This window comes from Pseudomonas sp. KB-10 (assembly GCF_018221585.1).
Classification (GTDB): Bacteria; Pseudomonadota; Gammaproteobacteria; order Pseudomonadales; family Pseudomonadaceae; genus Aquipseudomonas; species Aquipseudomonas yangonensis.
Genome location: NZ_QYYB01000004.1, coordinates 391,237 through 444,995 on the forward strand (window position 1 = coordinate 391,237; position 53,759 = coordinate 444,995).

61 protein-coding genes, 1 other RNA gene and 1 pseudogene (2 of these 63 only partly in view) are annotated in these 53,759 nt (G+C 61.5%); 36 read left to right on the plus strand and 27 right to left on the minus strand.

The window, feature by feature from the left end:
- On the plus strand, positions 1 to 1,266 hold the 3' end of the coding sequence (locus DXK50_RS13605; protein WP_212630677.1) for a LuxR C-terminal-related transcriptional regulator. Its footprint begins 1,341 nt before the window's first position; only the last 1,266 of its 2,607 coding nucleotides appear in the window; its start codon lies beyond the left edge, outside the window; the stop codon is at positions 1,264 to 1,266.
- A gap of 276 nt (positions 1,267 to 1,542) precedes the next feature.
- On the opposite strand, the gene DXK50_RS13610 is transcribed toward DXK50_RS13605, so the two are convergent.
- The 4 genes from DXK50_RS13610 to DXK50_RS13625 all read right to left on the minus strand — a co-directional run bounded on the left by DXK50_RS13610 (position 1,543) and on the right by DXK50_RS13625 (position 5,806).
- Positions 1,543 to 2,886 carry a short-chain fatty acid transporter gene (locus tag DXK50_RS13610; protein ID WP_212630678.1) on the minus strand — a complete coding sequence of 448 codons (1,344 nt, stop codon included), beginning with the start codon at positions 2,884 to 2,886 and terminating at the stop codon, positions 1,543 to 1,545.
- A 227-nt stretch (positions 2,887 to 3,113) separates the two neighbouring features.
- Positions 3,114 to 4,295 carry an acetyl-CoA C-acetyltransferase gene (locus tag DXK50_RS13615; protein WP_212630679.1) on the minus strand — a complete coding sequence of 394 codons (1,182 nt, stop codon included), beginning with the start codon at positions 4,293 to 4,295 and terminating at the stop codon, positions 3,114 to 3,116.
- A gap of 145 nt (positions 4,296 to 4,440) precedes the next feature.
- On the minus strand, positions 4,441 to 5,097 hold the full coding sequence (locus tag DXK50_RS13620; protein ID WP_161864611.1) for a CoA transferase subunit B: 657 nt from the start codon (positions 5,095 to 5,097) through the stop codon (positions 4,441 to 4,443).
- A gap of 10 nt (positions 5,098 to 5,107) precedes the next feature.
- On the minus strand, positions 5,108 to 5,806 hold the full coding sequence (locus tag DXK50_RS13625) for a CoA transferase subunit A (RefSeq protein WP_161864610.1): 699 nt from the start codon (positions 5,804 to 5,806) through the stop codon (positions 5,108 to 5,110).
- Positions 5,807 to 5,908: 102 nt separating this feature from the next.
- Here DXK50_RS13625 and DXK50_RS13630 point away from each other — a divergent pair, with 102 nt between their 5' ends.
- A complete protein-coding gene (locus DXK50_RS13630) occupies positions 5,909 to 6,802 on the plus strand; it encodes a LysR family transcriptional regulator (protein ID WP_212630680.1) in 894 nt (297 codons plus the stop codon).
- A gap of 34 nt (positions 6,803 to 6,836) precedes the next feature.
- Here DXK50_RS13630 and DXK50_RS13635 read toward each other — a convergent pair whose 3' ends face one another.
- From DXK50_RS13635 to DXK50_RS13645, 3 genes are all read right to left on the minus strand, one after another.
- Positions 6,837 to 7,430, minus strand: coding sequence for a nucleotidyltransferase family protein (locus DXK50_RS13635; protein ID WP_212630681.1), 594 nt, complete (start codon positions 7,428 to 7,430; stop codon positions 6,837 to 6,839).
- A 117-nt stretch (positions 7,431 to 7,547) separates the two neighbouring features.
- Positions 7,548 to 8,402 carry a type 1 glutamine amidotransferase domain-containing protein gene (locus DXK50_RS13640; RefSeq protein WP_212630682.1) on the minus strand — a complete coding sequence of 285 codons (855 nt, stop codon included), beginning with the start codon at positions 8,400 to 8,402 and terminating at the stop codon, positions 7,548 to 7,550.
- A complete protein-coding gene (locus tag DXK50_RS13645; protein WP_212630683.1) occupies positions 8,399 to 8,719 on the minus strand; it encodes a putative quinol monooxygenase in 321 nt (106 codons plus the stop codon). The genes DXK50_RS13640 and DXK50_RS13645 overlap by 4 nt, the downstream gene beginning before the upstream one ends.
- Before the next feature lie 94 nt (positions 8,720 to 8,813).
- On the opposite strand from DXK50_RS13645, the pseudogene DXK50_RS13650 reads away from it, so the two are divergent.
- A pseudogene (locus DXK50_RS13650) lies at positions 8,814 to 9,727 on the plus strand (LysR family transcriptional regulator).
- A 32-nt stretch (positions 9,728 to 9,759) separates the two neighbouring features.
- Here DXK50_RS13650 and DXK50_RS13655 read toward each other — a convergent pair.
- From DXK50_RS13655 to DXK50_RS13690, 8 genes are all read right to left on the minus strand, one after another.
- Positions 9,760 to 11,958, minus strand: a complete 2,199-nt coding sequence (locus DXK50_RS13655; RefSeq protein ID WP_212630684.1) for an OsmC domain/YcaO domain-containing protein — start codon at positions 11,956 to 11,958, stop codon at positions 9,760 to 9,762.
- 243 nt (positions 11,959 to 12,201) lie between these two features.
- Positions 12,202 to 14,631: a TonB-dependent siderophore receptor gene (locus DXK50_RS13660; protein WP_212630685.1), complete on the minus strand. Its 2,430-nt coding sequence runs from the start codon at positions 14,629 to 14,631 to the stop codon at positions 12,202 to 12,204.
- A gap of 96 nt (positions 14,632 to 14,727) precedes the next feature.
- Positions 14,728 to 15,693, minus strand: coding sequence for a FecR family protein (locus tag DXK50_RS13665; RefSeq protein WP_212630686.1), 966 nt, complete (start codon positions 15,691 to 15,693; stop codon positions 14,728 to 14,730).
- A gap of 8 nt (positions 15,694 to 15,701) precedes the next feature.
- Positions 15,702 to 16,220 (minus strand): sigma-70 family RNA polymerase sigma factor, encoded by a 519-nt coding sequence (locus tag DXK50_RS13670; protein ID WP_212630687.1) that lies wholly within the window; start codon positions 16,218 to 16,220, stop codon positions 15,702 to 15,704.
- Positions 16,221 to 16,666: 446 nt separating this feature from the next.
- Positions 16,667 to 17,353: a hypothetical protein gene (locus tag DXK50_RS13675; RefSeq protein WP_212630688.1), complete on the minus strand. Its 687-nt coding sequence runs from the start codon at positions 17,351 to 17,353 to the stop codon at positions 16,667 to 16,669.
- Complete coding sequence (locus DXK50_RS13680; protein ID WP_249186832.1) at positions 17,322 to 18,146, minus strand: site-specific integrase; 825 nt, start codon at positions 18,144 to 18,146, stop codon at positions 17,322 to 17,324. The genes DXK50_RS13675 and DXK50_RS13680 overlap by 32 nt, the downstream gene beginning before the upstream one ends.
- Before the next feature lie 77 nt (positions 18,147 to 18,223).
- Positions 18,224 to 18,526 carry a hypothetical protein gene (locus DXK50_RS13685; protein WP_212630690.1) on the minus strand — a complete coding sequence of 101 codons (303 nt, stop codon included), beginning with the start codon at positions 18,524 to 18,526 and terminating at the stop codon, positions 18,224 to 18,226.
- Between the two features lie 263 nt (positions 18,527 to 18,789).
- Entirely contained in the window at positions 18,790 to 19,044 is a 255-nt protein-coding gene (locus tag DXK50_RS13690; RefSeq protein WP_249186833.1) for an SPFH domain-containing protein, read from the minus strand.
- Between the two features lie 290 nt (positions 19,045 to 19,334).
- On the opposite strand from DXK50_RS13690, the gene DXK50_RS13695 reads away from it, so the two are divergent.
- Together DXK50_RS13695 and DXK50_RS13700 are read left to right on the plus strand one after the other, a co-directional pair.
- A complete protein-coding gene (locus DXK50_RS13695; protein WP_212630691.1) occupies positions 19,335 to 19,514 on the plus strand; it encodes a hypothetical protein in 180 nt (59 codons plus the stop codon).
- A 177-nt stretch (positions 19,515 to 19,691) separates the two neighbouring features.
- The gene (locus DXK50_RS13700; protein WP_212630692.1) at positions 19,692 to 20,336 is read left to right on the plus strand and encodes a hypothetical protein; all 645 of its coding nucleotides are present in this window, start codon (positions 19,692 to 19,694) and stop codon (positions 20,334 to 20,336) included.
- A gap of 140 nt (positions 20,337 to 20,476) precedes the next feature.
- Here the strand turns inward: DXK50_RS13700 and DXK50_RS13705 are convergent, their stop codons facing one another.
- Both DXK50_RS13705 and DXK50_RS13710 read right to left on the minus strand, forming a co-directional pair.
- Positions 20,477 to 20,905 (minus strand): type II toxin-antitoxin system HicB family antitoxin, encoded by a 429-nt coding sequence (locus tag DXK50_RS13705; RefSeq protein WP_212630693.1) that lies wholly within the window; start codon positions 20,903 to 20,905, stop codon positions 20,477 to 20,479.
- A 70-nt stretch (positions 20,906 to 20,975) separates the two neighbouring features.
- Positions 20,976 to 21,155, minus strand: coding sequence for a type II toxin-antitoxin system HicA family toxin (locus DXK50_RS13710; protein ID WP_212630694.1), 180 nt, complete (start codon positions 21,153 to 21,155; stop codon positions 20,976 to 20,978).
- Positions 21,156 to 21,275: 120 nt separating this feature from the next.
- Here DXK50_RS13710 and DXK50_RS13715 point away from each other — a divergent pair, with 120 nt between their 5' ends.
- The 11 genes from DXK50_RS13715 to DXK50_RS13765 all read left to right on the plus strand — a co-directional run bounded on the left by DXK50_RS13715 (position 21,276) and on the right by DXK50_RS13765 (position 25,826).
- Complete coding sequence (locus DXK50_RS13715; protein ID WP_212630695.1) at positions 21,276 to 21,677, plus strand: putative holin; 402 nt, start codon at positions 21,276 to 21,278, stop codon at positions 21,675 to 21,677.
- Entirely contained in the window at positions 21,670 to 22,026 is a 357-nt protein-coding gene (locus DXK50_RS13720; RefSeq protein WP_212630696.1) for a phage holin family protein, read from the plus strand. Before DXK50_RS13715 ends, DXK50_RS13720 begins: the two co-directional genes overlap by 8 nt.
- Positions 22,026 to 22,436 carry a hypothetical protein gene (locus DXK50_RS13725; RefSeq protein WP_212630697.1) on the plus strand — a complete coding sequence of 137 codons (411 nt, stop codon included), beginning with the start codon at positions 22,026 to 22,028 and terminating at the stop codon, positions 22,434 to 22,436. The genes DXK50_RS13720 and DXK50_RS13725 overlap by 1 nt, the downstream gene beginning before the upstream one ends.
- A 51-nt stretch (positions 22,437 to 22,487) precedes the next feature.
- Positions 22,488 to 23,012, plus strand: coding sequence for a hypothetical protein (locus DXK50_RS13730; RefSeq protein ID WP_212630698.1), 525 nt, complete (start codon positions 22,488 to 22,490; stop codon positions 23,010 to 23,012).
- Positions 23,000 to 23,440, plus strand: a complete 441-nt coding sequence (locus tag DXK50_RS13735) for a hypothetical protein (RefSeq protein ID WP_212630699.1) — start codon at positions 23,000 to 23,002, stop codon at positions 23,438 to 23,440. Before DXK50_RS13730 ends, DXK50_RS13735 begins: the two co-directional genes overlap by 13 nt.
- Positions 23,437 to 23,697 (plus strand): hypothetical protein, encoded by a 261-nt coding sequence (locus DXK50_RS13740; RefSeq protein ID WP_212630700.1) that lies wholly within the window; start codon positions 23,437 to 23,439, stop codon positions 23,695 to 23,697. The genes DXK50_RS13735 and DXK50_RS13740 overlap by 4 nt, the downstream gene beginning before the upstream one ends.
- A gap of 191 nt (positions 23,698 to 23,888) precedes the next feature.
- Positions 23,889 to 24,227 (plus strand): hypothetical protein, encoded by a 339-nt coding sequence (locus DXK50_RS13745; RefSeq protein WP_212630701.1) that lies wholly within the window; start codon positions 23,889 to 23,891, stop codon positions 24,225 to 24,227.
- Complete coding sequence (locus DXK50_RS13750; protein WP_249186865.1) at positions 24,224 to 24,331, plus strand: DUF1353 domain-containing protein; 108 nt, start codon at positions 24,224 to 24,226, stop codon at positions 24,329 to 24,331. The genes DXK50_RS13745 and DXK50_RS13750 overlap by 4 nt, the downstream gene beginning before the upstream one ends.
- Positions 24,332 to 24,607: 276 nt before the next feature.
- The gene (locus DXK50_RS13755; RefSeq protein WP_212630702.1) at positions 24,608 to 25,162 is read left to right on the plus strand and encodes a glycoside hydrolase family 108 protein; all 555 of its coding nucleotides are present in this window, start codon (positions 24,608 to 24,610) and stop codon (positions 25,160 to 25,162) included.
- Between the two features lie 35 nt (positions 25,163 to 25,197).
- Positions 25,198 to 25,563 (plus strand): hypothetical protein, encoded by a 366-nt coding sequence (locus tag DXK50_RS13760; RefSeq protein ID WP_212630703.1) that lies wholly within the window; start codon positions 25,198 to 25,200, stop codon positions 25,561 to 25,563.
- Positions 25,560 to 25,826, plus strand: a complete 267-nt coding sequence (locus tag DXK50_RS13765; protein ID WP_212630704.1) for a hypothetical protein — start codon at positions 25,560 to 25,562, stop codon at positions 25,824 to 25,826. The genes DXK50_RS13760 and DXK50_RS13765 overlap by 4 nt, the downstream gene beginning before the upstream one ends.
- 328 nt (positions 25,827 to 26,154) lie before the next feature.
- On the opposite strand, the gene DXK50_RS13770 is transcribed toward DXK50_RS13765, so the two are convergent.
- The 4 genes from DXK50_RS13770 to DXK50_RS13785 all read right to left on the minus strand — a co-directional run bounded on the left by DXK50_RS13770 (position 26,155) and on the right by DXK50_RS13785 (position 28,569).
- On the minus strand, positions 26,155 to 27,036 hold the full coding sequence (locus DXK50_RS13770; RefSeq protein ID WP_212630705.1) for a hypothetical protein: 882 nt from the start codon (positions 27,034 to 27,036) through the stop codon (positions 26,155 to 26,157).
- Between the two features lie 68 nt (positions 27,037 to 27,104).
- Positions 27,105 to 27,632: an MltR family transcriptional regulator gene (locus tag DXK50_RS13775; protein WP_212630706.1), complete on the minus strand. Its 528-nt coding sequence runs from the start codon at positions 27,630 to 27,632 to the stop codon at positions 27,105 to 27,107.
- Complete coding sequence (locus DXK50_RS13780; protein WP_212630707.1) at positions 27,625 to 28,257, minus strand: DUF2726 domain-containing protein; 633 nt, start codon at positions 28,255 to 28,257, stop codon at positions 27,625 to 27,627. The genes DXK50_RS13775 and DXK50_RS13780 overlap by 8 nt, the downstream gene beginning before the upstream one ends.
- Positions 28,258 to 28,332: 75 nt before the next feature.
- Positions 28,333 to 28,569 (minus strand): DNA-binding protein, encoded by a 237-nt coding sequence (locus tag DXK50_RS13785; protein WP_082768146.1) that lies wholly within the window; start codon positions 28,567 to 28,569, stop codon positions 28,333 to 28,335.
- Between the two features lie 153 nt (positions 28,570 to 28,722).
- On the opposite strand from DXK50_RS13785, the gene DXK50_RS13790 reads away from it, so the two are divergent.
- The 8 genes from DXK50_RS13790 to DXK50_RS13820 all read left to right on the plus strand — a co-directional run bounded on the left by DXK50_RS13790 (position 28,723) and on the right by DXK50_RS13820 (position 32,845).
- Positions 28,723 to 28,941, plus strand: a complete 219-nt coding sequence (locus tag DXK50_RS13790) for a hypothetical protein (protein ID WP_059390727.1) — start codon at positions 28,723 to 28,725, stop codon at positions 28,939 to 28,941.
- On the plus strand, positions 28,938 to 29,111 hold the full coding sequence (locus tag DXK50_RS13795; protein WP_092374249.1) for an Arc family DNA-binding protein: 174 nt from the start codon (positions 28,938 to 28,940) through the stop codon (positions 29,109 to 29,111). The genes DXK50_RS13790 and DXK50_RS13795 overlap by 4 nt, the downstream gene beginning before the upstream one ends.
- Positions 29,098 to 29,313 (plus strand): hypothetical protein, encoded by a 216-nt coding sequence (locus DXK50_RS13800; RefSeq protein ID WP_212630708.1) that lies wholly within the window; start codon positions 29,098 to 29,100, stop codon positions 29,311 to 29,313. The genes DXK50_RS13795 and DXK50_RS13800 overlap by 14 nt, the downstream gene beginning before the upstream one ends.
- Entirely contained in the window at positions 29,306 to 29,653 is a 348-nt protein-coding gene (locus DXK50_RS13805; RefSeq protein ID WP_212630709.1) for a hypothetical protein, read from the plus strand. Before DXK50_RS13800 ends, DXK50_RS13805 begins: the two co-directional genes overlap by 8 nt.
- 55 nt (positions 29,654 to 29,708) lie before the next feature.
- Positions 29,709 to 30,044 carry a hypothetical protein gene (locus tag DXK50_RS25520; RefSeq protein ID WP_249186868.1) on the plus strand — a complete coding sequence of 112 codons (336 nt, stop codon included), beginning with the start codon at positions 29,709 to 29,711 and terminating at the stop codon, positions 30,042 to 30,044.
- A 9-nt stretch (positions 30,045 to 30,053) separates the two neighbouring features.
- On the plus strand, positions 30,054 to 30,368 hold the full coding sequence (locus DXK50_RS13810; protein ID WP_212630710.1) for a hypothetical protein: 315 nt from the start codon (positions 30,054 to 30,056) through the stop codon (positions 30,366 to 30,368).
- 195 nt (positions 30,369 to 30,563) lie between these two features.
- A complete protein-coding gene (locus DXK50_RS13815) occupies positions 30,564 to 31,844 on the plus strand; it encodes a hypothetical protein (RefSeq protein ID WP_212630711.1) in 1,281 nt (426 codons plus the stop codon).
- Positions 31,841 to 32,845: a phage integrase gene (locus DXK50_RS13820; RefSeq protein WP_212630712.1), complete on the plus strand. Its 1,005-nt coding sequence runs from the start codon at positions 31,841 to 31,843 to the stop codon at positions 32,843 to 32,845. The genes DXK50_RS13815 and DXK50_RS13820 overlap by 4 nt, the downstream gene beginning before the upstream one ends.
- Positions 32,846 to 33,044: 199 nt before the next feature.
- Here the strand turns inward: DXK50_RS13820 and ssrA are convergent.
- Positions 33,045 to 33,401, minus strand: a transfer-messenger RNA (tmRNA) gene (ssrA, locus tag DXK50_RS13825).
- A 129-nt stretch (positions 33,402 to 33,530) separates the two neighbouring features.
- Between ssrA and DXK50_RS13830 the strand changes: the two genes are divergently transcribed.
- A complete protein-coding gene (locus DXK50_RS13830) occupies positions 33,531 to 36,446 on the plus strand; it encodes a hybrid sensor histidine kinase/response regulator (protein WP_212630713.1) in 2,916 nt (971 codons plus the stop codon).
- Between the two features lie 11 nt (positions 36,447 to 36,457).
- Here the strand turns inward: DXK50_RS13830 and DXK50_RS13835 are convergent, their stop codons facing one another.
- Together DXK50_RS13835 and DXK50_RS13840 are read right to left on the minus strand one after the other, a co-directional pair.
- Positions 36,458 to 36,703 carry a hypothetical protein gene (locus DXK50_RS13835; protein ID WP_161864604.1) on the minus strand — a complete coding sequence of 82 codons (246 nt, stop codon included), beginning with the start codon at positions 36,701 to 36,703 and terminating at the stop codon, positions 36,458 to 36,460.
- Positions 36,704 to 36,768: 65 nt separating this feature from the next.
- The gene (locus DXK50_RS13840) at positions 36,769 to 38,601 is read right to left on the minus strand and encodes an Lnb N-terminal periplasmic domain-containing protein (RefSeq protein ID WP_461818875.1); all 1,833 of its coding nucleotides are present in this window, start codon (positions 38,599 to 38,601) and stop codon (positions 36,769 to 36,771) included.
- A 164-nt stretch (positions 38,602 to 38,765) separates the two neighbouring features.
- Here DXK50_RS13840 and DXK50_RS13845 point away from each other — a divergent pair, with 164 nt between their 5' ends.
- The 4 genes from DXK50_RS13845 (at position 38,766) to DXK50_RS13860 (ending at position 43,162) form a co-directional block, all read left to right on the plus strand.
- Positions 38,766 to 39,089, plus strand: a complete 324-nt coding sequence (locus DXK50_RS13845) for a TraR/DksA family transcriptional regulator (protein WP_161864602.1) — start codon at positions 38,766 to 38,768, stop codon at positions 39,087 to 39,089.
- 80 nt (positions 39,090 to 39,169) lie between these two features.
- Positions 39,170 to 39,688 (plus strand): sigma-70 family RNA polymerase sigma factor, encoded by a 519-nt coding sequence (locus tag DXK50_RS13850; protein ID WP_161864601.1) that lies wholly within the window; start codon positions 39,170 to 39,172, stop codon positions 39,686 to 39,688.
- Positions 39,675 to 40,598, plus strand: a complete 924-nt coding sequence (locus tag DXK50_RS13855; protein WP_212630715.1) for a DUF4880 domain-containing protein — start codon at positions 39,675 to 39,677, stop codon at positions 40,596 to 40,598. Before DXK50_RS13850 ends, DXK50_RS13855 begins: the two co-directional genes overlap by 14 nt.
- Before the next feature lie 101 nt (positions 40,599 to 40,699).
- The gene (locus tag DXK50_RS13860; protein ID WP_249186834.1) at positions 40,700 to 43,162 is read left to right on the plus strand and encodes a TonB-dependent siderophore receptor; all 2,463 of its coding nucleotides are present in this window, start codon (positions 40,700 to 40,702) and stop codon (positions 43,160 to 43,162) included.
- Positions 43,163 to 43,168: 6 nt separating this feature from the next.
- On the opposite strand, the gene DXK50_RS13865 is transcribed toward DXK50_RS13860, so the two are convergent.
- Complete coding sequence (locus tag DXK50_RS13865) at positions 43,169 to 44,809, minus strand: cation:proton antiporter (protein ID WP_212630717.1); 1,641 nt, start codon at positions 44,807 to 44,809, stop codon at positions 43,169 to 43,171.
- 175 nt (positions 44,810 to 44,984) lie between these two features.
- On the opposite strand from DXK50_RS13865, the gene DXK50_RS13870 reads away from it, so the two are divergent.
- From DXK50_RS13870 to DXK50_RS13900, 7 genes are all read left to right on the plus strand, one after another.
- A complete protein-coding gene (locus DXK50_RS13870; RefSeq protein ID WP_161864597.1) occupies positions 44,985 to 47,468 on the plus strand; it encodes a Lon protease family protein in 2,484 nt (827 codons plus the stop codon).
- A 164-nt stretch (positions 47,469 to 47,632) separates the two neighbouring features.
- Complete coding sequence (locus tag DXK50_RS13875; RefSeq protein ID WP_212630718.1) at positions 47,633 to 47,986, plus strand: PA4575 family protein; 354 nt, start codon at positions 47,633 to 47,635, stop codon at positions 47,984 to 47,986.
- Positions 47,987 to 48,127: 141 nt separating this feature from the next.
- The gene (locus DXK50_RS13880; RefSeq protein ID WP_161864595.1) at positions 48,128 to 48,619 is read left to right on the plus strand and encodes a TIGR00645 family protein; all 492 of its coding nucleotides are present in this window, start codon (positions 48,128 to 48,130) and stop codon (positions 48,617 to 48,619) included.
- A 132-nt stretch (positions 48,620 to 48,751) separates the two neighbouring features.
- Complete coding sequence (locus tag DXK50_RS13885) at positions 48,752 to 49,054, plus strand: DUF6482 family protein (RefSeq protein WP_161864594.1); 303 nt, start codon at positions 48,752 to 48,754, stop codon at positions 49,052 to 49,054.
- Positions 49,055 to 49,065: 11 nt separating this feature from the next.
- On the plus strand, positions 49,066 to 50,619 hold the full coding sequence (locus tag DXK50_RS13890) for a cryptochrome/photolyase family protein (protein ID WP_212630719.1): 1,554 nt from the start codon (positions 49,066 to 49,068) through the stop codon (positions 50,617 to 50,619).
- The gene (locus DXK50_RS13895; protein ID WP_212630720.1) at positions 50,616 to 50,753 is read left to right on the plus strand and encodes a DUF2256 domain-containing protein; all 138 of its coding nucleotides are present in this window, start codon (positions 50,616 to 50,618) and stop codon (positions 50,751 to 50,753) included. The genes DXK50_RS13890 and DXK50_RS13895 overlap by 4 nt, the downstream gene beginning before the upstream one ends.
- A gap of 151 nt (positions 50,754 to 50,904) precedes the next feature.
- On the plus strand, positions 50,905 to 51,534 hold the full coding sequence (locus tag DXK50_RS13900; RefSeq protein ID WP_212630721.1) for an FKBP-type peptidyl-prolyl cis-trans isomerase: 630 nt from the start codon (positions 50,905 to 50,907) through the stop codon (positions 51,532 to 51,534).
- A gap of 128 nt (positions 51,535 to 51,662) precedes the next feature.
- On the opposite strand, the gene DXK50_RS13905 is transcribed toward DXK50_RS13900, so the two are convergent.
- Both DXK50_RS13905 and DXK50_RS13910 read right to left on the minus strand, forming a co-directional pair.
- Entirely contained in the window at positions 51,663 to 51,893 is a 231-nt protein-coding gene (locus DXK50_RS13905) for a PA4570 family protein (RefSeq protein ID WP_161864590.1), read from the minus strand.
- A gap of 269 nt (positions 51,894 to 52,162) precedes the next feature.
- Positions 52,163 to 53,759, minus strand: the 3' portion of a protein-coding gene (locus DXK50_RS13910) for a methyl-accepting chemotaxis protein (protein WP_212630722.1). It continues 29 nt past the right edge of the window; only the last 1,597 of its 1,626 coding nucleotides appear in the window; the start codon falls outside the window, past its right edge; the stop codon is at positions 52,163 to 52,165.

Below are 53,759 nucleotides of genomic sequence, written 5' to 3' on the forward strand. Positions count from 1 at the left end.
CAGTGTGGGCGCCGCGATGCCCGGCGACATTGCGAAGAAGCGCTGCAAATGCTTGACGATGACAGCTGGTCGCAGCGCGTGCTTTGTTATCAGGCGCTGGCCCAGCAGCATATGGCCGAACATGCCCTGGAACAGGCCAAGCAGGCGCTGGATCATGGCCTGCGTCTGGCGCGGCTGCGTGGCAGCCTGATCTACGAAGCCTTGCTCAATACCGATCACTGCCTGTTGTTGCAAATGCGTGGCGAGGCCGGGCGCGCGGCCGAGCTGGCCGAGCAGTCGCTGGCGCTGTTGCGAGAACGCTTCAACCACAGCCCGGTAGTTGCCCGCCTGTTGCTGGTACGGGCCAGCCTGCTGGCGCGCCAAGGCCTGGACGAGGCGGCGCAGCAGGCGTATCGCCAGGGGCTGCAGGAAGCCGAACATTGCGAGGATGCCTACATCATTTCCGGCTACCTGGGATTGCTGGAGCTGGCCGAGAGCCGTGGTGATCTTGAAGAAGCGCATCAGTGGTTGCAGAAAGCCGAGCGGGCCATGCAGTGGTCGCATGTGCCGGAAGTGCGTTACCGCTCGGTGTTGCGGCTGCAGGCGGGGCGCCTGCTGCTGCGTCAGGGACAGACCGGTCGCGCGCGCGAGTTGTTCGCCCAGACCCTGCAGCATTTGCAGCAGCGCCAGCAGCTGGCGCCGTCCGAGTTCTATGATTTGCTGCCGCGTCTGCGCCATTGTCTGGCGATCAGTGACCTGCTGCTCGGTCATCAGGCGGCTGCCGAGCATGCGCTGCGCCTGTTGCTGGACGAAAGCCAGCTCGCCGGACATCGCAGCCTTGCCTGTGAGTGCCGGGTCAGCCTGGCCGAAGCGCTGCTGGTACAGGGCCAGGTGGAACAGGCCGATGCCCTGTTGCAGCAGGCCATCGGTGAGGCGCGGCAACTGCGCCTGCTGCGACCCTTGCAGGAGCTGCAACAGCGCCAGGGGCAGTGGCTGGATCGTATGTTGCCAGGAGAGGTGGGGCAAAGCCTGCATCAGCGTCTGTTCGAGCCGGCGCCGCGGTTGGATGAACCGGCCAGCGCCGGCACCGCGCTGCTCAGCTCGCGCGAGCTGGCAGTGCTGCAGTTGATCGCCCAGGGCTGTTCCAATCAGGAAATCGCCGATCGCCTGTTCATCTCGCTGCACACGGTCAAGACCCATGCGCGGCGGATCAACGTCAAGCTCGGTGTGCAAAGGCGCACCCAGGCGGTGGCCATGGCCAAGGCCCAGGGGCTGATGGGGGATTAAGTTAGGCACAGCCTGCTGCGCGTCGGCGCTGCTGCGTTAGAAGCAGGCTGGAGCGCCAGCCCGGTCGAATGCTCATGTACAAAAGTACGCTCCGCTTGCTCGCCTCCTTCTGCCTTGCATCGCTCTAGCTCGCGAGGCTTCACAGGGAGTTGATCGCGAGAGGGTAAAAAGGTGAACGCTTAGCCAGTAGGGTGGGCTGGGCGGCGATCCGCTTTAGCCCACCAGATTTGGTCCGCATGGGCCGAAGCAGATCACCGCCCGGTCATCGCTGCATGCTCAGCCGAGCAGATAGAACGAGCCGCAGATCACCACGCCCGAGTACAGCAGCATGATCAGGCAGTAGCCCATGATGTCGCGCGCGCCGAGGCCGACGATGCCCAGCAGCGGCAGCGCCCAGAACGGCTGGATCATGTTGGTCCAGGCGTCGCCCCAGGCAATCGCCATGGCGGTGACGGTGGGCGATACGCCAAGGGCCTGGGCAGCCGGCAGCATGATCGGGCCCTGCACGGCCCACTGGCCGCCACCGGAGGGGACGAACACGTTGACCACACCGGCGCTGAGAAAGGCCAGCAGCGGGAAGGTGTCGGCCGACGACCAGGAAATGAACGCCTCGGTGATCTGCCGGCCGAGGGAGATGCCGTCGGCGTTGGCGCCCATCATCATGCCCATGATCCCGGCGTAGAAGGGAAACAGCAGGACGATGCCGCCGATGCCGCGCACGCTCTCGTCCACCGCACGCATGTAACGCTCCGGGGTGCCGTGCATCAGCAGGCCGCTGAACAGAAAGATGGCGATGACCACGTCCAGACCGAGCACGAAGCCCTTGCTGGCGAAGTGGTTGAACAGGTAGATGCCGGCCATGGCCACCAGCGCCAGACCCAGGATGCGGCTGTCGTCCAGGCGTTGTGCCGGGGTTTCACGGGCCGGCAGCTCGGCCTGCGATTCCACCAGCTTGGCCGGGTCGGCCACCTTGGCGCCCTGACGCGGATGCATGGCGCGGTTGAGCAGCGGCAGGCCGATCGCCAGCAGCGCAACGATGGTCAGGTTCAGCGGGCTGAACAGGGTCTGCATGATGCTCACTGGTTCGGTCAGCACGCCGGCAGTGATGCGCGCCAGATCGGGCCCGCCGGTGGCCATGGACAGCGGCACCGAACCGGCCAGGCCGCCGTGCCAGACCAGAAAGCCCGAGTAGGCCGAGGCCACCAGCAGCGGGTAGTCGACGCCTGCGACCTTGCGCGCCAGGGCGCGGGCGAACACCGCGCCGATCACCAGGCCGAAGCCCCAGTTGACCCAGCAGCCCACCAGCGCCACCAGGGTGACCATGACGATCGCCTGGCCCGGCGTGCGCGCGATCGCGGCCAGGCGGTCGAGCTGGCGGTTGATGATCGGCGCGCTGGCCAGAGCGTGGCCGGTGACGAAGATCAGCGCCATCTGCATGGCGAAGCCGAGCAGCGTCCAGAAGCCGCCGCTCCAGTGCTGGACCATGGCCGGTAGCGACTGGCCGGTGGAGAGAATGCCGGCAAGCAGCACTCCGAGGGTCAGGAGCGCAGAAAACACGAAAGGCGAGGGCAGGTATTTCTGTACCAGGCTCACGCTCATGCGGGTGAGGGAGTTGAACATCGAAGGTGCCTCTTTCTTATGGTTGTGTAAGGGCTTTGACCAGGCATTTGGAGGTTGGCTAAGCCTGGGTGTTGCAGTGGATATGACAAAGCCCGGCCGAGGCCGAGCTGTTTGCGTGGCCCGGATTGCATCCGGGCTACCTCGTTATAAATCGTCGCGGCTAAAGCCCCTCCCACAGGAGCCAGGCGGGCAGTGTGGGAGGCGCTTCAGCGGCGATTGTCCGGCGCTCAGACGCGCTCGATAGCCAGCGCCACGCCCTGACCGCCGCCGATGCACAGGGTGGCCAGACCCTTCTTGGCGTCGCGGCGGATCATCTCGTGCAGCAGGGTCACCAGTACGCGGCAGCCCGAGGCGCCGATGGGATGGCCCAGAGCGATGGCGCCACCGTTGACGTTGACCTTGTCGGCGTCCCAGCCCAGCTCCTGGCCGACCGACAGCGCCTGGGCGGCGAAGGCCTCGTTGGCTTCGATCAGGTCCAGATCGGCCAGGCTCCAGCCGGCCTTGTCCAGGCAGCGACGGGTGGCCGACACCGGGGCGATACCCATGATCGCCGGGTCGACACCGGCGTTGGCGTAGCCGGCAATCTTCGCCAGCACCGGCAGGCCCAGCTCGTGCGCCTTGGCCGCGCTCATCAGCAGTACGGCGGCGGCGCCGTCGTTAAGGCTGGAGGCATTACCGGCGGTGACGCTGCCATCCTTCCTGAACGCCGGCTTGAGCTTGGCCAGGGATTCGGCGGTGGTACCGGCACGTGGCTGCTCGTCACGGGTGAAGGCGACGGGGTCGCCCTTGCGTTGCGGGATCAGCACTGGAGTGATCTCGGCATCGAAACGACCGGCTTCGATAGCGGCCACGGCCTTGCGCTGCGACTCGGCGGCGAAGGCGTCCTGCGCTTCACGGCTGATGCCGTATTTCTCCACCAGATTCTCGGCGGTGATGCCCATGTGGTAGTCGTTGAAGGCATCCCACAGGCCGTCGACGATCATGCTGTCGAGCATCTGGGCGTGGCCCATGCGCAGGCCGGTGCGGGCCTTGGGCAGCACGTAGGGCGCCAGGCTCATGTTCTCCATCCCGCCGGCGATCACCACCTCGGCATCGCCACAGCGAATGGCCTGGGTGGCCAGGTGCAGGGCCTTGAGGCCAGAGCCGCAGACCTTGTTCAGGGTCATGGCCGGCACGGCATGCGGCAGGCCGGCGCGAATGGCGGCCTGGCGTGCGGGGTTCTGCCCGGAGCCTGCGGTGAGCACCTGACCGAGGATGACTTCATCGATCTGAGCGGCGTCGAGGCCGGTTTGTTCGAGCAGGCGCTTGATGACAATGGCGCCGAGTTCTGGGGCGGGAATCTCGGCCAGGCTGCCCTGGAAGCTGCCGATGGCGGTGCGTGTGGCGGCGACGATGACGACGTCTTGCATGGGAAATCCTCTTGGCGGGTGGGCCGCGTATTGTGGGAGGCGCTTTAGCGGCGAGCCTTCCTTGTCGCGGCTAAAGCCCCTCCCACAATGTAGAAAACGCTCTGTAGGCGCCGTGCGTGGTGGCGCCTACAGAACGGTAGACAACTTAGAAGCTCATTTCCGGCACGTGTTCGGGGACGATCAGCTTGCCGGCAGTCTTGGCCACGATTTCCTCGACGCTCACCCCTGGCGCGCGTTCGCGCAGGATGAAGGCGTTGTTCTCGATCTCCAGATAGGCCAAGTCGGTCAGCACCTTGCGGATGCAGCCACAGCCGGTCAGCGGCAGGCTGCAATGCTCCAGCAGCTTGGATTCGCCGTCCTTGGAGGCGTGGGTCATGGTGACGATGATGTTGTCGGCACCGGCCACCAGGTCCATGGCGCCGCCCATGCCCTTGACCAGCTTGCCGGGGATCATCCAGGACGCGATGTTGCCGCGCACGTCCACCTCGAAGGCGCCGAGCACGGTCAGGTCGACATGGCCGCCACGAATCATGGCGAAGGACTGCGACGAGTCGAAGATCGCCGCGCCCTTGATCGCGGTGACGGTCTGCTTGCCGGCGTTGATCATGTCGGCGTCCACTTCGTCTTCCGTCGGGAAGGCGCCCATGCCGAGCAGGCCGTTCTCCGACTGCAGCATCACCTGCATGCCTTCGGGTACGTAGTTGGCGACCAGGGTGGGAATGCCGATGCCGAGGTTGACGTAGAAGCCGTCCTGCAGCTCGCGGGCCACGCGCTGGGCCATTTGTTCACGGGTCAGTGCCATGCTCTTGTCCTCAGCTGCGCAGGGTGCGTTTTTCGATGCGTTTCTCGAAGCTGCCGCAGATCAGCCGGTCGACATAGATGCCGGGGGTGTGAATCTGCGTCGGGTCGAGTTCACCGGGCTCGACGATCTCCTCGACCTCGACCACGGTGATGCGTCCGGCGGTGGCGACCACCGGATTGAAGTTCTGCGCGGTGTGGCGGTAGACCACGTTGCCGAAGTGGTCGGCCTTCCAGCCCTTGACGATGGCGAAGTCGCCGGTGATGGCCGGTTCGAGGATGTAGTGGCGGCCGTTGATTTCGCGCGCCTCCTTGCCTTCGGCGACCGGGGTGCCGTAGCCGGTGGCGGTGAAGAAGGCAGGGATGCCGGCGCCGCCGGCGCGCAGCTTCTCGGCCAGGGTGCCCTGCGGGGTGAGTTCGACTTCCAGCTCGCCGGAGAGCAGCTGCTGCTCGAACAGGGCGTTCTCGCCCACGTAGGAGGCGATCATCTTGCGGATCTGCCGGTCTTCCAATAGCACGCCGAGGCCGAAGCCGTCGACGCCGCAGTTGTTGGACACCACAGTCAGATCGCGCACGCCTCGACGGCGGATCTCATTGATCAGATTTTCGGGGATGCCGCACAGGCCAAAACCGCCGGCCAGTACAGTCATGCCGTCCTGCAGGCCGTCCAGGGCTTCTGCATAGCTGCCGACGCGTTTGTCGAGTCCGCTCATTCGGGGCTGCCTCTTGTTGTTATCTGTTTGGGCCAAGCTTCTGCGCTACAGGCTTATTTGTTAAGTTTGTTTTTCCTCTTGATTGATCAGGTAAATAAATTAATGACCGTCAAGCAGCTACGCGCCTTTCTCGCCGTGGCGCAGAGCCTGAGCTTCGCCCAGGCCTGCGAGCGCCTGCACCTGTCGCAGCCGGCGCTGAGCCTGGCGATCAAGAACCTGGAGCAATCGCTTGGTGGCCAGTTGCTGGTGCGCACCACCCGCAGCGTGGCGCTGACGCCGGAGGGCGAGACGTTGCTGCCCATCGCCGTGCGTCTGCTGGCCGACTGGGACAACGCCGAGGACCTGCTGCGCCAGCACTTCACCCTGCAAATGGGCAAGGTGGCGGTGGCGGCCATGCCGTCGTTCGCCGGCAATCGCCTGCCGGCAGCGCTGCGCGCGTTCCGTGACGCCTACCCGCGGGTCAACGTGGCGGTGCACGACGTGATCAACGAACAGGTGATTGAAATGGTGCGCGACGGCCGCGTCGAGCTGGGCATCGCCTTCGAGCCGGCGACCCTCGACGGCTTGCAGTTCACGCCGCTGTACGAGGATCGCTTCGTCGCGGTGGTGCCGGCCGACAGCGAGCTGGCCGAGCGCGAGGCCTTGAGCTGGGTGGATCTGCTCGACCGGCCCTTCATCACCCTGCAGCGGCCCTCGGCTGTGCGCCTGCTGCTGGAAGACAGCGTGATCGCCCGCCACGGCAGGCTGCCGGTGGCGTTCGAGAGCCATCAGCTGGTCACGGTAGGGCGCATGGTCGCCGAAGGTCTGGGCGTCAGCGCGGTGCCGCAGCTGTGTCGGCAGCAGATGGAGGAGTTGGGCGCGCGCTGTCTGCCGCTGGGTGAGCCGCAGGTCACGCGGCGTGTCGGCCTGCTGCACCTGGCCGGGCGCCAGCTGTCCAGCGCGGCGCAGGCCTTGAGTGAGGTGCTGTTGCATCAGGCCGGGCAGTTGGGCGGGTGAAACCCGCCGTCTGCATTGTGGCGAGCCTGCGGACCTAGAACCGAATCAGGTCGGCCGGGGTGTCGATATCCTGCAGTACGCCTGGGTCGTCCAGCTCGACGATACGCACGGCCTCAGCATGCTGCTGCAATACCTCACGAGCGCCAGTATCGCCAGCAAGCGCCGAGAGCTGCGGCCAGAAATGGCGGCCGAACACTACCGGATGACCGCGTTTGCCCTGATGGCTGGGCAGCACGATGCGGTCCGGGGCGGCGCAGGCCATCAGCGCCTCGAGGCTGTGTCGACGAATCGACGGCATATCGGCAAGAAAGATCGCCACGGCGCCAGCGCGCGATTCGGCCAGCAGGCGCTCGGCCCCTGCGGCCAGGCTATGGCCCATGCCCTGGGCGGTGGCCGGGTTCTGCACGATATGCACGCCCTTTGGCAGCTCAAGCTCTGTCAGCGCTTCGTCCGGACGCAGCACCAGCCAGACGTCTTCGAGCATCGAACAAGGCAGAGCCAGGCTGGCCGCCAGCAGCGAGCGGCCATCGGCGAGCACGAGCCGGCGCTTGTCGGCACCGAAGCGGCGGCTGTAACCCGCGGCGAGCATCAGCGCGGCGATGGAGTGGGACGGCTGGTTCGGTTGCATGCCACGCCTGTGAAGGATGTGAATGCCGCCGATTGTAAGGACTAATTCGGTTTGCGGTGAGGCCATCTGCGAACCGCCAGGCCGATGCACGATGGCGCCGCCCTGGCGGTTCGGGCTTCACTGCGCCTGCTGGCTCCTGGCGTCGAGCATCTGCACCAGTTTCGTCCCCAGCGCATGGTCGGAGAAGGGGTTCTGCCCGGTGATCAGCTCGCGATCCACGACCACGTTCGGCGCCCAGGCCTCGGCGTAGCTCAGCTCGCCGCCCGCGCTTTCCATCGCGGTGGCCGGGTAGAACAGGATGCGTTCACCTTGCAGCGACTGTTCGAAAACCTGCTCTTCCGGGGTGGAGAAGATGGTCATGCGGTAACCCTGATAGATCCAGTCAGCCGCTGCCGGTGTTTCGCCATTGGCCAAGGCCGCATGGTAGGCCGCCGGGTCGCGCTGCGCCGAGAGCAGGGCGATCGGGCCGTGGCAGATGGCGGCAGTGGGCTTGCCGGCCTGGTGGAAGTGACGCAGCAGGGCGCCGACCTCGGGGTTGTTGGCCAGGTCGATCAGCGGCGCATGACCGCCGGGAATCAGCAGGCCAGCGTAGCGCTGCAGATCACCCTCGAGCACTTCCTTGAGCGACAGCGTGTCGTCGATGCCCGGCAGGTTTTCCACCAGGCTGCGGATGCGCTGCATCTCCTGCTCGTCGCCGCCGAAGTACTGCGGGGTTACCGAGTTCTCATCGACACGCGGGGCATTGCCCTTGGGCGTGACCAGCACCAGTTCGTAGCCCGCCTTGAGCAGATGGTCGGCGGGGACGCCGAACTCGTTGAGGTAGAACCCGGTGGTGTACTGCTTGCCATCCTTGAGTGGCAGTTGCGTTTCGCTCGACAACAGCACCAGTACTTCGCCCTTGCCGGCAGCCAGGGCGCTGCCTGCCAGCAGGGAGCCGGCAACGGCGACGGCGAGGGTGGTCTTCTTGCTCATGATCGTTCTCCTGATTGGGAAAAGGGGGCCAGGTCCAGGGCGTGAACCACGCGCACCTGGGTGGGGGCGCTCAGCCAGTCGGCCGTGGCGGCGCGATAGTGCTGGTAGTGGGCGCTCTGGCGATGGGCATCGACGGCGGTCTCGTCGATGTAGAGTTCGAACAGGTCGAAGGCCTGGCCGTCGTCGCGCAGGAACAGGTCGTAACGCAGGTTGCCGGCCTCGGCCCTCGAGTGCTGCACCATCAGGCGCAGCGCCTGCTCCACCGCTTCACGGTGCTGGGGTTGGGGCGTGATGGTGGCGAAGATGCCTATTGTCATGCTGATCTCCATGGGCAACGGGTTTTCAGGCCCCATCCTAGGCAAGGCGATATGATTCTAAAATTCGAAAGCGCTTATTTCAGGAATTCAAAAAATGAATATCGCCAAGAAGGACCTGAATCTGCTGCTGGTCTTCCATGTGCTCTATCAGGAGCGCAACGCCTCGCTGGCGGCCGAACGCATGGCGCTGAGTCAGCCCGCCCTGAGCCACTGCTGAACAAACTGCGGCATCAGTTCGGTGACCCGCTGTTCGTGCGCGCGCCGCGAGGGTTGACACCGACGCCGCGGGCCCATGAGCTGGCGCCGCAGGTTCAGCGCCTGGTGGGGGAACTGGAGGGGTTCTACGAGCGCTGCGATGGGCAGGACTTTCTCGGGCGTGTCGAGCGCTTGCATCTCTACAGCACTGACTACATCGAGCAGACCCTGCTGCCCAGGCTGCTGCCGATTCTGCGCCAGCAGGCACCGAACCTGGTGCTGGTCACCCACAACACCCGTGGCCAGCTACCGCGTGACGAGCTGGAGAAGGGTACCTGCGACTTGGCCATCGCCGGCTTCTACAAGGACCTGCCGGGCACTTTCCATCAGCAGCGTCTGCTCAGCGAGGACTTCGTCGTGCTCGCCGCGCATGACAACCCACGCCTTGCGAGCGGCCTGGATCTGCAGAGTTTCGTCGCCTGCGAGCATCTGATCACCACGCTGACTGGGGATCTCGAGGGGCTGGTGGACAGGGCGTTGCAGCAACGGGGGCTGCAGCGGCGGATCGCTGCCGGGCTGTCCAGCTTCGTTGCCCCGCCGCGCCTGCTGCGCGGCAGCGACCTGCTGCTCACCTGCCTGCGCTCGCTGGCGCAGGAGGCGGTCGCTAGGGACCCCGAGCTGCGCATGCATCCGCTACCGCTGGAGTTGCCGCGTGTCGAGGTGATGCAGATCTGGCACGAACGCACCCACGCCGACCCGTTGCGCAGCTGGTTCCGCCGCCAGGTGCAGGCAGTCGCGCAGGCGGCGGACTAGAACGAAGGCCGCGATTCGGTACGGGCGATTGCTCAGCCGGCCAGGCCCGCCGCCCTGGCGCGGGCGGCGTGCAGTTTCTTGTAGCTGTCGATCAGGCGCAGGTGCTTGTCCAGGCCTTCGAGCTTCATGCTGGTCGGTGTCAGACCATGGAAGCGCACGCTGCCCTCCACCGAGCCGATCACCGCGTCCATGCGCTCGTTGCCGAACATGCGCCGCAGGTTGTGCTCGTAGTCGGCCAGCTCCAGCTCGTCGTCCAGCTGGATCTCCAGCACCGCGTTGACCGCCTGGTAGAACAGGCCGCGCTCGACGGTGTTGTCGTTGTACTGCAGGAAGGCCTCGACCAGCTCCTTGGCGTCGTCGTATTTCTTCAGCGCCAGGTTGATCAAGAGCTTCAGCTCGAGGATGGTCAGCTGGCCCCACACCGTGTTGTCGTCGAACTCGATACCGATCAGCGTGGTGATGTCGGTGTAGTCGTCGACCTCGGTGTTGTTGAGGTTGCGCAGCAGTGACTTGAGTTCGCGGTCGCTCAGAGCGTGCAGATTGAGAATGTCCTTGCGAAACAGCAGCGCCTTGTTGGTGTTGTCCCAGATCAGGTCCTCGACCGGGTAGATCTCCGAATAACCCGGCACCAGGATGCGGCAGGCGCTGGCGCCGAGGTCGTCATAGGTGGCCACGTAGACTTCCTTGTCCATGTCCTCGAGGATGCCGAACAGGGTCGCGGCTTCCTGCTCGTTGGAGTCGGCGCCTTCGCCGGAAAAATCCCACTCGACGAATTCGAAATCCGGGGTGGCGCCGAAGAAGCGCCAGGACACCACACCGCTGGAGTCGATGAAGTGCTCGACGAAGTTGTTCGGCTCGGTCAGCGCCAGGCTGTCGAAGGTCGGTTGCGGCAGGTCGTTGAGGCCCTCGAAGCTGCGGCCCTGCAGCAGTTCGGTAAGGCTGCGCTCCAGCGCCACCTCGAAGCTCGGGTGCGCGCCGAAGGAGGCGAACACGCCGCCGGTGCGCGGGTTCATCAGGGTCACGCACATCACCGGGAATTCACCGCCCAGCGAGGCGTCTTTCACCAGCACCGGAAAGCCTTGTTCCTCCAGGCCCTGGATACCGGCAACGATGCCCGGATACTTGGCCAGCACCTCCTGCGGCACATCCGGCAGACACAGCTCGCCTTCGAGGATTTCGCGCTTCACCGCCCGCTCGAAGATCTCCGACAGGCACTGCACCTGCGCCTCGGCCAGTGTGTTGCCGGCGCTCATGCCGTTGGACAGGTACAGGTTCTCGATCAGGTTGCTGGGAAAGTACACCGTCTGGCCATCGCTCTGGCGCACGAACGGCAGCGAGCAGACGCCGCGCGCGGTGTTGCCCGAGTTGGTGTCGAACAGGTGCGAGGCGCGCAGCTCGCCGTCCGGATCGAAGATGGCCCGGCAGTGCTCGTCGAGGATCTCCTCGGGCAGCGCATCCTTCGTCCCCGGCTTGAACCAGCGCTCGTTGGGGTAATGGACGAACTCGGCGCCCGCGATGTCCTCACCCCAGAACTGGTCGTTGTAGAAGAAGTTGCAGTTCAGCCGCTCGATGAACTCGCCCAGCGCCGAGGCCAGGGCGCTCTCCTTGGTCGAACCCTTGCCGTTGGTGAAGCACAGGTTCGACTGCGCGTCGCGGATATGCAGCGACCAGACGTTGGGCACGATGTTGCGCCAGGAGGCGATCTCGATCTTCATCCCCAGCTCGGCGAGGATGCCCGACATGTTGGCGATGGTCTGCTCCAGCGGCAGGTCCTTGCCCGGGATGTAGGTGGTGGTGTCACTCACCGGCATCAGCAGCGCCTGGGCATCGGCGTCGAGGTTGTCGACTTCCTCGATGATGAATTCGGGACCCTGCTGCACCACCTTCTTCACCGTGCAGCGATCGATGGAGCGCAGGATGCCTTGGCGGTCTTTCTCGGAAATGTCCGCCGGCAGTTCGACCTGGATCTTGAAGATCTGCGCGTAGCGGTTTTCCGGGTCGACGATGTTGTTCTGCGACAGGCGGATGTTCTCGGTGGGAATGTCGCGCGTCTGGCAGTACAGCTTGACGAAGTACGCCGCGCACAGCGCCGAGGAGGCCAGGAAATAGTCGAACGGCCCCGGCGCCGAACCGTCGCCCTTGTAGCGGATCGGCTGATCGGCGATCACCGTGAAGTCATCGAACTTGGCTTCGAGGCGAAGGTTGTCGAGAAAGTTGACCTTGATTTCCATGAGGCAATACCAGCGAGCGAAACGAGATGGCCGCCATTATCCGGGTTTTCGTGCTGGCGTGCTGGATCGGATAAGGCAGGCGTCGTGTCATCAAGTTATCGCCGATTGGCATCGATCGCCTCGTAATCGAGGCGGCGTGACCAGCGAAAAGCCCCTGAAGTGTCGATCTTTAGGGGCTTGTTCACGCTTGTGGCCTGAGCGGCTCGAACTGGCAGCCTTGCCCGATTTTGCCGGCTGTGCTCGTTACCAGCGATAGCTCACCGTGCTCACCACCTGTCGCTCGTCACCGTAGTGACAGGTGGAGGTCCCGCACTGCGCGTAGCGCTTGTCGGTCAGGTTGCTGGCGTTGACGGTCACGGCCCAGTGATCGTCGATCTGGTAGCGCGCCATGGCGTCGAACAGGGTATAGGCCGGCATGGGCGAGTCCATCAGTGAGGCCTGGGTTGTACCCATGTAGCGAGCGCCGGCGCCTATGGTCAGTTGCGGAATACCCCAGTTGACGAAGTCGTAGCTGGTCCACAGGGCGGCCTGGTGGTAAGGCGTATCATCGGTGCGTTGGCCGACTTCTGTGGCAATGGCGCTTTTGATGGTGCGGGCATCGGTGTAAGCGTAGGAGGCAATGAGGCTTAGCGCTTCGGTCACATCCGCTTTGGCCTCCAGTTCCAGGCCGCGCGAGCGAACCTCGCCGGTCTGTCTCGGATCGTCATTGCTATCGAAGGTCAGCACGTTGGTTTGGGTCAGTTCATAGATGGCTGCACTGAGTAGCAGATTGCTGTCCTTGGGCTGATAGCGCATGCCCACTTCGTATTGCTTGCCTTCGGTGGGGGCGAAGTTTTGGCCAGTGACTTCTGCGACAGAAACAGGGAAGAACGACTCGCTGTAGCTGATATAGGGCGCCAGGCCGTTGTCCGCCAGGTAGACCAGGCCGGCGCGCCAGGTGGTGGCTTCGTCGCTTTGGCTGGCCTTGGCATCATTGCGATGCGCCGTCTGATGTTGGTCAGCCCAATCGTGGCGGCCACCCAACACTAGAATCCACTTGTCGTCGAACTTGATCTGATCCTGCAGATAGAGACCTTTCTGTCGAGTATCGAGCTGCGATCCGCGATCCGCTGCGCGGCTTTTGTCGACGACCACTGGCTGACCGTAGTTATAACGAGTCAGATCCAGGCTTGGAGTGTTGGTAGGGGTGCCCCGGAAATTATGTGAGTCATAGGAAGTGTCATAGCCATCGAAGCCTACGAGAACTGTGTGTTCGACATCGCCGAGCTGCCATTTCGACTCGATATTGGTATCGCTGGCCCATGTCCGTGCGCGTTCGTGGCGGTCACTGTAACGGCGCAACAGTGTGCCGGTGTTTGCAGCAAGGTTGATGGCAGCGGCAGACGGTTGAATTTGCAGGTAGCTCCACTGCACGTCGGTTTCGTAATAACGCAGCTTATGGTTGAGCGTGAAGTTTTCGTTGAAGTGGTGTTGAAATTCGTAGCCCAGGGTCGACATCTCGCCGTTCATGTCGTCGTAGTCCGGCTCGCCGATGAAATCGTGGCGACCGATCTTGAACGCGCCGTCACCCACGCCCTTGACCAACTGGTAGGGCAGGGGCGCGGGGAAACGCGTATCGGTCTTCTGGTAGAAGGACAGCAGGGTGAGCGAGGTGTCTTCGTTGGGTCGCCAGGTCAGCGCCGGAGCGATGTAGAACTTGTCGTCGTTGATATGATCCTGTTGGGTGTCGCTGTTGCGACTGAGCAGAGTCAGGCGATAGCTCAGGGTGTCGCTACCGGCCAACGGGCCGCTGAAGTCTGCAGAAAGTTGCTTGCGGTCGTGGGAGCCCGCTTGCAGGTTCAGCTCATGGAAGGGCGTTTCGGTCGGGCGCTTGCTGATGCCATTGATCATGCCGCCAGGCGAAAGCTGGCCGTAGAGCACCGAGGCAGCGCCGCGAATGACCTCGACGCGCTCCAGGCCATAAGGTTCCTGAATGCCGTCGTAGGAGTTGTTCTGCAGGCGCAGGCCGTCGCGCAGCGAGCCGCCGGTGCCGGATTCGACCCCGAAGCCGCGGATGCGGAAGCGGTCCGCGGTGCGGTTGAAAGCGGTCGAGCTGCTGGTGAGCCCAGGCGTATAACTCAGCGCCTGGCCCAGCGTTTCCGACTGGCGGTCGCGGACCTCGTCGCTAGTCACCACCGACAGCGACTGAGGCGTTTCGGTGATCGGCGTGTCGGTCTTGGTAGCGCTCATGTTGCGTTTGGCCACGTAGCCAGCCACATATTCGTTGGGGTGTTCCTCGTTGGCGCCGATCACGGTCGTGGCGCTCAGCTCCAGGCTGTCGCTCTGGCGAACCAGGACGTAACCGTTGGTCCCCATGCGGGCTGAGTAACCGCTGCCTCGCAGCAGGGTGGCGAAGCCTGCGTCGATGTCGTACCGCCCGTGCAGGCCCGGGCTTTGCAGATCGGCGAGGCGCTGCGGCTCGAACGCCAGGGGCACGCCGGCCTGCTGCGCGAAACGGCTCAGCACCTCCGCCAGGGGGCCGGCTTCGATGTCGTAGTGGGTGTGCGTCTGCTCGGCAGCGTGAGCGGGTGCAGGCATGACGGCAAGGGTGCCCAGCAGCCCGGCGAAGGTCAGATGAACGGCCAGGGCAAGGGGCGTGACAGCGTAGCCAAAGGGCGCGGCGGAGGTGCGCATGATCGATAGGATCCCGTGTTTTTTTGGTGTCTATCGTCCTTGACGGGCCAGGCGCAAAACCCGGAACCCGATCATGCGATTTTTTTTGCTGCCGCTTCAGCGGGCGCGGCTGATCACTCTCAGCCATGGGCTGAATTCGCGAACCTGCAGTGGCAGTGCCTCGGCGAGCAGATTCAGGGCACGGTCGCTATCATCCAGCGGCAGCACCGCGGATACGCGCAGGTCCGCCAGCGCCTCGCGGTCGAACTGCATATGCCCTGGAAACTGCCTGGCCAGTTGATCGAGTACCGCTGGCAGCGGCTGGTCCTTGACCACCAGTTGATGGTGACGCCAGGCGTCCTCGACGCTGCGGGTGTCCACGGTCGCCGTCAGTTGCACGTCGTCGCGGGTGATGCGCGCCTGCTCGCCGGCATTGACCTCCAGCGCCTGCGGGTTGTCGCTGGCGGTCGCTGCCACGCGCGATTCGAGCATGGTCACCAGGGTCACGCCTTCTGCCCGGGCGACCACGAAGCGGGTGCCCAGCGCACGGATTTCGCCCTGCTCGGTCTCGACGATAAAGGGGCGGCTCGAGTCATGGGCGACGTCGACCAGCACTTCGCCGCGTAGCAGGCGAATGCGTCGCTGCCGACCGTCGTACTGCAGGTCCAGGGCGCTGTTGCCGTTGAGGGTCACCCGCGACTGATCGGCTAGCTCGTGCACCAGCCATTGACCGGGCTGGGTGCGCAGGTCGGCAAGCAGGTAGCCGGGTAGCTCGCTACGCCAGAGCGCCCAGGCCGGCAGCAGCGCCAGCAGCATCAGGGCGGTGGCCGCGCGCTTGCCGCGGTAGCTGCGCTTGCGGCTGGTGAAGGCGGCATCGAGCGCGGCATGCACCGAGGCCTTTTGCGCACGCAGTGCAGACATCTGCCCGATAAAGCCCTGTAGCCGCTCGGCCGCTGCAGCGTGGCGAGCGTCGCTGCGTTTCCAGGCGTCGAATTCGGCTGCCAGTCGCTCGTCGGCACCGGGCTCATTGAGCCGGATCAGCCAATCGGCGGCTCGCTCATTGATCGGCTCGAGGTTGCTCATGCGCGTGCTCAGACTTCCAACGCATTGCTGCACTGCAGCAACGCCTGCAGTAGATGCTTGCGCACCATGCGCTCGGAAATACCCATCTGCACGGCAATATCGGCCTGGCTTTGGCCATCGAGAAAATAGAGCAGGAAGGCCTGGCGCTGTTTGGCGCTGAGCTCTTCCAGCACGAATGCGATCTGCTCCAGGGCTTCGAGCGTGGTGAGAATCTGCTCGGGCGACTGGTAACCCGAAAGGCTTTCGGCGGTCAGCGTTAGTTCACGTAGATAGGCTTCTTCGATCTGTTTGCGGCGTGACTGGTCGATCACCAGACGGCGCGCCGTCGTCGTCAGAAAGGCACGTGGCTCGCGAATGCTGCCGAGCACCTCGCGCGAAGAAAGAATGCGGGCAAAGGTGTCCTGCGCCAGATCGGCGGCGTTATGAGAGCAGCCAAGCTTGCGCCGTAACCAGGCGAACAGCCAACCATGATGGTCGCTGTACAGCTCATGGATCGCTTGCTGGAAAGGGGGCTCGGCCGCAGGCATGCGCACACTCGCGATGGAGGAGTCGATACTCAAGTTTAATTGAGAATTGTTCGCATGGTATCGATTTGCCGGGGCACGCTGCAAGCGCCGGGCGCTATCTGCTTAGGTCCTACCTCGTAGCCTGTCGCTAGCCCTCTTGAAAAATGACGGGCCTGAAAACACAAAACCCCTGAAATTCTCTAGGAAAGTCAGGGGTTTATGCTTGCTTCAATTGGTGGAGCCGGGGGGATTTGAACTGGCGTCTAGTCCAGTGTTTTCGCGGCCTCTAGGGCTGAAGCTGTCATAACGCTGTCATTTCTGGATTTTCTGAAGCTTGCTCTTCCTTCCCGCCCCGATGTGTTCGTGGACTTCAGCTGCGTCCCAGATGTTCGTCAGTACCGCGTTAGAGCCCACTACGAGCGCCTTGAGTTCAGCCAGGCTGGAAACTGACCGAGTACTTGTAGAGCCTAACTTGTAGGTGATTCTTGGGGGTATACAGCCGCCCATGCGGTAACAGAGGTAACCATCTCCGTCGAAGTCACCCATCCAGTACTCAGAGGGTTTTTCGTTGAGCCAAGCATCTTATAGGTGTAATGGTCGAGGCTTTTGGCAAGCAATCTGTATCTCTTGTATCTGGTGTTGTCAGCCAGCCGTTGTCGCCTTTCATTCGTTTTATTTATGTAGTCTTCGTTATTAGCAGCGGATATAGGGTATCTCGCATCAAATTGGACGGCACTGCTCAACGCGGAAAGATCCTCAAGGATCACCCGGTCAGTTGGAAAGCCTATAAACTCGGCTATGGCTGTGTAATCGTGCGAAAATTTTCGAGACAAACACGAGAACAATTCTTCCGGGCAGCCGATCAATGAATTAGCCAGGCCTGCCTTTAGATACATTTCAATGGCGTATCCGATCAAGAGTGTCGATGATTTCACCAGAGCCTGATCGTGCTGTATGAGGTCAAGGTCTACTGATAAATGTCCGACAGTGCCGAAGTTTTCTTCTCGCAACCTTCGTATCAATCTGCGCCTTTTCAGCAACCACTGAATGCGAAGTGTCTTCGAAAAAAGCAGCAAAGAGTGCCCCTCCGACTTCCAATCGCTGGCACTAAATTCCCCTACGCTAGATCTTGATAACCGTCCTTGCTTCTTCATTTCTTTGATCCCCGCTCCAGAGTTGCGTTGCCTTGCTACCTGCAGAGTCATCAGCCGATGGCATCCACCGACCATAAACCCTGGCGATCATCGTCCAGTCACTATGCCCCATCTGACCCGCCACCCACATAGGATGCTCGCCAGCAGAGAGCATCATCGAGGCGAAGGTGTGCCGGGTCTGGTACGGTCGCCGGTACCGTACGCCAGATTTTCTGACCGCGTGCGCCCACATGGTCTTGCGGATCGGCTGATCGCCTTTCCAGCGCTCAAGCGTGCGAGGGTTCTGGAACACCTCTTTGCCCGCGAGGAACGTGTGTGCTTTTTGGGCCACCAAGGCCTCCATGGCTGGGGTTAGCAACTTGATGCGCCGTTTTCCCGATAGCGGCTTGGTTACCTCGGCTTCGCCCGCAGCCGCCTGCGTCATTGCCCGGGTAACATAGGCCTCACCTTTCAACCAGTCGATGTCGCCCCAGTCCAGGGCGACGAGCTCGCTCGTGCGCATGCCTGTCCAGAAAGCGAACTGCACAAGATTGCGCGCCTGGCCATCCAGAACACCCAGGATGGCGCGCTGTTCCTCTGGGGTGAAAGGGTCAACGTCGTCTTCTTTCACCTGATCCTTACGCGAGAACGTCCAGCCAGCTAGAGGATTTGCCTCAATCAGCTGCGCCTTATCGCGCGCCACGTTTTCTTCGTCTGCGTTTTGTGGCGCGCCGACAACCACGCCCAGCACCAGGCTTGCCGGACTATTGTCGGCGTCCTCGAGCGCCTGCCTGGCATCATCCCACTGGTGCAAGGCCACCTAAGTTAGGATGTAGAAGGCCAGGGCTGCGCAGCCGAGCAGGATGTTGACGAATTTCGACTGTGCAAGCGTCATGGTTTCCTCCCGCTTCGCTCGACGATGCGCTGACCGCCGTCGCTGCTATGCACAACCAAGGCGGGCGCGTTGCGCTTCATGCTGCCGTCAGGCTGCATGGTGTAGGACGGCACGCCGTAAAACGGCGCCCCGGGGGCGAAGGCTTGTTTCAGAATGTGCGGATGATTGAGCAACGCCCTGTGAAGGGCTGCTGTCTTCGCTCGGGTTGCCATCCGCAGGGCGATTACCCTGACGCGCAGGTCTCGGCTTTCGTCGTTGGCGATAGCAACGCACTGCTCGTAACGCTTCAGGCTGATCATTCTCGAGCGTTCTCAACGGCGCGGATCTTCAGCGTCAGTCCGCAGGCATAAGCAAGGCGCTGTAGCTCGCTGACAGTGCTCGCCGAGGTCAGCCATGCCCAACTTGACCAGGCGCGCGCCCGGATCGTCGAATGGGTTCTTGGCGGCGTATGCCTCTGGGTTCTGCTCGGTTTCCGGGCCGGGATTCCTGAGTGGGACGTGCGCGGTGACCATGTTTATCTCCTGAGTTGCCCAGGCGCCCGCAGCGTGGCGCCCGGTGCTGGTTACTTGCCGACGCCGATAAAGGGCAGGGGGGAACCGCTGGCCATGTAGGTGGGCAGCTTGCCGTCCCACTTCTCAACGGCGTTCAGCGTCACCACGTCAGGGTTGGAGCGCAGCGCTTCAGCACGGATGGCGATAGCCTTGGCGTCGGCCTCGGCCAGCGTCAGCTTTGCATCGGCTTCGCCCTGTGCTCGAGCGCGCTCTTTATCGGCCTCGGCTTTCGCCTGGGCTACCTCGTTACGGCGCTGCTCGGCCATCTGGGTGGTCTGAATCTTGGCGTTGAGGCTGGTGGTTAGGGCTTGACAGTGGCCGAGTGACCGCGTAGTTTTCGAACCTGCGGTTTGGTGCGTGATCAGGTACACGCCCAAGCAGGAAAGAGCCCGGCCATTGTGCTGGGCTTTTTATGCGTGTCGTTCTGCTAATCTCGGAATTATCTATCAACCAAGGACGAAATCATGATTCGGAATCCACGCAAGGTTCATGCAATTCTCGACGCTGTTCAGGCTTACTCTACCGGGAACCGGTGGACCTAGGTCACCTGAGATCCGTGTACAGCAAGGACGAGCCATTTGGCGCAATGAAGCATGAGGAGTTCCAGTACCACTTGGAGCTACTTGTGGGCGGTGGTTTCTTGAGGGAGACGAGCGCGCTTCTGTATCAGCTCACCTGGGACGGACATGACCTTCTCGAAGCTCTGGAGGAAGAGTTCGACGAGGATGATGAATAGCTATTCATGATGAAAACCCGGTTATTCAACCGGGTTTTTTTGTAACTTTCTTGAATGTAAGATTTAGCGAGTTAACGTCGAAACTTTCAGTATGTTTATTTTGAAAACAAGCGTTAGGCATTCGTGATAGTCTCCGCAATCTCTAGCCAGACGTATTATTCCATCCAGCACCTTCGAGTGGCTGGTTACTTCGTCAGTCGGGCAGAAAGGCTTGAGCGGCGTTATGGGGCTGCGTCTTTCAATGCAAATCTTGATACTCTAATTGCTGGCTACGCCGCCTCGTCGTTGTTTACAACCGTGGCGTTTCTAGAGGCGCTTATAAATGAACTGTTTGCCGATGCCGCGCAGAAAAACGGAGGAAATCTGTCGTCAATCGATCCCGGCTCATTAGCTCTCATAGCTGACCTTGGTGAATCGACATCGGTGCAGAAGTCTACCGTTACCGAGAAATTTGGAATTCTGCTTAGAGCTGCCCAGAAGGAGCCTATTTCAAAGAGCTGCAATCCTGGGCAAGACCTCGCAACAGCAATTCGACTGCGCAATGAGCTGGTGCACTACAAGGCTGAGTTTTTCGATGTTGGCACTCCAGGAGCAGCTCGAGTCGGAAACTTTCTTGAAAGCAAGCTGCCCCATCAAATAAGCGGTCGTTTTCAGCCTCGTCCAGGATCTGCCGGCATGCGTGCAGATGGTTGGCTCGGCGCAGGGTGTGCAAGCTGGGCGTTAAAGCACGCAATCTCCTACGCCGATGAAGTGTTCTTGCGGCTTGGCATCAAACCAATTTACGACCATGTTCGCCAAACGCTACCGCCTTCGGTTAGGTGACCAGTTGAGATGGTTGTTCTGCAGGATGGCTACCCGTTCCGGTTGCGTTCTCCTCAAAACGCAATGAGATCTATAAGAAATGTGGGTGCTGACGGCATCATAGAGTCAAAAGCCCAGCCATCGAGCTGGGCTTTTTCTTTTCAGGCTGCCTCTAGATGAACGACCAGGCGCTTGCCGAGCTTGGCAAGCGCATTCTCCAGCGCTTCCATTTTGGTGTTGTGCAGGAAGTCCACCAGGCGGTCACCTTGGGTCTGGCTCAGATCCAGCAGCCGGCATAGATCGGCCTTGCGCATACCTTGAGCCACCATCTCATTCCATAGCGCGATCTTCGCCACGGTTACGGCCGGCAGGTGCACAACGTGCTCGCCAGCTTCTGGCGCGGTGGCCTGCGGAATAGCGCGGCGCTGATCGACATAGGTCGACAGGGTGGTCTCGATGGCGTCCACGGCCTCTGCCAGGGCGTGCGCTTCGTCGTCGCCGTAGCTGTTCAGTTCAGGAAGGTCACGGCAGAACACGGCCAAGCCTGGTGCGCTGTCGTCTCGTTCAAATCGGATTGCGTAGTTGTACATGGCTTCCCTCGGTAATGAGTGGATGACTTCGTTTGATTCGGTGCCGTCCAGCGATACGGCTTAGGGGCTCTCAGAGCCCCAGTTGCTTGATGATTGCTTTGCGGGTTGGTTCGGGCATTTCCTTGGCTCCGTGATCCGCAAAGATCGTCGTCTTGCCGTTTGGTGCGGTGATCTTGAAGTGGCTTCCTTTGCCGGCTTCGAAGGTCACCCCGTTGGCTTTAAGCCATCTCCTGAATTCGCTGAACTTCATCACCTCATCTCTGTTGTCTGGATGGCTCCAGTATACAACAAATTCGTGGTAATACAACAAATTTGTGGTGACACAGCAAATTTGTGGTGACACAGCAAATTTGTGGTGTGAGGGGAGAATATGGCAGAGCCAAGCAGCGTGGCCGCAGTAGCTGTGCCCGGTGTCCTAGGCATTGGTGCTGCCGCGCTTATTCCAAGGGTCGACCTAAACGCCGTGATCGGCGCTTGGGCCGGCGCCTTGTTCTTCGTGACCTGGGCGCGTGACCTGTCGATCTGGTCGCGCCTGGCCTATCTGGTCGTGTCCTGGGTTGGTGGTTACTTCGTGGCGGCTGAACTCATGGGCCGCAGCCTTACCAAGTTCTCCGGACTTCCTGCACTGCTTGCCGCTGCGCTGATCGTCACCGTGCTGATCAGCGTTGCCGAGTGGGTGAAAGGCGGGAAGATGCCGGGCTGGATAAGCGCGGCTCTCGGCTGGGCACGCCACGCACTGAGCCGTCCTGGCTCTGGAGGTGGCAATGGGTAGCATCGTCGTTGCTGTTGCACCGGACTGCTGGACTCTTGCCGCTGCCGCGATCTGCGCAGCGATCAGCGCCAGGATTTTCGCATGGTGCCCGCAGCCAGGCCAACAGTACAAGCTCGGGCATTCCCTGCTTGCTTGGCTGATGGCTGCCGCCTCTGGTGGCTACTCGCTGTCGGTAGGCCTGTCGGTTCTCTACCTGCAGACAGTCGCGCCGGTATCGCCAATGCTGGTGGTCATCCTGCTGGTGGTCATGGTTCAGGTCTACCGGGCACGCGGCAATGTCGCCGCCTTCTTGCGTGTGGACTGGGATGGGCATTGGACCGGGGTTGAGCGCCGGAAGGCCGAACACTGATGGCCCGGCTGAAGAACCTTAAGCCCCGCCTAGCCGAGGCGCCTGGCCAGCTGAACAAGTCGGCCAGCGACTACATTGCCGCCATCGAGAAGCGCACGGCTGCCATCGAGGACGGTAACGACCCGATCAAGCAGGCCACGCGGCATATCGAGGAACACGGCAAGTACACCGAGGACGAAGCCAAGGCCATTCTGAAAGCCGCCGAGGCGCAGAAGGCGGCGCAGGATGCGCGCGCAAAAGCGACCGAGGGGCGCAAAGGCAGCATCAAGGGCATCAATGACGAGCTGCGCGCTATTGATGCACTGATAGCGAAGTACGACCCGGCCGCCAAGGCACAGAAGGACTATGCCGCAGGCGTCAAGGCGGCAGACGCCGCATTGGCCAAGAAGTCGGTCACAGCCACCCAGTAGCAGAAAATCATTCAGGGGCTGAATAAAGACCTGTCTAACTCGGTCTGGGAGATGCATAAAGCTGCTGTTGAGAAGGCCGAGCAGGCTTATAAGAAGGCCGCCGATGCCATGCAGGCCATTGACGACCGTCTGAATTCGGCGGCGGCAGCAGCCCGCAAATACGCTGCTGAACAGCGTGTGCTGGATGAGGCCCTGGACGAAGGCGCGCTGACCCTGGAACGGCACGCTGAGCTAATGCAGCAGCTGGGCAAGGAGTACGAAAACAACCAGCGCGCTGCTGATCAGTGGGCGCAATTTACGCAGGGCGCGATTGATCGCGTTGACGAGGCCTTCGCCGATGCCTGGCGTAACGTCTTTGATAACTCCGATGATCTGTGGAGCGGGCTTAAAAAGGGCTTTCAGCAGACGCTGGCCGAGCTGGCTCATATGGCGATCACCAAGCCGATTACTGTCAGCTTTGCCAATCAAGTGCTTGGCACCAACACGCCAGGTGGCATCGGCGATGTTTGGGGTGGCTTTTTGGGGGGCGGGTCTTCGGGTGGGGGTCTGGCCTGCAGCAGGGTATGCAGGCCGTGAACACTGCCCGAAATGCCTACTCGCTTTATACCAACGGCCTGGCCGGCATGGTCAGCACCATGGGGGCTTATATTTCCACCTTTGGCAACATGCTGGGCATGTCGTCTATTGGGAACTTTGGCGTTGGGATGCAGGGCGCCTATCTGGCCCCTGGCCTAGCCGGGCCTACTACGGCGGGCGCGAGTGGCGCGATGGGGATTGGCGCCAAGGTTGGTAGCACTATTGGCGGCATGGCATCCAACCCGCTGACTTGGATTCTTGCGGCGCTACTGGGCAGTCATCAGTTCGGCCAGGCCGGCGTTCGGATAGACGAGAATCAAATCAGAAAAACCCAGCTTTCCCGCACGAGTTTTGCAATCGACCCCCTGCCTCCGCGGCGCTCGACTTCGGCGTGGTCAGGCCAGCGCAAGATGCACAAAAACTGTTGAGCCCGATTTTCGGCGACAAGTGGGGTTCAATCCTCAGCGGTGGCGCGCTGGTCTCGGGCATCCACAACACGCTCAACAAGGCGCTTTTTGGCGGCGCGTGGAAAACCAAGGATTACGGTATAGGCCTCGGCATCGAGGACGGGGCGCTCGACGCCGCCCAGTTCGAGTACCGCAAGAAAAAGGGCGGATTGTTCAGCAGCAGCAAGAAAAAAAACGATCTGGCGCGACCTCGAACCCGAGGTTCAGGCCGCGCTTGACGAAACCTATGCGGCTACAGCTGATAGTGTTTTCGATCTGTTCGAATCCCTGAGCTACACAATCGAGGACAGCGCGCTGTCAGGGTTGAAGTTGGCGCGCACGCAGATCCGCACGCAGGGCAAAACCGAGGAGGAAATTCAGGCCGCTATCGCTGAGTGGTTCGGGCAAATCGCTGGCCTCGTTTACGGGATTGGAGGATGCTATTGCAGCGGCGTCGAACATCGACACCGGGATCTACGGGTCGCTGGTCGATTTCGAGCGCGAGCAGGGGCGGACTGCCAACCTGGTTGCTGATCTGCAGGCGATCAGCGGCAAGCAGTTGACAGCTGACGAAAAGCTGCTGGAGCAACTGCAGCGCCAAACGTCGGCAGTCGGCGGTGTCTCGTCCCAGCTCACGACTGAGTATGAGCGTGCTATGGCTGCCCTGGATGAGGAGCTGGCCGCGGCGCAGTCGCAGCTCGACGCGCTTAACGGCATCGACAACAGCGTGACGAGCGTAGCGGCTGGCTGTATGCGTCCGGCCAGCTGAGCCGCGCCGATGCCGATCGCGTATTTCACGAGGCGCTGCGCTCCAGTGGGATTGCGCGCTGGAGGGCCTGGCTGATGTGGGTCGGCGTGCGGGCGAGTGGGTAGGCCGGTACGTGCGATAGGGTTGTCATACGTCTAATTGTGGTGGCAGACTGGAATCACTGCCGCAGGATGCGGCCCTGATAGGAATGGACTCAGTGAAAACCGCCCTCACTCTCTGTGCCGCTGCTCTCGCTCTCGCGTACCTGGCAATCGGCCTGATCGATGCAATCGCCCCCGGCTGGCACCCGCTGCTGATGTAGGGGCGATTGCGCCTCTCAATATTACTGAGTTCCCCTTCATGCCCGCCCCGCGCGGGCTTTTTTGTGTCTGGAGAAAATCATGAACCCTGCAATCACGCGGATCATCGCTGAGGTGATCCGGGCCGAGGGCGGCTACAGCAATAACCCGAACGACCGTGGCGGCGAGACAATGTATGGCATCACCGTCGCAGTTGCTCGAGCAAACGGCTACCAGGGCGATATGCGCGAAATGCCGCGCAACGTAGCAGAGTCCATCTACCTCAAGCGCTACGTGACTGAACCGAAGTTCGACCAAGTGGTGGCTGTGAACGCCAACATCGGCCTTGAGGTGATCGACACCGGGGTGAACATGGGGCCGGCCCGAGCAGCTGAATACCTGCAGCGCTGGCTGAACGGATTCAACCTGCCTGATAGCGGTTATCAAGATCTGTTTGTCGACGGTCGCCTGGGGCCATTGAGCATCGACGCGCTGAAACGCTTCCTGGCCAAGCGCGGCCGCGAAGGCGAGAGCGTGTTGCTGCGCGGCCTGAACTCGACCCAGGGCAACCGCTATCTGGAGTTGACCGAGGCTAACCGCACTCAGCGCACCTTCCTGTATGGCTGGGTGAAAGAGCGCGTGCAGGTGCCGGCGTGAACTGGCTTTCAGTGGTTCCAGCCTAGGCCTGGTGGTTGCTCGCTCTGGCTGTTGTAGCCAGTGGGCAGCAGGTCCGCGTCAACAGTCTGCAGGGCGACCTAGCCACCGAGCGCCAGGCACGCACTGAGGACGCTGGCAAGCTCGGGGCCTGCCGCGCGACGCGCACCACTCTGCTCGGCCGAGTGATCGAGCAGAACGCGGCGCTGGCCGACCTGCGTGCCAGCGCGATGGAGCGAGCCGCTCGCGCCAAGGATCTGCAGCAGCAGGCGGAGGGAGAGGCTCAGCAGGCAGACCAACAGGCGCTGGCAGTCATGCAGGAGCGAACGCCGCCCGGCGTCGATGCCTGCACTGCTGCAAGCCAGGCATTCGACGATGAGCTACGGCGGGAGCGTGCGCAATGAAGCGGCTGGCTATTGGTTTATGTCTGGTTTTGGTTGGTTGCGCCGGCCAGGTGGCTGAGCCGCCCGAGCCTGTTGTGGTGCGCGTCGAGGTGCCGGTGCAGATCCCGTGTCGCACTGAGCGCGTAAAACGGGCGGTGTTCGCCGTCGACGTGCTGCCCATCGGCGCGTCGATTGCTGAGCAGATGCGCGCACTACGCGCCGAGCGGCTGCAGCGAAAGGGGTACGAGAAGCGCCTGGAAGCGGCGGTGGAAGCGTGCCAGTGACCGGCACTACATATTCACTACAAAGGCTGTCATTAAGCTGGCATAACCCAGCCAATTCAGCCCAATCAGGCACAAAAAAGGCACTGTAGCTATTTGCTAAGTGACTGATTTTTAAAGGATTTTTTGTGGAGCTGGGGGGATTTGAACCCGTGTCGAGGCTTCTGCATTGTCCCGCTGTAGCCCGCTTCCCCAATCAATTCGGCCTGTAGCCGTCTTCGCTATGACGCATTGATCCGCTGTGCCTTGCTGTGTTTGTGACACTTTCGGGGCAGGGCGGCTCGTCGAGTACATCGAACTTACTTCCAAGTCTCGCTGTAGATGTTGGTAGTTATCTACGACTCTTTCTTGTATTGATAAGTTCAAGGTCTTGCTTGTATTTTTCTATAAGATTCTCTCTTTCTTTTTTAAAGTTTTTTTCTGTTTCTCCTCCTATTATGTTTGCTACTTCTTGTGTAAAGATGTAGTGCTTAGATACCCCCTTGATAAGCTTGCTGTCCCTGAGTATCTTTATTTTGCTCGGCCTTGCTATTGTCGTGAAGTGATATATGAAGGATATGAGTGGTGGGGAGTAGTGAGTTTGCAGTATTTTTATATAAAGCCTCTTCTCTTCTCCACCAATTTTTTCTGCGATCTCAAGAAGGGTTATCGTTTTTTCTATAAGGACTTGGCTGATATAGCCGGTTGCGGCGATTTTTCTGATTGGCTCTCTTAGTTCTTCTATGGTTATTTTTCTATCTGCACCTTCTATGCCGTCTTTGTATATAATTTCAAACAATATGTTGTTTAGTTCGGAGCATGATTTCCTTATATGATTTATGAATTCGTCGTTTTTAATGTCTTCTAAGAACCTAAAAAAAGATTGTTCTAATGATTGCCTTAGCGCGACTTGGTGTTGTTTTTTTAGGGCGTCCGCGGATTCAATGGCTGCCTTTCGTGTTAGTTTTAATTCCTTTATTTGAATTCTGATTGTGACTAGCAGGGCTATTATTGTCAGAAAACCGAATATTGGATTAAGAGTGCCTCCAAAGAAATCTCCAAACTCTCCCCAGGTGGAGTGCTTTCTTATTACTTCGCCAGGGAAGTAATGTGTGTATGCTATTATTGTTGATGTTGCTGCGGTTACTGCTGCTATGAGTATTAGCGTTGGCGCAAGAGTGTCTAGTAGCCCATTATTTTCGTTGGTGTCTATCTCGTTTTTCTTTTCTTTCATTTATTTCTTCTCTGTTTTGACTCGCTCTAGTTGGTGCTTTGAGTTTATTGTTCTCTTTTTATGGTCTGTCAATCTTTCTGCTTTTGCATTAAGGCTGATGCTATTTTAAGAAGTGCTACGCAAAACATAGACTTGTCTATTGGGAGCAGGCCTTGTGATATTAGCTTCCAATCTTTGGGGTTTTCTGTTTCTATGTTTTTGTTTGGCTGTAAGTTTGCCAGTATTTCTTTGTGCTCATTTTTCATGCAATCTTTAACGAAATACATGCTTCTTATTTTTTTTGAGGTTGTTGGGTTTAAAAAACTGGCATTATCAGTCTCGTGAGCAAAAGAATTCCTTAGTTTTCTTGTGATAAGTAGATCGTGAAAGCAATTTTCATCTATTAGTCCAAAGGCCCTGCATATGTATATTTTTGAGGAGAAATTTGATAGTGGGCCGCTCATGTCCATCATGCGACTTATTGCTGTATTAGACATTCCCCTTGCTTTTGCTTCTCTCTTGATTTTTGCTGCAAGAATTTCATCCAATATCGCGGCTGCAACTATTACGCAGCCTCTATCTGATTCGTATATTAAGTTTTCGATTTTTTTAATCACGTGTTTGTCTCGGCTCTGTTGGCTTTGCCAGCTCCGGAAATGCCAACTCTATTTGGTTTTTTGATGGCATTATTTCGCATCTCCAGCGTATTACCTTAATTCCGGCAGCAGTTAGAACCTTGTCTTTCTTTGCATCTGCTTGGTGTCGATCTTCATCCATATAATGAGATTTGTCATCAAGCTCGATGGCGGCTACTGTATTTAATTCTTTATCTACTACAACAAAGTCCACACTCATTCGGCTGGTGCGTGCAAACCAAAGTTTGAAGCTGTGTCCCTTCTTGATGCTTACAAGTTGGGATAGCTGTACCTGGGTGAATATGTGGTAGTCGGGGAGGGCTTCGCGTAGACGTTCGAACAGTATCTGTTCGGTATCAGTGATCAGCTTGCGCTTCTGGAAGGGCCATTCGCCTTCAGGGTCATAGCGGAATCCGTCTGGCGCAATCTTGCTCGGTGGTCGAGCTGGGGGAGTTGCTTGGCTCGGTGGGTGCGGGAATGCCGGTGTTTGATCCGGCGCCGCCCAGGTAGGGGATTGCCGCTTGCGGTAGTAGCTTTGCGGTTTTTTCTTGACGCTCGCCACTGCAAGCGCTGCAGCGACGAGAATGACTATAAAGAAAAACTCCATCTGCGCTCCCTGCTTACTTTCTCTGAGTCCTTTCGTTACGGGCGTACCAGCGCCTAGCTGCTTCCTGGGTGATCGCTATCCCGCGTTGGGTTGGCTCAAGTTTCGGTTGGCTTCGTCATAGGCTGGGCTGGTCTGGCCGATCTCCGGCGCAGTCTTCCCGCTAGCCAGCCATAGGGCGTACTGGGGGTAAATCTTCACCAGTACGTCGATCTCGTCTGCGCTTACGCGTACAGCGCCTTTGCTGACGTTTCTCCAGCGCTCGTAATCCCCGCCTTGTTCGCTTGCTTTTTTCGGGCCTACCAGCTTGATCAATACGCGTGCTCTATCGGCTGCGCTTTCCATATAGAAAATATTTCCTGAGTAGTAATTGCTCCATCGTGGGGGATGGGTAACAATCACTCTATGGGTAGCTATTACCCATTTTGTTGGTTGCTTATCAATGCCGAACATAGTGGAACAAAGCTTATGGATACGGAAGGTCTTGACCCGCAAAAGCTGCACGGTGCCCCGCCCTTGATGCCGTGGCAGAAGTTCGCCGAATGGATCGGCATGGGCGACGAACCCATCGTGGTACGCACCTGGGTAGAACGTAACTACCTGCCTTCGCAGAAGGTCGGCAAACGCACCATGGTCAACGTGGCGTTGCTGACCCGCCAGCTACTGGAACAGGAGTGGACGCTGTGAGCCGAACAGACCCGCAATTCAAGCTGCGCGTACCGCCAGAGCTGCGCGCCAAGATCGAACAGTCCGCCTTCGCCTCGCGCCGTTCGATGAACTCGGAAGTCGTCATTCGCCTGGAAGCGAGCTACGCCCAGGACAAAGCCGCCAAGGAGGGCACCCATGAGCAAGCCTGACGAAAGCCTCGACCTGTGCAGCCTCAAGACCTTTGCCGAGCTGAGCGGCGTGTCAGTGGAAGAGGTGGCCGATTGGGCCAACACCGGCACCATTCCGACCCTCAAGCTGGCCGACTTCCGCATGGTCAATCTGGCTCGCCTGCGCGCCGATCTGACCAAGGGCAAAGCCGAGTTCAAGGAGGGGGACTACGCCCATGCCTAAGCAACCTTTCCAGCTCGACCCGGTTACCGCTGTTGGCTTCCTGGGGCAGACCGTACTTATGGAACTTTACTGGGAAGATGAAGGCGAACGCCGGTGGCGCTGCTACCACGTCATCGGCCTGGTGCTGCCCGTGCCGGGCGTGTTTGAAGACGGCTACTTCCTGACCATGCCGTTCGAAGGCGGCCACGACTACCCACTGGAAGTGCACTTCCACCTGATCCAGACCGCCCGAGTCATTCACGGTCGTGGTCACACCACGGCCAAGGTGCTGGAGCGCCTGCAGCTCCCGCAACTGATCCAAGCCCAGCAACCCACGGAAGGAGAGCGCCACCATGGCTAAGCGCGGATTGACCCTGGATACGCCTACGGCTCTGAGCTAAGTCGGGCAAACCGTTCTGCTGGAACTGATGTGGGACGGTGACACGGAATCCTTCTGGCAGTGTGCTGATATCGTCGGCGTGCTGATCCCACGGGACAGCATGCAGGGCGCTCCTTGTTTCCTCGCCGTCGAGGTCAGCTCCAGCACGGGCAACCCGAACGAGTTCTACTTCGACGACATTTGCACTATCAGGGCGATGCGGTACCGCGACCGGCATGGTTCCGGCAACGTACTGGGCCGCATGACCCTGACCCATTCCGCCGATGGTTCCGGGTCAGGGGCCGCGCTCCCGGCTCGTCGGAACAGCTCCACCGTTCCGGCGAACGGAAGCACGGGCGCAGCGAACCCTTGACCCCACGCCATGAAAACGAGCCTGACCACGGGAGAGTGGGGCAGCTTCACCGCCCCGCGCTCCCGAGCCCTCGGCGGCAAGAGTGGGATGACAAGGGCAAAGCCCTTGGTGTTGATCCGCCCCCGACCGCTGCACTTCGCTGACTGCCTGCACCTCCTGTTCCTGGCGCTGCTGAGCGCCTTCCTCTGGTACGCCAGCCTCCCGCCCTTTGAACGTCCTCAGGTGCCTTCCTACATCCAGGAACAGAACTGCCTGACAGAACCAGACCCATTCAAGGAGCTTGAACGATGGATGAAGCAAGAGCGGTGCAAGCCCCTGACGTAGCCGTGTGTGTCTCGGCGCAGCCGAGACGGGTTCGGCTGCGTCGGGGGCGCAGCACGCCGCTAGCTGACACCAGCGCCGAGTCAGCGTAGCGCAACGGGCGCTGGTGCCACAGCGGCGCGCCCGCCGCCTGACGCCCCTGTAGCACGTCAGAGAGTTAGAGAAAAACTTCCGCATTAATCAGCAATAGGTGAACACATGAGAAAGCCAAAAGACTTCCTGAGACTCGACATGCTGGCCTGTGAAGACCCGAATGGGCGCCTGTTCGTCGACCCTAGTACAGCCGGTTTCGTCGACTTGTCGAAAGTTCGCCTGCTGCACTGCGGTGTCGATACCGTCCGCCAGCTCTATCGCGGTTTGCTCCGCCCTGAAATCATGAGCCTGTTCGACAAACCCGGCACCATCGTCGACTTCGCGGGAGAGCGCTGGCATGCAGGCCGTGTGAGCAAGGATTCGGGCTACCAGTACAAGCTGCAGAACGCTGACCTGGGCTTTGTCCTGTTGCTCAAGAACTACAGCGCCAAGCAGGAGAACATCGGCCCACACCTGAAAATCGAAGTGTCACCCCATGCCATCGATGCACTGTCGCCTGAGCGCCTGCAAGCCCGCATGGATTTCTATGCCGAGCAGATCCTTACGCACCTTGAAGTAAACCAATGCGCCGTCCACATCGCCCTGGATCTGCAAGGCTGGCAACCGCCTGCTGACTTGGTGGCCCGCATGCACTGCCGCGCACGCGCTGCCCGTGATATCTCCGGCATCAAGGAAATCCAATGGACGATGGAGTCTGCCACCTACGGCAAAGGCCAGTCCTACCTGTTTGGCTCGGCGGGCAGCGTCCAGCTGGGTATCTACAACAAAACCCTGCAAGCCCGAGCGGTAGACAAGCTCGACTACTGGGAAGGCGTCTGGCGGCGTCGTGACAGCTTCGACGAAGGCGACCCGGACAACTACGATCCCAAGCAAGACGTGTGGCGTGTCGAGCTTCGTTACCACCATTCCGTCATCCAGCAGTTCGCCAGTGGCTCCATTGATCTGCACACCGGCAACGCCATCGAAACCAACAGCTATGCCGCCTTTGTTCCACACCTCGACGGCCTTTGGCGCTACGGCATGCAGCAGTTCAAGTTGCTGGCCCGCCCTGGCTACTACGAACCGATCTGGACCCTGCTGCGTGAAGATGCCCGCGTCGATCTGCCGGTCGATTCGCTGCTGGATGACACCGAGTACAAGCGCAGCTACAAGACCTCGCGTGGCTTCTCCGGCAAGAACGTCGAGTTATTCCTAGGAAACTTCGTCAGCCTGCTGGCACGGGAGCGAGTGGGCGTAAAAAAGGCTTTCTCCACCCTAAAACAATGGGACTGTTGGCCCGTTATACGGGATCACTACGCGGCCAAGGAAATGAGTGAGCGTGATCTCTACAAACACATCAAAGGCATGCTGGAGGAACGACACGTCAGGTGGGGCAGGGCAGTATGACCGTCAAAAAACAGCCCGACGGCCGATGGCTTGCAGACGTCCAGCCCATCCGTGGCCAGCGCTTCCGCAAGCTGTTCAAGACCAAGGCAGAAGCCTTGCGCTATGAGCAGTACATCACTGCCAACAAGGCCGCTGACCCAGCCTGGAACCCCAAGGCCCAGGATCGCCGCCGACTCTCTGAGCTGGTTGGTCTGTGGTTCGATCTGCACGGCCATATGCTCAAGGATGGTGAGCGCAGAAAGGCCAAGCTTGATGCCCTGTGCATTCGTCTACGCGACCCCATCGCCATGAAGCTCGACCCGGCCACCTACGCCCATGATCGCCGCTTGCGGGCAGAAGCCGGCATCACACCCAAGACGCTGAACAACGAACTCGGATACATCCGGGCAGTGTTCAACGAGCTGCGAGGCCTCGGCCAGATCGATTACGCCAATCCCCTGGAGCTGATGAAGCCTTACAAGATCGAAGAACGGGAACTGTCCTGGCTGACCCAGGAACAGATAGCCGATCTGCTGACCGCCATTCGCGAAGGCTGCGACAACCCACACGTCGAACCTATCGTGCTGCTCTGTCTGGCCACTGGTGCTCGATGGTCAGAGGCGGAAGGTTTGGCACCATCGAGGCTCCGCAATGGCGCTGTGACCTACAGCAAGACCAAATCCAGCAAGGTGCGAACCGTGCCGATCCAGCCCGAGCTGGAAGCGTTCATTCGTGATCACTGGAAGCGTCACGGCCAATTCACCGGGGCTATCACGTCGTTCCGTCGAGCCTTGAGCCGATCCGGCATCGTGCTGCCGAAAGGGCAGGCCAGCCACGCACTGCGCCACACCTTCGCCAGCCACTTCATGCAGAAGGGCGGGAACATCCTCACGCTACAGAAAATCCTGGGTCACTCCAGCTTGGCCATGACCATGCGCTATGCGCACCTGGCGCCGGAGCATCTGGCCGAGGCGGTGAAGCTGAACCCGTTGGCTTCAGGTAAGGGTTTGATCGCTTCGTGACTTGGGCAATACTGTGTCTACAACTCAACCCTTGGTGGGCCGATTCGGTTCAGCCTCAACCTCGGGTGAAGAGACCGGCCGTTGAGCCGGTTTTTTCGTTTTTGTAGCGGCTGTGACACTTTCGGGACAGTTGCTGCCCCTGAAAACACAAAACCCCTGAAATTCTCTAGGAAAATCAGGGGATTATGCTTGCTTCAATTGGTGGAGCCGGGGGGATTTGAACCCCCGTCCGCCAGCTCTCCGCTATTGGTTCTACATGCTTAGCCATCTCTACTGAGTTAACTCCGCGCCGCCCGAGTGGCAGGGTGCTTGGAGCGAGCTGCATGAGTTTTAGCCGTTACGTCTGCAGCGAACTTGGCGGCGATCCTGTTCTATATGACTGACCAGATCTTCGGGTTTACAGGCATCCCCTAGGGTCAGCTGGCGCCCTTAGGCGGCCAGAGCGTAGTTGTCGTCGTTGGCAACTATGAAATTGTGGCAGCGGATTTACGAGAACTGTCACCTACTCGGCATGCCCCTCAAGTTTCGCTACCGGCGTCGAATCCTAATCGGCCCCAAAACTTTCGTGGTTACAGCTAGGACGTGGAGTCTACGCCAAAGGTTCCTCAGCGTCGACTGCGGATTCCGTCTCGGGAAGCTATGATGGCCCTTCGCGTCTGCCCGCGACCTCTGGAAAGGAGCCGTAATGCCGAGTTCTAGCCGCTACCCCTTGCGTCAGTGGATCTGGCGAGCGTTCGTACAAAGCGCGCTGATCCCGCTGATTCTCGTGGAGTCGGTGCTTATTGCGGTGTATCTGCTAAGTAACCAGGCGATTCGTGACGCGCAGGTCGGGCATTTGCAGGAGACCGCCGTGAAGGATCTGGCCAGCGCCGCGTTGCGTGAGGGACAGGTCATCGACGGGCGCCTGCGCTCCATCGAGTCGTTGGTACAGGTTTTTCGCGATGCAACGCATGAGGCGCTGCTCGATACCGATTTCCAGGCCGATGCGCTCGAACGCCAGCGTCATGCGGTGACTGAGAGCGGCGTGTTCTACACCCGCAGCGATGACGGGCGGGCCGCGTCCTTCTATGCCAACAGCACGCCTCTGGCGCAGCAGGATCACGCCAAGGTCATGCGCCTGTCGCAGATCGACCCGCTGATGCGTTCGATCCAGACGTCCAACCCCCTGGTGGCTGCGCTGTATTTCAATACCTGGGACAGCTACAACCGCATCTACCCCTGGTTCGATACGCCCGCGCAGTATCCCCATGACATGGTGATACCCGATTACAACTTCTATTACCTCGCCGATGCTCAGCACAACCCGCAGCGCAAGGTGATGTGGACCGAGGTGTACCTCGATCCGGCCGGTCTCGGCTGGATGCTGTCGGCCATCGCGCCGGTGTATCGCGATGATTTTCTCGAAGGGGTGGTCGGCCTGGACGTGACCGTAGGCCAGGTACTGGGCGAGATTGCCGAGCTCAACGTACCGTGGCACGGCTACGCGATGCTGGTCAGTCATGATCACAACATCATGGCGCTGCCGAAGGCTGGCGAGCTGGATTTCGGCCTGCGCGAGCTGACCCAGTATTCCTACGATGAGGCCGTGCGCCGTGAGGTGCTCAAGCCCGAGGACTTCAACCTGGCCAAGCGCGAGGGCATGGCGCCGTTGCTGCAGGCGATGAACGAGGGCAACGGCAACGTTCAGGAGGTGCTGCACGGCGGACGCAAGCAACTGGTGGCCTGGAGCGAAATTCCGCAGACCGGCTGGCGCTTGCTGCTGGTGGTGGATGAGGAGCAGATCTTCCATGACACCAACCAGCTGGCCGAGCGTTACATGCACATCGGCTACCTGCTGATCGCTGGTCTGGCTGCGTTCTATCTGTTGTTCTTTGCCCTGATGTGGCTGCGCTCGCGCAACCTGAGCAATCAGTTGGCCGAGCCTATCGACGGCATCGTCGACATGGCCGCCAGTCTGGGGCAGGGTAAGTACCTGCCCACCGCACCGGACAGTCGCATCGCCGAGGTCAGTCGCCTGGCCGAGGCCGTGCAGCAGGCCGGCAAACAGCTCAAGGCCAGTGAGCATGAGCGGCTGGAGGCGCAAAGCATCCTGCAGCTTGTGCTCGATAGCACCACCGAAAGCCTCTGGCAGATCGACACCCGTGATCTCACCATCGATCTCAGCGAGCGCTTCGTACGGCGTTTTGGCCTGGGGGCGAGCCACCTGACGCTGAGCGAGTTCAACCAGCGCGTACACCCCGATGATCTGGAGCGCCTGCGCCACCTGCGCAAGCTCTTTGCCGACAACGGCGAGGAATATTTCGACGCCGAGTATCGCTATCTCGATTGCCGCGGCGAGTACGTCTGGCTGCTCAGTCGAGGAAAGGTCCTGTCGCGTGACGACAGCGGCTGGCCGCTACGCATCGCCGGTACGCATGTCGACATCACCCGGCTCAAGCAGGTGCAGGACGAGCTGCGCCATGCCAGCCTCGAGGCGCTGGCCGCCAGCCAGGCCAAGAGTCGTTTCCTGTCGAGCATGAGTCACGAGTTGCGTACGCCGCTCAATGCCATCCATGGATTCGCCCAATTGATCGAGATGGAGGCGCAGGAAAAGCCCGACGCCAAACTGGAGACCGACTACTCGCGCGAAATCGTCAACGCCAGCCGTCACCTCACCTCGCTGGTGGACGATATTCTCGACCTGTCGAGTATCGAAAGCAGGCGCCAGCAGCTGCAACTGCAACCGATCGAAATCGGCGCGCTGCTCAGCGGCTGTGCCGAGCTGGTGCAACCCGAGGTGCAGCAGAAACAGCTGCAGTTGCAGGTCATGGAGGCGGCCGACCCGCCGTTGTTCGTGCAGGGTGATCCGCGTCGGGTGCGGCAGATCCTGCTCAACCTGCTTTCCAACGCGATCAAGTACAACAGCCCGCGCGGCATGATTCGCCTGGGCTACGAGGTGCGCGCCGATTGCGTGCGCTTGTGGGTCGACGATACCGGGCCGGGCCTGTCGCGCGAGCAGCTGGCACAGCTGTTCCAGCCATTTCAGCGTCTCGGTCGCGAGAGTTCCAATATCCCCGGTACCGGGATCGGTTTGGTGCTGTGTCGCGAGCTGGCCACGCTGATGGATGGTGAGATCGGTGTGCGCAGTGAGCCCGGCGTGGGCAGTCGCTTCTGGCTGAACATACCCAGTGCTGCCAGTCCTGAAGGCGCTCGCGATGAAACGGTCGAGGTGCCGGCGCAAGAGGCACGCAGCCTGGTACAGGTGCTATGCGTGGAGGATCATCCGGCCTGCATGAAGATCCTGCAGGCATCGCTGCGAGAATTCGCCGAGGTCCGCGGTGTGAGTTCCTGCCAGCGGGCGTTGGCCGAACTGCACGACAGCGAACCCGCGCTGGTGTTGCTGGATATCGACCTGCCTGACGGTAACGGGCTGGAGGTACTCGACGCCATGCGCGCCGAGCCGCGTTTACGGGGCGTGCCGGTAATAGTGATCAGCGCGGTAGCCGATGATCGCCTGTTCGAGGATGCCAGAGCGCGCGGCGCCTCCGCCTGCCTGAGCAAGCCGGTGGATCTGCAGGAAGTCAGGCAGGTGGCGCTGAGCCTGCTCTACAGCGGTTTCTGAGGCCGCTGTGCTTATTCGCTGGCGGAGAGCAGGTCCAGCGCTTCGCCGAGTACCTTGACCGACTCGCTGTGATCGCCAGCCTTGTGCAGCGCCTCGCCCTCGGCGCGCAGTTCCTTGACCCTGGCCAGCACATCAGGATCGGCAGGAGGATCGCTTTGCAGCAGCGCATCGATCTTGGCCATGTCCTGTGGACAGTGCATGGCCCACAGCGGCAGGCTGATCAGGGCGGCGGCGAGAAACATGAGCGTGCGACGCATGATGGCTCTCCTGAAACGGGCAGCGGGAATTTCAGTATAGAAGCCTGTTGTCTGCCTGCTGGCGTTCAGTAGTGATACCAGCGCAGCTCCAGCTTCACCTCGTTGACCGGGCTGGCGATCTGGCTGAACTCGCGCTGGGCGCTCAGGCGCAGGCCGAGGTTGCGTGACATTTCCCATTGCTGGTTGAGTGACAGGCGACGGCGCACTTCGCCGTTATGGAAGTAGTCGCCGGCTGCCTCCAGCGTCAGGTTGCCCAGCGGGTTGCGCCACAGCAGGCCGCTGTTGAAACCCAGGGCGGGAGAGACGACGGCGGCAAAGTCCTCGTTGTATTCCAGTCGTGCCGTACCGAGGGCGAAGCCGAGTAGGTCGTCGTGCATCTGCCAGGTGGCACCGGCGCCACCGCTGATATGGCCGACCAAGCGGCTATCGCCGTCCTCACCGAGAACCCGCTCCAGGCCACCGCCAACCTGCCAGGACAGTGGCTGGAGCAGGTCGTTGCGCGGTGTCAGCGAGCGAATGTTGGCCAGGTCCAGGCGCTGCAACTGCCAGTGGTTGTTCTCGTACTGGCGTAGCTTGAGCTGGAATATCTCGATCTGTGCACCCAACGGGAAACCGGCGAGGTTGTCGTTCAGGTCATGGTAGGCCATGCGCAGGCCGTATTCGGCGAAGGCGCGATCATCACGGCTGCCGCCGGCCAGTTGCCAGGTGCGTGATTCGTGGCCTTCCTCGGGCAACGGCGGGCGCTCGACCTTCAACGGTGGTGGCGGGTTACGGTTGATCGCGCCAAGCAGCTGGAAGCTGCGCTGGGCGTTGCTGCTGCGTTCTTCGTCGTTGGCGTGATAGCGCACCAGGCGAAAGGCGGCGTCCTGGATCAGCGCACGCCGTTCAGCCGGAAGGGTGAGAAAATTGGCATTCTCGAGCTGCGTCGGATCTTCGCTCAGGCGCAGCACCCAGCTCTGTTCGTCATTGTCCAGCGGTTCGGCGCGCGCCAGCAGCTCGCGCTCACGCGAAGGGCGATAGTCGATGCGTTCCACCAGCCCGGCGTCCTTGACGGCGCGCACGGTGTCGGTGGGGATGGCGGTAAGCGGAAAGTGCTCGGTCAGTTCGATGCCGGGGCGGGCGATTTCCAGCAGCTCGAGCAGGCGGTAGGAGCAGTTCTCGTCAAAGAAGAAATAGTCGAAGCGGATCTGCTTGAGTTCCCAGACGTGCTCGACCATGCGCGTGGTTTCTTCTGCCGTCAGGTTCAGGCGGTACTCCCACAGGTCGCGGTTTTCCAGACGGTTGTACTCGCTGAGTTTCTCGCGGTACGGCACCAGGGCGAACAGGCCCGGGTAGCCGCCCATCAGCCCGCGCCAGGCGTAGAGGATGCTGTTGTCGTTACCTTCGATGAAGGCACCGAAGTTCAGCGCGTAGCTGAGCAGCGCGGTGTTGTGGCTGTCGATGTCGGGCTGATCGATGCGCAGCAGGGTGTGACCGAACATCGATGACGGGCTGTTCAGATAGGCGGCCGGGAACACCAGCACCGTGCTGTGCGGATTGACGTCGGCGATCCACTCTCGGTACTCGGCGCAGTCGGGGCTGGGTAGGTCGTCGAGCTGCAACTGGGCCTTGAGCCAGCGCGTGCGCGCCGGGTACACGCACTGCGGGTGGCGGTCGCCCAGTTCGGCAGGCTGGTACAGCGCCTCGAGGGTCGCCTGCAATTCGGCGGACGGGTTGCTGTCGCCATCTTCGGCGAGAAAGAAATCCTCGTCGTCGACATAGCTGCGCCAACCTCCGAGCTTGCCGGTTTCGTAGTGGCCGAGGGCGATCCAGTAGGGATCGTTGGCCAGACGTTCGGCCGTGGCGGCATGCAGGGGGAGGCTGAGGCTCAGGGCGAGGACGGCGAATGTCCGTTTCAAGGTCGCTGTTCTTCTGGTCATGGCGATGGGCGAGCTTTGGCCAGCCTGCCGACCGGTGTCAAGGCAGTCGAGCAAGACATTTTGCGCAAGTGCTGACTGGCGTCAGTCATGGGCTTGGCGCTGCGCGTCACACTGAGCACCGTTGATAGGCAAGGAGGTTGATCATGGCTCACCGTGATGTGCTGGACGCGCTGTTGCACGAATACACCACCCGCGCCGAGGCGATTGCCCGCTGCCTCGAGCGCAGGCACCCGGCCAACGGCGCCGAGCAGGCGCAGCAGCGGCAAAACGACGAGGTGCTCGAAGCCCTGCTGGCCGAGGCCGAGCAAGGCCTGCTGCTGGTGCGCCAGGCCCAGCAGCGCCTGGCCGAAGGGCGTTATGGCGAATGCCTGTGCTGTGGCGAGCCGATCGAGGCGGCGCGCCTGGCCGCTCTGCCGGTTGCCGAGTGTTGCCTGAGCTGCGTGGGCATGATGAGTCCCGAGTTCTGAGGCGTTACCGGCGCGGGATTGCAGGTGCTGCGACGAAAGGATAAATTGAGAAGTATTATCAATTGATTTTCTGCCGCCTCATGTCCCGCGATTCCTCGGCTGCCGACACGGCCCTCGACCAGCTTTACCGTGAACACCGCTCCTGGCTGCACGGCTGGATCAGCCGGCGTGTCGGCTGCCGCGACAACGCTGCCGACCTGGCTCAGGACGTGTTCGTGCGCCTGCTGCGCAGCGGCAAGCCGAGCGGCCTGTTGCTCAATCCGCGTGCCTATCTGGGCAGCGTCGCCCGTGGTCTGATGATCGACCAGTATCGGCGGCGGGCACTGGAGCAGGCCTATCTGGAAAGCATCAGCCATTTCGACGAGGCGCAAGCGCCGTCCGAGGAAGAGCGCCTGCTGCTGCTGGAAACCCTGGAACAGCTCGACCGCCTGCTCGACGGGCTGAAGCCGCGGGTGCGCCAGGTGTTCCTGCTGGCCCAGCTCGATGGCCTGACCTGCCCGCAGATCGCCGAGCGTATCGGCATGTCGCGAGCCACGGTCGAGCGCGATCTGGCCAAGGCGCTGATGGCCTGCTATCGGAGCTGCCATGAGCCGTACTGACGACCCGGTCGAGCAGGGCATCGCCTGGCTGGTGCAACTGCAGTACAACCAGCCGGACGCGCAGACCCTCGAGCGTTTCGAGCGCTGGCTGGCCGCTGCGCCGGAGCATGCGCTGGCCTGGCAGCGCGTCAACCAGGCCAGCGAGCGCTTTGCCAACCTGCCGCCGGCGTTGAGTCGCAGCACCCTGCAGGGCGCCAGCCGGCGCATGAGCCGTCGCCAGGGCCTCAAGCTACTGGGGTTGTGCGCTGGCATCGGCATGCTCGGCTGGGCCGGAGCGCGAACGCAGGCGCTGCCAGGGTTGATGGCCGACTATCGCAGTGGCGTCGGCGAGCGGCGCCACCTGGCGCTGGGCGACGATATCAGCGTGCAGATGAACAGCGCCACGGCGCTGGATGTCGATCTGGCACGCCGGCGCATCGAACTATTCTACGGCGAGTTGCTGGCCGAGGCCGGCCCGCGCCCGCTGCAGCTCAGCGCGCGCGATGGTTCGTTGCGGGGGCAGGGGCGCTTCCTGCTGCGTCAGGAGGAGGCCGGCGGCAGCCTGCTGGCGGTGCGCGACGGTCAGGTGGCGCTGACCGTGGCCGGAGCTTCGGCGATCGTCGCCGCGGGCGAGCGCGTGCAGTTCGATGGGCTGGCCATCCGCCCGGCGGCTGATAACGGCCTCGATCCCTGGGGCTGGAGCGATGGTGTACTCAGTGCGCGCGGCATGCCGTTGCGTGCCTTCCTCGCCGAGCTGTCGCGCTATCGCCGCGGCCTTCTGTACTGCCGCGATGACGTGGCGCAGCTCCGTGTCTCCGGCACCTTCCAGCTGGGCGATACCGATCGGGTGCTGGCGCTGCTCGGCAGCACGCTGCCCATCCATATCGACTACCGCACCGATTACTGGGTGACGGTCAGTGGCAAAGCCTGACGGTAATCGAAAAAAATAACTGAGGTGGATTCTCATTTCGTTCGACCAGTAAGAGAAGGCCGACGACAGGCCACTCTGCTGATCTCGACATGGAGTATGTGATGACCGCTTCAGTTTCTCCCCTGGCCGGTGCCCTGCGCGCGGCGATCCTTGGTTTGGCTCTGGGCGCAGCGGCAGGCCCCGGCTGGGCCGCGGATGACCTGCCTGTCAGCGAGCAGCGTCAGCACTGGCGGATCGCTCCCGGGCCGCTGGTCGATGCGCTGGATCAGCTGGCGCGCCAGGCGGGTATCAGTCTGTCCTACAGCGAAGCGGACGTCAGCGACAAGCTCAGCCCCGGGATCGACGCCGAAGTGGGCCTGCAACAGGCGCTGGACACCCTCCTGCAAGGCAGCGGCCTGCGTAGCCAGGCGCAGTCACCTGGCTCGTTCGTGCTGGTGCCGCTGGCCGGCAGTGGCGATGCTCTGGACCTGGGCTCAAGCAGCGTAATCGGCAGCCGGCTGGGCGGCGTAACCGAGGGTAGCGGCTCCTACACCACCGGCAGCGTGAGCATCGGCAAGACGCCGCAATCGCTGCGGCGTACGCCGCAATCGGTGACGGTACTGACCGAACAGCGGATGAAGGATCAGAACCTCACCAACCTCAAGCAGATGCTGCAGCAGACGCCCGGCGTGGTGGTGGACCAGACCGACAGCGAGCGAGTCAACTACTACTCGCGCGGCTATCAGATCGATGCCCTGCAGTTCGATGGTTCGACCATCAATGTCGATTGGCGCAGTGGCAACTTCATCCAGCCGGATGTAGCCACCCTCGATCATGTGGAAGTGTTGCGTGGCGCCAGCGGCATGCTGCGTGGCTCGGGCAACCCGTCCGGTATCGTGAACATGGTTCGCAAGCGTCCGACACGTGATTTCCAGGGCTCGGCCAGTTATACCCTCGGTTCATGGGACGCCAATCGTTACGTGGCGGATATCTCCGGGCCGCTGACCGAAGGCGGCAACATCCGTGGGCGGGTGATCGCGGTACACGATGACAAGGATTTCTTCCAGGACACCCGCATGGAGCGCAAGAACGTGCTCTACACGGTACTGGCCGCCGACCTGAGCGACCGCACCACGGTGACCGGCGGGCTCGAGTACAGCGAGATCGATGCCACTGGCGCATGGGGCGGGCTGGTCCCCGATTTCGACGGCTCGCCGTTGTCGTTTTCCCGCTCGACCTTCCTTGGTGCCAACTGGGCTCGCTGGGACCGCACCAACGCCCATGCTTTCGCCGAACTGGAGCATGCCTTCGACAATGACTGGAATCTGAAGCTGAACGCCAACCGCAGCCGTCTGGCATACAAGGATCATGGTTTCCAGCAAACCTCGCTGGCGAGAACGGCGGGCGCTACCAACCCCTATCTGTGGGACGTGAACTACAACTTCAACGATGGCGGTGGCCGGACCAACTACAGCAACGTCGCTGCGGTACTGGACGGTCCGTTCCAGTTGCTGGGGCGCGAACACCGGCTGACGCTGGGCGCCGAATGGAACGAGGCCGATGCCATCGGCGTCGAGTCCGTGTGGGGCTACAACGCACGAGGAGTGGACGTGCGCAACTGGAACCCATCGGCCGTGAACAAGGAGCGCACCGGTGCCCAGGTCAACCCGCAGGCGCACACCATCACCACTCAGAAGGCCACCTATGCCAGTCTCAACCTGTCACTGGCCGACCCGCTGACCGCCATCATCGGTGCGCGTCTGAACTGGTACGACTTCGAGAATCTCACCAGCACCACCGGAGACTACAAGGTCACCCGTGAGGTCGTTCCCTACGCGGCCTTGATCTACGACCTGACCGACAACATCAGTGCCTATACCAGCTACACTGAGATCTTCGCCCCGCAGGCCGCGTTCGATGCCGCCGGTTCGGTACTCGAGCCGATGACGGGCGAGGTGTATGAGCTGGGCCTCAAGGGCGAGTTCTACGACGGGCGCCTGAACAGTTCGGTTGCCCTGTTCCGCACCAACCTGATCGGCAAGGCGCTGGACGACCCGTCCATCACCAACGGCGTGCAGCAGTGCCTGCCGTACTATCCCAGCGGCTACTGCAAGACCGCTGCCGGCAAGAGCCGTAGCGAAGGTGTCGAGCTGGAAATATCGGGTGAAGTGCTGCCGGGCTGGCAGGTGGGTGGGGGTTACACCTACACCACTACCGAGTACCTGAAGGACACCGCCAACAACCAGGGTAATGCACTGCGCACCACCGACCCGAAGCACCTGCTGCGTTTGTTCACCACCTACAAGCTGCCGGGTCAGTTCGCCAACTGGACGGTGGGTGGTGGCGTGCAGGCGCAGAGCGATATCTACGCCACCAACGCAGCCGGCAGCGCTCGCGCCGAGCAGGCGGGCTACGCGATCTACAACGCCATGCTCGCCTATCGCTTCAACGCGCATTACTCGGCGCAGTTCAATGCCAACAACCTGTTCGACAAGTACTACTACGAGAAGATCGGCATCACGGGCGCCAACTACTACTACGGCGAGCCGCGCAACTTCGCCCTGACCCTGCGCGGCGAGTTCTGAGGCCGCTCAGGCAGGCGTCTGACCGATCTCCTCCTGGACCCTGCGCGCCGCCGACTCGGCGGCATCGATGTAAGGCTGCAGCACGCTGGCGGCGCCGGCACGGGTGAAGGCTTCCAGGTCGCCCTCGCGGAATGCGCTGAGGGTGACGTTGCCACGGAAGCCACCACTGCGTGCGGCGCGCAGGAGGATGGCATTGACCTCGCGCTGCGGGATGGTACTGACCAAAGCGCGCGCCTGCTGCAAGGGCAGGTGGGCGATGAAGTCGGCGTCCTCGGCATCGCCGTAGCACACCTGCAGGCCTGCCTGGCGGGCGCTGGCCAGCGCCTGCGGGTCGAAATCCACCCCCAGCACGCGCAGCCCGGCATCCTGCAGGCGGTGCGCCAACTGGCGGCCATAGCGGCCCAGGCCATAGACGATGACCTCAGGTTGGGCCTGCTGCGGGGCATTGTCTTCGGCGTTTTCGCGGTGGGCGACGCGCCGCTCGAAGATTCCGAGCCAGGGGGAAAGGCGCTCGAACAGCGGCTGCGAGTAGAGAATCATGTAGGTGGACAGCGTAATGGTGATGATCCCCACCAGGGTGGTCAGGCCCAAAGCCGCTCCGCCCACATGGCCGAGGCTGATGCCCATGGCGACGAAGATGATGGAGAACTCGCTGATCTGCGCCACGGTCAGCCCGGCCATGAAACCGGTGCGCTTGCGGTAGCCCATCGCCCCCATGATGGCCATCACGATCAGCGGGTTGCCGATCAGCACGAACAGCGACAGCAGCAACGCGCTGCTGATCTGTTGGTGCAGGTAGGTGAAGTCCAGCTGAATACCCAGGTGCAGGAAAAAAAACAGCAGAAGAAAGTCGCGCAGGCTGGTCAGACGGCTTGCGATGGCTTCACGCAATGGCGTCGAGGCCAGGCAGAAACCCGCGATGAATGCGCCCAGTTCCTTGGACAGCCCCAGTGCCTCGGCACCTCCAGCCAACAGGGTGCCCCAGGCGATAGCCACCAGCATCAGAAGTTCGGGCGAGCGGGCCATGGGCGCCAGCAGGCGTGGCAGGGCAAAGCGTACCAGCAGATAGAGCAGCGCCAGGCTGGCCAGTAGGGCGCCGATCAGCGCCAGCGGCGATAACCCCTCGTGCGTGCCGTGGCTCGGCTGATACAGGCTGATGACCAGCATGGCCAGCACCACGGCGATGTCCTGCACGATGAGAAAGCCCATGGCGATGCGGCCGTGCAGAGAATCGATTTCGCCTTTGTCCGACAGCAGTTTGACGATGATGATGGTGCTGGAAAAGGTCAGCGCCACGGCCACGTAGCCGGCACTCGCCCAGTCCAGGCCCAGCAGACGACACAGGAACAGGCCGGCGACGATGGTGAAGCTCAGTTGCCCCAGACCGGTGGCCAGAGCCACCGGGCCCAGCGTGCGCACCAGATGCATATCCAGTTTCAGGCCGACGACGAACAACAGCACCGTGATGCCGATTTCCGACAACAGACTGATCGAGCTGTGATCGCCGGCCAGATTCATCACTGCCGGGCCGGCGATGATGCCGACCAGGATATAGGCGATGATCAATGGCTGGCGCAGCCTGACGGCGAGCATGCCCAGCAGCGCGGACAGGCTGAGCAGGGCGGCGATTTCCTGGAAGGCACTCATAGGCAAGGTTCCTGAGGGTGGCGCCTGTCGTTTGCAGGCTTGATGGCTACAAGACAGATTATCCCGGCATCGATTTTGCGCATTGCCTTGAATCAAGCCTTGATCCTGCTTGTGCCACAGGCCCAGAATCAGCCCATGTTTTTGCGGAACTTCCGCTCGCTATAAAGGATCGCCAATGTCCAAGCGTAGCCTCGATGCTTTGCGCCTTGCCCCCGAATCTCTGACCCGCCCCTTCGCCCCCGAGCAGTTCAACTTCAGCAGCACCGATGACCTCGAACCTTTCCGCGGCGTACTCGGCCAGGCCCGCGCAGTCGAGGCCCTGCAATTTGGCGTGGCCATGCCGCGTCCCGGCTATAACGTGTTCGTCATGGGCGAGCCCGGCACCGGGCGCTTCTCCTTCGTCCAGCGCTACCTCAAGGCCGAAGCCAAGCGTATGGAAACACCGGCCGACCGGGTCTACGTCAACCATTTCGACGAGCCGCGCGAGCCGCGTGCGCTGGAGCTGCCAGCCGGTACGGCGAGCGACTTCATCGCCGATATCAATCAGCTGATCGACAACCTGCTGGCCACCTTTCCGGCGGTGTTCGAAACGCCGACCTACCAGCAGAAGAAGAGTGCCATCGACCGCGGCTTCAACAAGCGCTACGACCAGGCGCTGGACGTGATCGAGCGTCTGTCGCTGGAGAAGGGCGTGGCCCTGTACCGCGACAGCACCAACATCGCCTTCACCCCGATGGCCGACGGCAAGGCGCTGGACGAGGCCGAGTTCGCCCAGTTGCCGGAAGCCGATCGTGAGCGCTTCCACGCCGATATCGCCGCGCTGGAGGAGCGCCTCAACGAGGAGCTGGCCAGCCTGCCGCAGTGGAAGCGTGAATCGAGCAATCTGCTGCGTCAGCTCAATGAAGAGACCATCACCGTCGCCTTGCAGCCGCTGCTGGCGCCGCTGTCGGAGAAGTATGCCGAGAACGCCGGCGTCTGCGCCTACCTGCAGGCGATGCAGATCAACCTCCTGAAAACCGCCGTCGAGCAGCTGGTGGATGTCGACAAGGCCGATCCGCAACTGCGCAAGCTGCTGGAAGAAATGTACTGCCCGAGCCTGGTGGTCGGTCACCATGCCAATGGCGGTGCGCCGGTGGTGTTCGAGTCGCACCCGACCTACGACAACCTGTTCGGCCGCATCGAGTACAGCTCCGATCAGGGTGCGCTGTACACCAGCTATCGCCAGTTGCGCCCGGGTGCGCTGCACCGCGCCAATGGCGGTTATCTGGTGGTCGAGGCGGAAAAACTGCTTGGCGAGCCCTTCGTCTGGGAGGCGCTCAAGCGCGCCCTGCATTCGCGCCAGTTGAAGATGGAGTCGCCGCTGGGCGATCTCGGCCGCATCGCCACCGTCACGCTCAACCCGCAGGTCATCCCGCTGCAGCTGAAGGTCATCATCATCGGCTCGCGGCAGCTGTATTACGCGCTGCAGGATCACGATCCGGACTTTCAGGAGATGTTCCGCGTTCTGGTCGACTTCGACGAGGACATCCCGCTCGCCGAAGACAGCCTGGAGCAGTTCGCCCAGTTGATGAAGACGCGTACCTCGGAGGAGGGCATGGCGCCCATGACCGGCGCCGCGGTGGCGCGCCTGGCCACCTACAGCGCACGTCTGGCCGAACACCAGGGGCGCCTGTCGGCGCGTATCGGGGATCTGTTCCAGCTGGTCAGCGAGGCCGATTTCATTCGCCAGCTGGCCGGCGAGAAGATCACCGACGTCGGCCATATCGAGCGCGCGCTCAAGGCCAAGGCTACGCGCACCGGGCGCGTGTCGGCGCGGATCATCGACGACATGCTGGCCGGCATCATCCTCATCGACACCAGCGGCGCCGCCGTCGGTAAGTGCAACGGCCTGACCGTGCTGGAAGTCGGCGACTCGGCCTTCGGTGTGCCGGCGCGGATTTCCGCCACGGTGTATCCGGGAGGCAGCGGCATCGTCGACATCGAACGCGAGGTCAGCCTCGGTCAGCCGATCCACTCCAAGGGCGTGATGATCCTCACCGGTTTCCTCGGCAGCCGCTACGCCCAGGAATTCCCCCTGGAGATTTCCGCGAGCATCGCCCTGGAGCAGTCCTACGGTTACGTCGACGGTGACAGCGCCTCGCTTGGCGAGGTCTGCACACTGATTTCGGCGCTGTCGCGCACGCCGCTCAAGCAGTGCTTCGCCATCACCGGCTCGATCAACCAGTTCGGCGAAGTGCAGGCGGTCGGCGGCGTCAACGAGAAGATCGAAGGCTTCTTCCGCCTGTGCGAGGCGCGTGGCCTGACCGGCGAGCAGGGGGTGATCATCCCGCATTCCAACGTTGCCAACCTGATGCTCGACGAGCGCGTGTTGCAGGCCGTGCGAGACGGGCAGTTCAACGTCTATGCCGTGCGCCATGTCGACGAGGCGCTGAGCCTGCTGGTCGGCGAGGCGGCCGGACACCCCGACGAGAAAGGGCGTTTCCCCAAGGGCAGCGTCAACGCCCGTGTAGTCGAGCGCCTGCGCGATATCGCCGAGATCGGCCTGGAAGAGGAAGGCAAGCCTGCCGAGGAGAAGGCGAAAGCCGAGGCCGAGGCAGCGGCCGCCAAGCCGGCCAAGACGCCACGACGCAAGAAAGGCGAGGGCGACGTCGCAAGCTGATCAGAACTTGCACGATTGTCCCGGATTGCCCGGGGCAGGCGCATCGGTCTTGTTGCTAACGCCTCATGCACAGAGTTATCCACAGATTGCGTGGATAACTTTGGCTTCACAGTGCGGGCGCTCGGGGTGTAGGCTGGAGCCTGGATTCCGCGAGGGTCGCCGCCATGTCGCGCAGCCTCTGCCTCACCCGCCAATGCCTGGGCCTGGTCACGCGCATCGAATGCGTGGTTCGGCCGATGGCCGGTCACAACGGACGCTGGATACTGCTTTGCGCTGCCGGTATGACAGGCGCGCAGCCCTCTGCGATCAAGGCGCAAGGCCCGTTCTATGGGCCTTTTGTCGCAGAAGGCGTGCTTGACTCGATTGCCGAAAGCCTGGCCTTGCAGGGCTATGTCGAATGCAGCGAACCGCCCATCTGGCGTTTGCATATGCAGGCCGAATTGCGCCGCGTCAGCGGCGAACGCAGCAGTCCGTTCGGCGCATTCCACAGTCAGCCCGAGACTGACGGGCATAGCTGAATCGTCCCAAGCAGAGCGCCCGGGAACGGTCGCAGCGCAGGCCTGGTGCTGGGGTTATCCACAATACGCGGGGCGCTTCTGCTGATGCAGGCCGATGGGTATACTCGCCGCGATTTTCTCTCTTCCTTCAGTGAGTCTTCCATGGAACGCTTTATCGAAAACGCCATGTACGCATCGCGTTGGCTGCTGGCGCCGATCTACTTTGGTCTTTCTCTGGGTTTGCTGGCGCTGGCGCTGAAATTCTTCCAGGAAGTCTTTCATATCCTGCCGAATGTGTTCGCCATGGCAGAGTCCGACCTGATTCTGGTGCTGCTGTCGCTGATCGACATGGCCCTGGTGGGTGGCTTGCTGGTCATGGTGATGATCTCCGGCTACGAGAACTTCGTTTCGCAACTGGATATCGATGACAGCAAGGAGAAACTCAGCTGGCTGGGCAAGATGGACTCCAGCTCGTTGAAGATGAAGGTGGCGGCCTCGATCGTGGCCATTTCCTCGATCCACCTGCTGCGGGTTTTCATGGATGCACGCAACTACGAAACGGACCATCTGATGTGGTACGTGATCATCCACATGACCTTCGTGGCCTCGGCATTCGCCATGGGCTATCTGGACAAGCTGACCAAGCACGATTGACCCTGGCTGGCTGAAGACCGCCCGTCCGGATAGGACGGGCGTTTTGCTTTCTGGGCTTGAGCTTTTTCTTTATTGTACAAGAATCTATTTTGTATAGGTTCTTGTATAGTTAATGGCAGGAGGAAGCTCATAATGAATCTGCAGGATCTGGCCACTCATGCCCAGGCCGGGCGCATCGATGAACTCAATCTGATCTCGCTCGAAGGGGGCATCTACTTGCTCGAAGCGCGGATGGACGGGCGTGCGCATCCGATTCTCAACGAACACGGCAGTACGCTGAGCCTGCGATCGGTCGAGCATGCGCGCGATGTGCTGCAGGAAACGCCGACGCTGCCGTTCTTCCTGGTACACAGCTCGGTACACGACGAGATGTGTGGCATGCCCTCGGCCGCCAACAGCCTGCGCGTGCCCATCGCGTTTCGCTCCGGCTGGTGACAGCGCAGCAGATGGCCTCCGATATCGACGGCGGCGTGCGCCGCCTGATCCTGATTCTTGGCGACCAGCTCACGCTCGGCCTCGGTGCCTTGGAGGATATCGACCCGCAGCGGGATCATGTGCTGTTGGCCGAGGTGATGGAGGAGGCCAGCCATGTGCCGCATCACCCGAAGAAGATCGCCCTGATTTTCAGCGCCATGCGCCATTTCGCCGAGGCCCTGCGCGCGCAGGGCGTGCAGGTGCACTACGTGGCTCTGGACGATCCTCATAACAGCGGATCCTTGCCCGGTGAGCTGCAGCGCTGGACGCAACAGCTCAACCCCGCCGAAGTGCATCTGACCGAGTGTGGTGACTGGCGTCTGGAGCAGGCGTTACGCCACTGTGGCGTGCCGATACACTGGCATCGGGATGGCCGCTTTCTCTGTTCGCGCGAGGCCTTCGCGGCCTGGGCGAAGGATCGCAAGCAACTGCGCATGGAGTTCTTCTACCGCGAGATGCGCCGCACCAGTGGCCTGCTGCTCAACCCGGATGGCACCCCCGAGGGCGGTGCCTGGAACTTCGATGCCGACAACCGCAAGGCCTTGCCCAAGGGCGTGCACCCGCCTGCGCCGCTGCGTATCGAGCCGGATGTGATCACGACCGAGGTGCTGGAGCTGGTATCGCGGCTTTTCGCCGATCACTACGGCAGCCTGGACGGTTTCGATTACCCGGTCACTGCCGAGCAGGCCGAGCGTCTCTGGCAGCATTTTCTCGCCCATGGCCTGGCGGATTTTGGCGACTATCAGGACGCCATGGCCGACGACGAGCCTTTTCTCTTTCACTCGCGCATCAGCGCCGCGCTGAATATCGGCCTGCTCGATCTGCGGCGCATCTGCGCCGAGGTCGAGGCGGCCTATCGCGCAGGCGACGTGCCTCTGAACGCAGCCGAAGGTTTCATTCGCCAACTGATCGGCTGGCGCGAATACGTGCGCGGCATCTACTGGCTGCGCATGCCTGAGTACGCCGAAGGCAACCGTTTCGGCAATTCACGGGCGCTGCCCGAGTTCTACTGGACCGGCCGGACGCGCATGAACTGCATGCGCCAGGCCATCGGTCAGACCCTCGAGCATGCCTACGCCCACCATATCCAGCGGCTCATGGTCACCGGCAACTTCGCCTTGCTCGCCGGCATCGCGCCCAAGGTTATCTGCGACTGGTACCTGGCCGTGTACATGGACGCCTTCGACTGGGTCGAACTGCCCAACACCCTGGGCATGGTGATGCACGCCGACGGCGGCTATCTCGGTTCCAAGCCCTATTGCGCCAGCGGGCAGTACATCAAGCGCATGTCCAATCATTGCCAGAGCTGCAGCTACAAGGTGAACGAGAGCACCGGCGAGTCGGCCTGCCCGTTCAACGCGCTGTACTGGCATTTCCTCATGCGTCACCGTGAGCCGCTGGAACATAACCCGCGCATGGGCATGGTCTACCGCAACCTGGCGCGCATGAACGAGGCCAAGCAGCGGGCGCTGTGGGAGTGGGGCGAGCACCTGCTGGCCCGTCTCGATGCCGGGGAAATGCTGTGAAGAAGGCCCATTTGCCGGTGAAGACCTGCTTGGTCTGCGGCTTGCCATTCGCCTGGCGCAAGAAGTGGGCACGCTGCTGGGACGAGGTGCGTTACTGCTCCGAGCGCTGTCGGCGTGGGCGCAACTCACCATAGATACGAGGTTGTCGCCGCTAAAGCGCCTCCACTGCAGGTGCGTTCGGCTTACGGTTGTGGGGGCTTCAGCCGCGACAGGCAAGCGCTGCCGTGACCTGGCTTCTGTGCTAGGCTGGCCAGCCTTTTTCATAGCCCCTAGCGGAGCCTTTTCATGTCCGAATTCAACTTCACCCCCGATCTGTCCTCCGATGAGGGTCGCGTCAGCTACGGCATCGGTCGTCAACTCGGTGGTCAGTTGCGCGACAACCCGCCGCCCGGCGTCGACCTCAATGCCATCCTCGCCGGTCTGACCGACGCCTTCACGGGCCAGGCCAGCCGCGTATCCGAGGCCGAGCTGGGCGCAAGCTTCAAGGTCATCCGCGAAATCATGCAGGCCGAGGCGGCTGCCAAGGCCGAAGCCGCTGCCGGCGAAGGCCGTGCCTATCTGGCCGAGAACGCCAAGCGTGAAGGCGTGACCGTGCTGCCGTCCGGGCTGCAATACGAAGTGCTGGTCGCAGGCGAGGGCGCCAAGCCGTCCGCCGAGGACCAGGTACGTACCCACTACCATGGCACCCTGATCGACGGCACCGTATTCGACAGCTCCTACGAGCGCGGCCAGCCGGCTGAGTTTCCGGTCGGCGGCGTGATTCCGGGCTGGGTCGAGGCCCTGCAACTGATGGGCACCGGCAGCAAATGGCGCCTGCACGTGCCGAGCGAGCTGGCCTACGGTGCTCAAGGCGTCGGCAGCATTCCGCCGCACAGCGTGCTGGTGTTCGATGTCGAGCTGCTCGACATTCTGTAAGCGAAATGCGTAGGTAAGTCGTAGGGTGGACAACGCTGTTCTTGTCCACCACGGCGACGGTGGACGGGTGAAGCGTCGTCCACCCTACGATCGAGCGGCCCCCTGCATTGCAGGGGGCCGTTTTGTCTTTAGGACGGCCGCAAGGCCCGTGCGTAGCAGTACAGGAACAGGCTGCGCACCAGTTCCTTGAGCACGACGGGCTCACTGGAGTTCAGTTCCTGCAGGTCCAGGTCGCCCTGGTCGCGCAGCTCGTCCAGGGCTTCTTCTTCGAGCATGGCGCAGACTTCGCCGGTTTCGCGGTTGAGGATGCGCAGGTAGGGATGCGGGCGGTCCAGCCAGGCATCGATCAGGTAGGTCATGGCAGGTCTCCTTGGCCGTCTTTACGTAACTGAGAATAATTCCTATTACATAAATAGCAAGGACTAATTGCGACCTTTTGTCGTTTGCCTTGTGATGGAGCCACCGCTTGCGGCGCGGAGCCGCTGTGCAGCGCGCATTCTGCGCTCAGGTATTGGGCAATACCCGGGTGAGGGCTGTGAAGGTGAGCACGCGGCTCACCCGAGCGCCAACGCAGGGCAGGGCGAGGCTGCCGGTGCTGCCCTGCTGATCATGTCGGGTCGCTGCTGCCTTACGCCCCTAGACGACGGGTCACCTCACCCAATTGTCCGGACATGTCGTGCAGGTTGCGGCTGGCCATCTGCGTGCGTTCCACGTTGTCCTGGTTGGCGCTGGCTATGGCGGTCAGCTCGGTGAGGTTGCGCGAGATGTCCTCGGCCACCGAGGTCTGTTCCTCGGCAGCCGTGGCGATCTGCTGGTTCATGTCGCGAATGGCCTCTACCGCCTCGGTGATGCGCTGCAGCATGGCGCCGGCTTCGGTGACCTGGGTGACACCCTGTTCGCTGCGCTGCTGGCCGCTCTCGATGGCGCGCACGGCATTCAGGGCGCCGGTCTGCACGGTGTCGATGATCTGGTTGATCTCGGCGGTGGATTCGGCCGTGCGTTGGGCGAGGTGACGCACCTCGTCGGCGACCACGGCGAAGCCGCGTCCCTGCTCGCCGGCGCGCGCGGCCTCGATGGCGGCATTGAGAGCGAGCAGGTTGGTCTGTTCGGCGATGCCGCGAATCACTTCCAGCACCTTGCCGATGCGCCCGCTGTCGCTTTCCAGGCGACGGATCACTTCCGCCGTGCTGGCAATCTCGCCGCGGATGTCGGTGATGGTGGCGATGGTCGATTGCATCACCGTGCTGCCCTGGCGCGCCGAGTCGTCGGCGTCGTTGGCCGCGTGCGCGGCATCGGCGGCGTGGCGCGCCACTTCCTGAGCGGTGGCGGACATCTCGTGCATGGCGGTGGCGACCTGATCGGTGCGTTCGAACTGCTCGCTGACGCCTTCGGTCATGCGCGAGGCGATGGCGTTGAGCTCGCTGCTGGCACTGTCGAGGTTCTGCGTGCTCTGGTGCAGGCGCTCGGTGGTACTGGCGAGAAAGTCACGCAGGGTGTTGGCCGCACGCGCCAGCAGGCCCAGCTCGTCCTGGCGGGTACTTTCCACGCGCTGGCCGAACTGCCCATGGCTGAGCTGGTCGACGTGGCCAATCAGGTGGCGAATGGGGATGATCAGGTTGCGGTTGACCAGCCACAGGCTGAACAGGGCAATGATCAGCGCCGCGACCAGCATCAGCACGGTGCCGCTGAAAATGGTACGGGCGGCGCTGGCGTTGATTTGTTCGGCCTGGCTCAGGCTGTTCTGGCGCAACTGCTCGACCAGCGCGCTCATCTGCTCGCTGGCGGCGCGATCGATGCCTTTTACGGCCTCATCGCCGGCCCTGGCATCGGCGCCGGCGCTGACGAAGGCATCGCGGCCCTTGCGGTAGTTGGCGCCGAGGGCCTGGTGTTCGCTGCGCAGGCGCTCGACCTGGTTCCTCAGCGCCGGGTCGGCAGCGGCGACCTGAGCGAGCTGGCCGAGAATCTCCTGCACCTTGCGTTCCTGCGCTTCGAACTGGCTCCAGTAGCGTTGCAGACTCGCGTTGTCCTGGCCACGCAGCAGTACGTTCTTCCATTCCTGTACCTGGATCTTGAATTCGACGTTGGCCGCATCGATCAGTCGCGAGGACTCCAGCGGACCATCGAGAAGACCACGGTAAGACTGGATGCCGCTGGAAAGGAAGCTGAAGCAGGCCAGGGCGGTAATCAGGATCAGTGCCAGACTGCCGCCGAGCAGGGCGAGAATC

What these genes read in the sequence shown, in the direction of transcription:
- DXK50_RS13610 (WP_212630678.1), bottom strand. Translation starts at nt 2,886, where the DNA reads ATGTTCAACTCCCTCACCCGCATGAGCGTGAGCCTGGTACAGAAATAC.
- DXK50_RS13615 (WP_212630679.1), bottom strand. Translation starts at nt 4,295, where the DNA reads ATGCAAGACGTCGTCATCGTCGCCGCCACACGCACCGCCATCGGCAGC.
- DXK50_RS13620 (WP_161864611.1), bottom strand. Translation starts at nt 5,097, where the DNA reads ATGGCACTGACCCGTGAACAAATGGCCCAGCGCGTGGCCCGCGAGCTG.
- DXK50_RS13625 (WP_161864610.1), bottom strand. Translation starts at nt 5,806, where the DNA reads ATGAGCGGACTCGACAAACGCGTCGGCAGCTATGCAGAAGCCCTGGAC.
- DXK50_RS13630 (WP_212630680.1), top strand. Translation starts at nt 5,909, where the DNA reads ATGACCGTCAAGCAGCTACGCGCCTTTCTCGCCGTGGCGCAGAGCCTG.
- DXK50_RS13635 (WP_212630681.1), bottom strand. Translation starts at nt 7,430, where the DNA reads ATGCAACCGAACCAGCCGTCCCACTCCATCGCCGCGCTGATGCTCGCC.
- DXK50_RS13640 (WP_212630682.1), bottom strand. Translation starts at nt 8,402, where the DNA reads ATGAGCAAGAAGACCACCCTCGCCGTCGCCGTTGCCGGCTCCCTGCTG.
- DXK50_RS13645 (WP_212630683.1), bottom strand. Translation starts at nt 8,719, where the DNA reads ATGACAATAGGCATCTTCGCCACCATCACGCCCCAACCCCAGCACCGT.
- DXK50_RS13655 (WP_212630684.1), bottom strand. Translation starts at nt 11,958, where the DNA reads ATGGAAATCAAGGTCAACTTTCTCGACAACCTTCGCCTCGAAGCCAAG.
- DXK50_RS13660 (WP_212630685.1), bottom strand. Translation starts at nt 14,631, where the DNA reads ATGCGCACCTCCGCCGCGCCCTTTGGCTACGCTGTCACGCCCCTTGCC.
- DXK50_RS13665 (WP_212630686.1), bottom strand. Translation starts at nt 15,693, where the DNA reads ATGAGCAACCTCGAGCCGATCAATGAGCGAGCCGCCGATTGGCTGATC.
- DXK50_RS13670 (WP_212630687.1), bottom strand. Translation starts at nt 16,220, where the DNA reads ATGCCTGCGGCCGAGCCCCCTTTCCAGCAAGCGATCCATGAGCTGTAC.
- DXK50_RS13675 (WP_212630688.1), bottom strand. Translation starts at nt 17,353, where the DNA reads ATGAAGAAGCAAGGACGGTTATCAAGATCTAGCGTAGGGGAATTTAGT.
- DXK50_RS13685 (WP_212630690.1), bottom strand. Translation starts at nt 18,526, where the DNA reads ATGATCAGCCTGAAGCGTTACGAGCAGTGCGTTGCTATCGCCAACGAC.
- DXK50_RS13690 (WP_249186833.1), bottom strand. Translation starts at nt 19,044, where the DNA reads ATGGCCGAGCAGCGCCGTAACGAGGTAGCCCAGGCGAAAGCCGAGGCC.
- DXK50_RS13705 (WP_212630693.1), bottom strand. Translation starts at nt 20,905, where the DNA reads ATGTACAACTACGCAATCCGATTTGAACGAGACGACAGCGCACCAGGC.
- DXK50_RS13710 (WP_212630694.1), bottom strand. Translation starts at nt 21,155, where the DNA reads ATGAAGTTCAGCGAATTCAGGAGATGGCTTAAAGCCAACGGGGTGACC.
- DXK50_RS13715 (WP_212630695.1), top strand. Translation starts at nt 21,276, where the DNA reads ATGGCAGAGCCAAGCAGCGTGGCCGCAGTAGCTGTGCCCGGTGTCCTA.
- DXK50_RS13720 (WP_212630696.1), top strand. Translation starts at nt 21,670, where the DNA reads ATGGGTAGCATCGTCGTTGCTGTTGCACCGGACTGCTGGACTCTTGCC.
- DXK50_RS13725 (WP_212630697.1), top strand. Translation starts at nt 22,026, where the DNA reads ATGGCCCGGCTGAAGAACCTTAAGCCCCGCCTAGCCGAGGCGCCTGGC.
- DXK50_RS13730 (WP_212630698.1), top strand. Translation starts at nt 22,488, where the DNA reads ATGCATAAAGCTGCTGTTGAGAAGGCCGAGCAGGCTTATAAGAAGGCC.
- DXK50_RS13735 (WP_212630699.1), top strand. Translation starts at nt 23,000, where the DNA reads ATGCAGGCCGTGAACACTGCCCGAAATGCCTACTCGCTTTATACCAAC.
- DXK50_RS13755 (WP_212630702.1), top strand. Translation starts at nt 24,608, where the DNA reads ATGAACCCTGCAATCACGCGGATCATCGCTGAGGTGATCCGGGCCGAG.
- DXK50_RS13765 (WP_212630704.1), top strand. Translation starts at nt 25,560, where the DNA reads ATGAAGCGGCTGGCTATTGGTTTATGTCTGGTTTTGGTTGGTTGCGCC.
- DXK50_RS13770 (WP_212630705.1), bottom strand. Translation starts at nt 27,036, where the DNA reads ATGAAAGAAAAGAAAAACGAGATAGACACCAACGAAAATAATGGGCTA.
- DXK50_RS13780 (WP_212630707.1), bottom strand. Translation starts at nt 28,257, where the DNA reads ATGGAGTTTTTCTTTATAGTCATTCTCGTCGCTGCAGCGCTTGCAGTG.
- DXK50_RS13790 (WP_059390727.1), top strand. Translation starts at nt 28,723, where the DNA reads ATGGATACGGAAGGTCTTGACCCGCAAAAGCTGCACGGTGCCCCGCCC.
- DXK50_RS13800 (WP_212630708.1), top strand. Translation starts at nt 29,098, where the DNA reads ATGAGCAAGCCTGACGAAAGCCTCGACCTGTGCAGCCTCAAGACCTTT.
- DXK50_RS13805 (WP_212630709.1), top strand. Translation starts at nt 29,306, where the DNA reads ATGCCTAAGCAACCTTTCCAGCTCGACCCGGTTACCGCTGTTGGCTTC.
- DXK50_RS13810 (WP_212630710.1), top strand. Translation starts at nt 30,054, where the DNA reads ATGAAAACGAGCCTGACCACGGGAGAGTGGGGCAGCTTCACCGCCCCG.
- DXK50_RS13815 (WP_212630711.1), top strand. Translation starts at nt 30,564, where the DNA reads ATGAGAAAGCCAAAAGACTTCCTGAGACTCGACATGCTGGCCTGTGAA.
- DXK50_RS13820 (WP_212630712.1), top strand. Translation starts at nt 31,841, where the DNA reads ATGACCGTCAAAAAACAGCCCGACGGCCGATGGCTTGCAGACGTCCAG.
- DXK50_RS13830 (WP_212630713.1), top strand. Translation starts at nt 33,531, where the DNA reads ATGCCGAGTTCTAGCCGCTACCCCTTGCGTCAGTGGATCTGGCGAGCG.
- DXK50_RS13835 (WP_161864604.1), bottom strand. Translation starts at nt 36,703, where the DNA reads ATGCGTCGCACGCTCATGTTTCTCGCCGCCGCCCTGATCAGCCTGCCG.
- DXK50_RS13845 (WP_161864602.1), top strand. Translation starts at nt 38,766, where the DNA reads ATGGCTCACCGTGATGTGCTGGACGCGCTGTTGCACGAATACACCACC.
- DXK50_RS13850 (WP_161864601.1), top strand. Translation starts at nt 39,170, where the DNA reads ATGTCCCGCGATTCCTCGGCTGCCGACACGGCCCTCGACCAGCTTTAC.
- DXK50_RS13855 (WP_212630715.1), top strand. Translation starts at nt 39,675, where the DNA reads ATGAGCCGTACTGACGACCCGGTCGAGCAGGGCATCGCCTGGCTGGTG.
- DXK50_RS13860 (WP_249186834.1), top strand. Translation starts at nt 40,700, where the DNA reads ATGACCGCTTCAGTTTCTCCCCTGGCCGGTGCCCTGCGCGCGGCGATC.
- DXK50_RS13865 (WP_212630717.1), bottom strand. Translation starts at nt 44,809, where the DNA reads ATGAGTGCCTTCCAGGAAATCGCCGCCCTGCTCAGCCTGTCCGCGCTG.
- DXK50_RS13870 (WP_161864597.1), top strand. Translation starts at nt 44,985, where the DNA reads ATGTCCAAGCGTAGCCTCGATGCTTTGCGCCTTGCCCCCGAATCTCTG.
- DXK50_RS13875 (WP_212630718.1), top strand. Translation starts at nt 47,633, where the DNA reads ATGTCGCGCAGCCTCTGCCTCACCCGCCAATGCCTGGGCCTGGTCACG.
- DXK50_RS13880 (WP_161864595.1), top strand. Translation starts at nt 48,128, where the DNA reads ATGGAACGCTTTATCGAAAACGCCATGTACGCATCGCGTTGGCTGCTG.
- DXK50_RS13885 (WP_161864594.1), top strand. Translation starts at nt 48,752, where the DNA reads ATGAATCTGCAGGATCTGGCCACTCATGCCCAGGCCGGGCGCATCGAT.
- DXK50_RS13890 (WP_212630719.1), top strand. Translation starts at nt 49,066, where the DNA reads ATGGCCTCCGATATCGACGGCGGCGTGCGCCGCCTGATCCTGATTCTT.
- DXK50_RS13900 (WP_212630721.1), top strand. Translation starts at nt 50,905, where the DNA reads ATGTCCGAATTCAACTTCACCCCCGATCTGTCCTCCGATGAGGGTCGC.
- DXK50_RS13905 (WP_161864590.1), bottom strand. Translation starts at nt 51,893, where the DNA reads ATGACCTACCTGATCGATGCCTGGCTGGACCGCCCGCATCCCTACCTG.